Source organism: Enterobacter cloacae complex sp. P47BA (assembly GCF_014930485.1).
GTDB classification, from domain to species: domain Bacteria; phylum Pseudomonadota; class Gammaproteobacteria; order Enterobacterales; family Enterobacteriaceae; genus Enterobacter; species Enterobacter bugandensis.
Window position 1 is genome coordinate 113,514 of sequence record NZ_JADBRF010000010.1, and the last position, 57,671, is coordinate 171,184.

Annotated in this window: 51 protein-coding genes (2 of these 51 cut by a window edge); 34 read left to right on the top strand and 17 right to left on the bottom strand. The window is 56.4% G+C overall.

Features of this window, described 5'->3' with window-relative positions; genetic code table 11:
- From IM299_RS12150 to IM299_RS12195, 10 genes are all read left to right on the top strand, one after another.
- Positions 1-293: the 3' portion of a Bbp16 family capsid cement protein gene (locus tag IM299_RS12150; RefSeq protein ID WP_032636541.1), read on the top strand. The gene continues 100 nt to the left of window position 1, outside the view; the window shows 293 of its 393 coding nt (coding positions 101-393); the start codon falls outside the window, past its left edge; it ends in the stop codon at positions 291-293.
- Positions 286-570, top strand: coding sequence for a hypothetical protein (locus IM299_RS12155; protein WP_193357546.1), 285 nt, complete (start codon positions 286-288; stop codon positions 568-570). Before IM299_RS12150 ends, IM299_RS12155 begins: the two co-directional genes overlap by 8 nt.
- Before the next feature lie 64 nt (positions 571-634).
- Positions 635-970, top strand: a complete 336-nt coding sequence (gene gp10 / locus IM299_RS12160; RefSeq protein ID WP_032636536.1) for a capsid staple protein — start codon at positions 635-637, stop codon at positions 968-970.
- Complete coding sequence (locus IM299_RS12165; protein ID WP_193357547.1) at positions 970-1,575, top strand: hypothetical protein; 606 nt, start codon at positions 970-972, stop codon at positions 1,573-1,575. Before gp10 ends, IM299_RS12165 begins: the two co-directional genes overlap by 1 nt.
- Entirely contained in the window at positions 1,575-4,046 is a 2,472-nt protein-coding gene (locus tag IM299_RS12170; RefSeq protein WP_193357548.1) for a hypothetical protein, read from the top strand. The genes IM299_RS12165 and IM299_RS12170 overlap by 1 nt, the downstream gene beginning before the upstream one ends.
- Positions 4,046-4,510 (top strand): hypothetical protein, encoded by a 465-nt coding sequence (locus IM299_RS12175; protein WP_193357569.1) that lies wholly within the window; start codon positions 4,046-4,048, stop codon positions 4,508-4,510. Before IM299_RS12170 ends, IM299_RS12175 begins: the two co-directional genes overlap by 1 nt.
- Positions 4,510-5,049: a hypothetical protein gene (locus IM299_RS12180; RefSeq protein WP_060572454.1), complete on the top strand. Its 540-nt coding sequence runs from the start codon at positions 4,510-4,512 to the stop codon at positions 5,047-5,049. The genes IM299_RS12175 and IM299_RS12180 overlap by 1 nt, the downstream gene beginning before the upstream one ends.
- 9 nt (positions 5,050-5,058) lie before the next feature.
- Entirely contained in the window at positions 5,059-7,587 is a 2,529-nt protein-coding gene (locus tag IM299_RS12185) for a hypothetical protein (protein ID WP_193357549.1), read from the top strand.
- Entirely contained in the window at positions 7,587-9,491 is a 1,905-nt protein-coding gene (locus IM299_RS12190; RefSeq protein ID WP_193357550.1) for a hypothetical protein, read from the top strand. The genes IM299_RS12185 and IM299_RS12190 overlap by 1 nt, the downstream gene beginning before the upstream one ends.
- On the top strand, positions 9,491-12,247 hold the full coding sequence (locus IM299_RS12195; RefSeq protein WP_193357551.1) for a hypothetical protein: 2,757 nt from the start codon (positions 9,491-9,493) through the stop codon (positions 12,245-12,247). Before IM299_RS12190 ends, IM299_RS12195 begins: the two co-directional genes overlap by 1 nt.
- Positions 12,248-12,465: 218 nt before the next feature.
- Here IM299_RS12195 and IM299_RS12200 read toward each other — a convergent pair whose 3' ends face one another.
- Entirely contained in the window at positions 12,466-12,726 is a 261-nt protein-coding gene (locus tag IM299_RS12200) for a hypothetical protein (RefSeq protein WP_193357552.1), read from the bottom strand.
- 196 nt (positions 12,727-12,922) lie between these two features.
- Between IM299_RS12200 and IM299_RS22940 the strand changes: the two genes are divergently transcribed.
- Positions 12,923-15,022, top strand: coding sequence for a hypothetical protein (locus tag IM299_RS22940; protein ID WP_227013088.1), 2,100 nt, complete (start codon positions 12,923-12,925; stop codon positions 15,020-15,022).
- 35 nt (positions 15,023-15,057) lie between these two features.
- Here IM299_RS22940 and IM299_RS12210 read toward each other — a convergent pair whose 3' ends face one another.
- Genes IM299_RS12210 through IM299_RS12220 form a run of 3 tightly spaced genes read right to left on the bottom strand, consistent with a single transcriptional unit; the run spans position 15,058 to position 17,604 of the window.
- On the bottom strand, positions 15,058-16,326 hold the full coding sequence (locus IM299_RS12210; protein WP_193357553.1) for a hypothetical protein: 1,269 nt from the start codon (positions 16,324-16,326) through the stop codon (positions 15,058-15,060).
- A gap of 4 nt (positions 16,327-16,330) precedes the next feature.
- Positions 16,331-17,245, bottom strand: a complete 915-nt coding sequence (locus IM299_RS12215; RefSeq protein ID WP_193357554.1) for a glycosyltransferase family 2 protein — start codon at positions 17,243-17,245, stop codon at positions 16,331-16,333.
- The gene (locus IM299_RS12220) at positions 17,242-17,604 is read right to left on the bottom strand and encodes a GtrA family protein (protein ID WP_193357555.1); all 363 of its coding nucleotides are present in this window, start codon (positions 17,602-17,604) and stop codon (positions 17,242-17,244) included. Before IM299_RS12220 ends, IM299_RS12215 begins: the two co-directional genes overlap by 4 nt.
- 156 nt (positions 17,605-17,760) lie before the next feature.
- Here IM299_RS12220 and IM299_RS12225 point away from each other — a divergent pair, with 156 nt between their 5' ends.
- The 5 genes from IM299_RS12225 to IM299_RS12245 all read left to right on the top strand — a co-directional run bounded on the left by IM299_RS12225 (position 17,761) and on the right by IM299_RS12245 (position 21,018).
- Positions 17,761-18,165: a putative holin gene (locus IM299_RS12225; protein ID WP_193357556.1), complete on the top strand. Its 405-nt coding sequence runs from the start codon at positions 17,761-17,763 to the stop codon at positions 18,163-18,165.
- The gene (locus IM299_RS12230) at positions 18,152-18,439 is read left to right on the top strand and encodes a phage holin family protein (RefSeq protein WP_193357557.1); all 288 of its coding nucleotides are present in this window, start codon (positions 18,152-18,154) and stop codon (positions 18,437-18,439) included. The genes IM299_RS12225 and IM299_RS12230 overlap by 14 nt, the downstream gene beginning before the upstream one ends.
- Entirely contained in the window at positions 18,429-19,058 is a 630-nt protein-coding gene (locus IM299_RS12235) for a glycoside hydrolase family 19 protein (protein ID WP_193357558.1), read from the top strand. Before IM299_RS12230 ends, IM299_RS12235 begins: the two co-directional genes overlap by 11 nt.
- Positions 19,055-19,543: a DUF2514 family protein gene (locus IM299_RS12240; protein ID WP_193357559.1), complete on the top strand. Its 489-nt coding sequence runs from the start codon at positions 19,055-19,057 to the stop codon at positions 19,541-19,543. Before IM299_RS12235 ends, IM299_RS12240 begins: the two co-directional genes overlap by 4 nt.
- A 203-nt stretch (positions 19,544-19,746) precedes the next feature.
- Positions 19,747-21,018 carry a DUF5677 domain-containing protein gene (locus tag IM299_RS12245; RefSeq protein ID WP_193357560.1) on the top strand — a complete coding sequence of 424 codons (1,272 nt, stop codon included), beginning with the start codon at positions 19,747-19,749 and terminating at the stop codon, positions 21,016-21,018.
- Between the two features lie 130 nt (positions 21,019-21,148).
- Here IM299_RS12245 and IM299_RS12250 read toward each other — a convergent pair whose 3' ends face one another.
- Positions 21,149-21,976, bottom strand: a complete 828-nt coding sequence (locus IM299_RS12250; protein WP_193357570.1) for a MurR/RpiR family transcriptional regulator — start codon at positions 21,974-21,976, stop codon at positions 21,149-21,151.
- 292 nt (positions 21,977-22,268) lie between these two features.
- Between IM299_RS12250 and IM299_RS12255 the strand changes: the two genes are divergently transcribed.
- The 10 genes from IM299_RS12255 to iolB all read left to right on the top strand — a co-directional run bounded on the left by IM299_RS12255 (position 22,269) and on the right by iolB (position 35,380).
- Entirely contained in the window at positions 22,269-23,774 is a 1,506-nt protein-coding gene (locus IM299_RS12255; protein WP_193357561.1) for a CoA-acylating methylmalonate-semialdehyde dehydrogenase, read from the top strand.
- Between the two features lie 11 nt (positions 23,775-23,785).
- Positions 23,786-25,711, top strand: coding sequence for a 3D-(3,5/4)-trihydroxycyclohexane-1,2-dione acylhydrolase (decyclizing) (iolD, locus tag IM299_RS12260; RefSeq protein ID WP_048957772.1), 1,926 nt, complete (start codon positions 23,786-23,788; stop codon positions 25,709-25,711).
- 290 nt (positions 25,712-26,001) lie between these two features.
- Positions 26,002-26,988 carry an inositol 2-dehydrogenase gene (gene iolG / locus IM299_RS12265; RefSeq protein ID WP_041908740.1) on the top strand — a complete coding sequence of 329 codons (987 nt, stop codon included), beginning with the start codon at positions 26,002-26,004 and terminating at the stop codon, positions 26,986-26,988.
- 31 nt (positions 26,989-27,019) lie between these two features.
- Positions 27,020-27,949 (top strand): sugar ABC transporter substrate-binding protein, encoded by a 930-nt coding sequence (locus IM299_RS12270; protein WP_041908742.1) that lies wholly within the window; start codon positions 27,020-27,022, stop codon positions 27,947-27,949.
- 48 nt (positions 27,950-27,997) lie between these two features.
- Positions 27,998-29,545: a sugar ABC transporter ATP-binding protein gene (locus IM299_RS12275; RefSeq protein WP_048957773.1), complete on the top strand. Its 1,548-nt coding sequence runs from the start codon at positions 27,998-28,000 to the stop codon at positions 29,543-29,545.
- Positions 29,546-29,556: 11 nt separating this feature from the next.
- Positions 29,557-30,585 (top strand): ABC transporter permease, encoded by a 1,029-nt coding sequence (locus IM299_RS12280; RefSeq protein ID WP_028014045.1) that lies wholly within the window; start codon positions 29,557-29,559, stop codon positions 30,583-30,585.
- Positions 30,586-30,593: 8 nt separating this feature from the next.
- The gene (locus IM299_RS12285) at positions 30,594-31,727 is read left to right on the top strand and encodes a Gfo/Idh/MocA family protein (RefSeq protein ID WP_193357562.1); all 1,134 of its coding nucleotides are present in this window, start codon (positions 30,594-30,596) and stop codon (positions 31,725-31,727) included.
- A 12-nt stretch (positions 31,728-31,739) separates the two neighbouring features.
- Positions 31,740-33,644, top strand: coding sequence for a 5-dehydro-2-deoxygluconokinase (gene iolC / locus IM299_RS12290; RefSeq protein ID WP_193357563.1), 1,905 nt, complete (start codon positions 31,740-31,742; stop codon positions 33,642-33,644).
- An 11-nt stretch (positions 33,645-33,655) separates the two neighbouring features.
- Positions 33,656-34,546: a myo-inosose-2 dehydratase gene (gene iolE / locus IM299_RS12295; RefSeq protein ID WP_048957776.1), complete on the top strand. Its 891-nt coding sequence runs from the start codon at positions 33,656-33,658 to the stop codon at positions 34,544-34,546.
- A gap of 9 nt (positions 34,547-34,555) precedes the next feature.
- Entirely contained in the window at positions 34,556-35,380 is an 825-nt protein-coding gene (gene iolB, locus IM299_RS12300; protein WP_048957777.1) for a 5-deoxy-glucuronate isomerase, read from the top strand.
- Between the two features lie 49 nt (positions 35,381-35,429).
- Here iolB and IM299_RS12305 read toward each other — a convergent pair whose 3' ends face one another.
- Positions 35,430-36,173: an alpha/beta fold hydrolase gene (locus IM299_RS12305; protein ID WP_048957778.1), complete on the bottom strand. Its 744-nt coding sequence runs from the start codon at positions 36,171-36,173 to the stop codon at positions 35,430-35,432.
- A gap of 11 nt (positions 36,174-36,184) precedes the next feature.
- The gene (locus IM299_RS12310; RefSeq protein WP_193357564.1) at positions 36,185-36,646 is read right to left on the bottom strand and encodes a DUF6130 family protein; all 462 of its coding nucleotides are present in this window, start codon (positions 36,644-36,646) and stop codon (positions 36,185-36,187) included.
- 212 nt (positions 36,647-36,858) lie between these two features.
- On the opposite strand from IM299_RS12310, the gene IM299_RS12315 reads away from it, so the two are divergent.
- A complete protein-coding gene (locus tag IM299_RS12315; protein ID WP_075206238.1) occupies positions 36,859-37,584 on the top strand; it encodes a 3-oxoacyl-ACP reductase family protein in 726 nt (241 codons plus the stop codon).
- Positions 37,585-37,615: 31 nt separating this feature from the next.
- Here IM299_RS12315 and IM299_RS12320 read toward each other — a convergent pair whose 3' ends face one another.
- On the bottom strand, positions 37,616-37,786 hold the full coding sequence (locus tag IM299_RS12320; protein ID WP_041911983.1) for a YfgG family protein: 171 nt from the start codon (positions 37,784-37,786) through the stop codon (positions 37,616-37,618).
- A 372-nt stretch (positions 37,787-38,158) separates the two neighbouring features.
- Between IM299_RS12320 and IM299_RS12325 the strand changes: the two genes are divergently transcribed.
- The gene (locus tag IM299_RS12325) at positions 38,159-40,399 is read left to right on the top strand and encodes an EAL domain-containing protein (protein WP_193357565.1); all 2,241 of its coding nucleotides are present in this window, start codon (positions 38,159-38,161) and stop codon (positions 40,397-40,399) included.
- Positions 40,400-40,403: 4 nt separating this feature from the next.
- Here the strand turns inward: IM299_RS12325 and ppx are convergent, their stop codons facing one another.
- The 4 genes from ppx to purM all read right to left on the bottom strand — a co-directional run bounded on the left by ppx (position 40,404) and on the right by purM (position 45,865).
- The gene (ppx, locus tag IM299_RS12330) at positions 40,404-41,942 is read right to left on the bottom strand and encodes an exopolyphosphatase (protein ID WP_028014034.1); all 1,539 of its coding nucleotides are present in this window, start codon (positions 41,940-41,942) and stop codon (positions 40,404-40,406) included.
- Between the two features lie 3 nt (positions 41,943-41,945).
- Positions 41,946-44,006 carry a polyphosphate kinase 1 gene (gene ppk1, locus IM299_RS12335; RefSeq protein WP_028014033.1) on the bottom strand — a complete coding sequence of 687 codons (2,061 nt, stop codon included), beginning with the start codon at positions 44,004-44,006 and terminating at the stop codon, positions 41,946-41,948.
- Positions 44,007-44,189: 183 nt separating this feature from the next.
- A complete protein-coding gene (gene purN, locus IM299_RS12340) occupies positions 44,190-44,831 on the bottom strand; it encodes a phosphoribosylglycinamide formyltransferase (RefSeq protein ID WP_028014032.1) in 642 nt (213 codons plus the stop codon).
- Entirely contained in the window at positions 44,828-45,865 is a 1,038-nt protein-coding gene (purM, locus tag IM299_RS12345) for a phosphoribosylformylglycinamidine cyclo-ligase (RefSeq protein WP_008501643.1), read from the bottom strand. The genes purN and purM overlap by 4 nt, the downstream gene beginning before the upstream one ends.
- Positions 45,866-46,131: 266 nt before the next feature.
- Here purM and IM299_RS12350 point away from each other — a divergent pair, with 266 nt between their 5' ends.
- The 4 genes from IM299_RS12350 (at position 46,132) to IM299_RS12365 (ending at position 50,576) form a co-directional block, all read left to right on the top strand.
- The gene (locus tag IM299_RS12350) at positions 46,132-47,562 is read left to right on the top strand and encodes a 6-phospho-beta-glucosidase (protein WP_193357566.1); all 1,431 of its coding nucleotides are present in this window, start codon (positions 46,132-46,134) and stop codon (positions 47,560-47,562) included.
- A gap of 217 nt (positions 47,563-47,779) precedes the next feature.
- The gene (upp, locus tag IM299_RS12355) at positions 47,780-48,406 is read left to right on the top strand and encodes a uracil phosphoribosyltransferase (RefSeq protein ID WP_008501641.1); all 627 of its coding nucleotides are present in this window, start codon (positions 47,780-47,782) and stop codon (positions 48,404-48,406) included.
- An 82-nt stretch (positions 48,407-48,488) separates the two neighbouring features.
- Positions 48,489-49,778 (top strand): uracil permease, encoded by a 1,290-nt coding sequence (uraA, locus tag IM299_RS12360; protein WP_017692944.1) that lies wholly within the window; start codon positions 48,489-48,491, stop codon positions 49,776-49,778.
- Between the two features lie 96 nt (positions 49,779-49,874).
- On the top strand, positions 49,875-50,576 hold the full coding sequence (locus tag IM299_RS12365) for a DnaA inactivator Hda (RefSeq protein ID WP_211438414.1): 702 nt from the start codon (positions 49,875-49,877) through the stop codon (positions 50,574-50,576).
- Between the two features lie 76 nt (positions 50,577-50,652).
- On the opposite strand, the gene IM299_RS12370 is transcribed toward IM299_RS12365, so the two are convergent.
- The 3 genes from IM299_RS12370 to celB are packed head-to-tail and all read right to left on the bottom strand — an operon-like array spanning position 50,653 to position 54,350.
- On the bottom strand, positions 50,653-52,071 hold the full coding sequence (locus tag IM299_RS12370; RefSeq protein WP_193357571.1) for a M17 family metallopeptidase: 1,419 nt from the start codon (positions 52,069-52,071) through the stop codon (positions 50,653-50,655).
- Positions 52,071-53,027, bottom strand: a complete 957-nt coding sequence (locus IM299_RS12375; RefSeq protein WP_041908766.1) for a N(4)-(beta-N-acetylglucosaminyl)-L-asparaginase — start codon at positions 53,025-53,027, stop codon at positions 52,071-52,073. The genes IM299_RS12370 and IM299_RS12375 overlap by 1 nt, the downstream gene beginning before the upstream one ends.
- Before the next feature lie 3 nt (positions 53,028-53,030).
- Positions 53,031-54,350: a PTS cellobiose transporter subunit IIC gene (gene celB / locus IM299_RS12380; RefSeq protein WP_041908767.1), complete on the bottom strand. Its 1,320-nt coding sequence runs from the start codon at positions 54,348-54,350 to the stop codon at positions 53,031-53,033.
- A 147-nt stretch (positions 54,351-54,497) separates the two neighbouring features.
- Here celB and IM299_RS12385 point away from each other — a divergent pair, with 147 nt between their 5' ends.
- Positions 54,498-55,322, top strand: coding sequence for a helix-turn-helix transcriptional regulator (locus tag IM299_RS12385; RefSeq protein ID WP_193357567.1), 825 nt, complete (start codon positions 54,498-54,500; stop codon positions 55,320-55,322).
- On the opposite strand, the gene arsC is transcribed toward IM299_RS12385, so the two are convergent.
- Together arsC and bepA are read right to left on the bottom strand one after the other, a co-directional pair.
- Positions 55,319-55,675 (bottom strand): arsenate reductase (glutaredoxin), encoded by a 357-nt coding sequence (gene arsC, locus IM299_RS12390; protein ID WP_049136756.1) that lies wholly within the window; start codon positions 55,673-55,675, stop codon positions 55,319-55,321. The two genes, IM299_RS12385 and arsC, sit on opposite strands and share 4 nt — an antisense overlap.
- A gap of 13 nt (positions 55,676-55,688) precedes the next feature.
- On the bottom strand, positions 55,689-57,152 hold the full coding sequence (bepA, locus tag IM299_RS12395; protein ID WP_041908772.1) for a beta-barrel assembly-enhancing protease: 1,464 nt from the start codon (positions 57,150-57,152) through the stop codon (positions 55,689-55,691).
- A gap of 221 nt (positions 57,153-57,373) precedes the next feature.
- On the opposite strand from bepA, the gene IM299_RS12400 reads away from it, so the two are divergent.
- A protein-coding gene (locus tag IM299_RS12400) for an AI-2E family transporter (protein ID WP_028014023.1) crosses the window boundary here: on the top strand, positions 57,374-57,671 show its start. The gene runs 767 nt beyond the window's last position; 298 of the gene's 1,065 nt are visible here — the first part of the coding sequence; its start codon is at positions 57,374-57,376; its stop codon lies off the right edge, out of view.

Consider the following 57,671-nt stretch of genomic DNA (forward strand, 5'->3'; position numbering starts at 1 on the left):
GTAAATATGGCGATATCCCGCTGCTGATTCAGGTTGTTGAGGCATTCAACACTCTGACCAGCCTGACCGTAACGGTGCAGACCGATGACAACTCGTCTTTCAGCTCTGCAACTGATGTGATCTCAATGGTCATTCCTCTGGCATCCCTGACCGTTGGTTACAAAACGCCGGTCATTACGCTGCCGATGAAGCTGGAGCGCTACATCCGACTTAACTACACCGTCACCGGTACCGCGCCGACCACTGGCAAAGTAACCGCTGGCATTGTTGGCGGGGTGCAGACCAATGTCTAAATATCGCGTCAAAGAACGTTCCTTCATTAACGGCAAGCTCTGCGAGCCTGGCGATATTGTGGAGTTTTCCGGGCAGGCTGGAAAAAACCTCATCCCTCACAAAGAAGGTGATGTCGTGGTGAAGGAAGAGGATCTGCCAACCAATGAAGAGCTTCAGGAACTGGACCAGCTTCGTACCATTTACGAAGAGATGTTCGGCGAAGCTCCGCATAAAAACACCAGCGCAAAAACTCTCAAAGAGAAGATTGACGCCCGGCGTAAAGAACTGGGCGTGTAAGCGCTCAATAAAGTGCTAAAAGCCGGGGCCATTCGGCCCCGCTTTTCTATGCGGAGACCTGAGAATGAAAACTGTAAACATGAAAACAGGCACCGACTCATTCGTTGGTGAAGATGGAAAGCCAGAAACCAAAGATCAGTATCCGTGGGGGCTGCGCATCACGCTGGATAATGAATCTCTGCAGCGTCTCGGCCTGAATGCAAAATCACTGCCAGCGGTAGGTGATAGCGTTTCAGTTATGGCAATGGCTAACGTATGTTCTGTGTCTACCCGCACCACAGATCACGGTGAAGACAACTATGTTGAGCTGCAGATCACCGATATTGGCCTGGCTCCACAGAAGCGTGATGATGCCAAAGAGTTGAAAGATGCTTTCTACCCAGGCGGGGAGGACGATTAATGGCCTCCGTTATCGAGATCTGCAACCGCGCGCTGAGCAATATCGGCAACAGCCGCAGCATTAACAACCTGAACGAGGCCAGCAAGGAAGCCGATCAGTGCTCCCTTCATTTCGATGCGTGCCGCGATGCTGCGCTGGCTGACTTCGACTGGAACTTTGCCACTAAACGCCTGGCGCTGGCCGACACCAACAATCCTCCGCCTGACTGGCAATACGCCTACCAGTACCCGACTGACTGCGTGCGCATCACCGAAATTATGGTGCCCGGTATCCGTAATCCGACGGCAGCAATGCGCATCAACTATGAGGTCGGGTCCAACGCGGACGGTACCGGAAAGCTGATCTACACAGACCAGCCTCAGGCGTGGCTGAAGTACATTGCTCGCGTCACTGAAGTGAACATGTTCGATCCAATTTTCATGGAGGCGCTGTCCTGGCGCCTGGCCGCCGCCATCAATATGCCGCTCACCGGCAGCGCAGATCTCGGTAACAACGCACTGAACATGTACCAAAGGGTCATCCTGAGCGCTGGCTCGCACAGCCAGAGCGAATCTCAGGAGCCGCAGCCACCAGTCGATGAGTTTACAGCAGCGAGGTTGTCATAATGGCTATCAGCTGGATACAGCCGAGCTTTGCCGGTGGTGAGATTGGCCCGTCACTGTACGGGCGCATCGATATGTCGAAGTATCAGGTTGCGCTGCGCAAGTGCGATAACTTCATAGTCCGCCAGTATGGTGGGGTTGAGAATCGCCCGGGAACGCGCTTCGTCGGCGAAGCAAAATATTCGAACAAAAAATGCCGCCTTATCCCTTTCCAGTTCTCGACCGTTCAGACCTATGCGCTGGAGTTCGGCGACGGTTACATGAGGGTTATCAAAGACGGCGCGTATGTGCTGAACAGCAGCAATGTAATCTACGAACTGGCTATGCCGTATGCAGAAGCCGACCTGTTCCGCATTAAATTCACGCAGAGCGCCGATGTTCTTACGCTGGTGCATCCAGCATACCCGCCGAAGGAGCTGCGCCGGTACGCGCACGATAACTGGCAGATCGTCGACGTGACCACCAAAAACGGCCCGTTCGAAGATATCAACGTTGATGAGTCAGTGAAGGTCTACGCCAGCGCCAGCACCGGCACAATTACGTTGACGGCCAGCTCTGCCATCTTTGGCGCTGAGCAGGTAGGTAAGCTCTTTTATCTTGAGCAGCCTGCGGTAGATTCCGTTCCTGTCTGGGAGACCAGTAAAACCACGGCTATCAACGACGTCCGCCGCGCTGACAGCAACTACTACCGGGCCAACACCGCAGGGAAGACCGGCACTCTTCGCCCTTCGCATACTGAAGGCATGTCCTGGGATGGCTGGGGTGGTGCCGGGGATAGCGATACAGGCATCCAGTGGGAATACTTGCACAGCGGTTTCGGTATTGTTCGTATCACGGCTGCGTCCGGCACTACCGCCACCGCTACGGTGATCAGCTACATCCCATCTCAGGTTGTCGGATCTGCCAATGGCAGCTACAAATGGGCAAAATACGCATGGAACAGCGTCAACGGCTACCCGAGCACTGTCGTCTATTATCAGCAGCGCCTGTATTTCGCCGCGTCCACCGCGTACCCACAAACCATCTGGGCAAGTAGAACCGGCGACTATAAAGACTTCGGCAAGAACAACCCTATTCAGGATGACGATCGCATCATCTACACCTACGCCGGGCGTCAGGTAAATGAGATCCGCCATCTTATTGATGTTGGCAGTCTGGTCGCGCTGACGTCTGGCGGGGAATATACGATATCCGGAGACCAGAATAAGGTTCTCACGCCGTCGGCGTTCTCATTCAGCTCTCAGGGCAATAACGGGTCCAGTAATGTGCCGCCTATCTCCGTTGCCAACATCGCGCTTTTCATCCAGGAGAAGGGCAGCGTGGTACGCGATCTGGCCTACTCCTTCGACGTCGACGGGTACCAGGGTACCGACCTTACCATACTGGCAAACCACCTGTTCCAGAAGCGCAGCATTGTCGACTGGTCATTCTGCATCGTGCCTTACAGCAGCGCGTTCTGTATCCGCGACGACGGCAAACTGCTGGTATTGACCTATCTACGTGATCAGCAGGTTTTCGCCTGGGCACCACAGTCCAGCACCGGGAAGTACGAAAGCACCTGCTCTATCAGCGAAGGCAGCGAGGACGCTGTTTACTTCGTGGTAAACCGTACCATCAACGGACAGACGAAACGTTACATTGAGCGCCTTTCAAGCCGCCTGTTTACCAGTGACGAAGATGCTTTCTTTGTCGACTGCGGTCTGAGCTATGACGGACGTAACACATCATCCAGGACGATGACCATCAGCGGCGGCACTGGCGACTGGAGCTACCAGGTAGACTACCCGGTTACGATTAGCGGCGGGGCTTATTTCGTAAGCACGGACGTTGACGCGCAGATCCAGTTCCCGTACTCAGAAACTGATCCTGACACTGGATCGGTGGTGGCGAAAGAGTTACGCGGCGATATTGTTTCGGTAACCAGCAGCACGGCGGTGGTTGTGCGCTTTAACCGTAACGTTCCTACAGTACTGCGCAGCGCGGCCACTACTAACTGGCAAATGGCTCGCCAGACGTTCGGCGGCCTGTCACACCTCGAAGGTCAGACAGTAAACATCCTCTCAGATGCCAGCGTGGAGCCGCAGAAAACCGTCTCTGGTGGTGCTGTCACGCTGGAATCACCCGGAGCGGTGGTGCATATCGGGCTGCCTATCACAGCGGAATTCGAAACGCTGGACATCAACATCAACGGGCAGGAAACGCTGCTGGATAAAAAACAGGTTATCCCGACCGTCACGATGGTGGTAAACGCCAGTCGCGGAATCTGGGCAGCCACGCCGGGAGGAGAATGGTATGAGTATCCTCAGCGTGAGGATGAGTTTTATGACGATCCAGTTAAAGATGCGACGGGAAAAATCGAAGTCAATTTAGACAGCAACTGGGATAAAAACGGGCGCGTTAAAGTGCGACAGCAAGATCCGCTTCCACTCTCTGTTCTGGCTGTCATCCCTCGCCTTACTGTGGGAGGGAAATGATGATTAAAGCTCAGATCTTGCCCGCCACCACAGAGCATATCGAAGCCATGCTGCCGCATGTACGCCAGGCTGACGTTGATGAATTTCTGGCGACAAACGGCTGGAGCCCGCGACGCGTGCTTGAAACCGGGCTGCGCACTTCAACATTCTGCTGCGCGGGATTGGTCAACGGCGAGGTGGTAACTATCTTCGGTGTGGCACCAGCATCCATGATCGGCGGCAGCGGCATTCCCTGGCTGGTAGGCACTGACGCGCTGGAGAAATACCAGCGCACTTTCCTGCGCCGGTGCGGGAAAGTGGTCAATGCAATGCTGACAGTTTACCCGTATCTTGAAAATTACGTTGATGCCCGCAACCACGTCGCGCGCGTATGGCTGCACTGGCTGGGGTTCACCATTGAGGATCCGAAGCCATATGGCATCCACAATCTCCCCTTCCACCGTTTCCACATGGAGAGAAAATAATGTGTAGCCCAGCTATTGCACTGGTCGCAGTCACGGTAGCCTCTGCTGCTGCCAGCGCGTACAGTCAGAACCAGCAGGCAAAATATACTTCTGCTGTAGCTGAGAAGAACGCAGATATTGCTGAAGCTCAGGCGCAGGATTCAATCAACCGAGGTAATGCTCAGGCTGATGAGATTCGCCGCCGTAACCGTCAGGCTGCTGGGACCCAGGCCGCAACAATGGGTGCGACAGGCGCAGAGCTTTCCACGGGCAACGCTCTGGATATCTTCGGAGATACGGCACAATTCGGCACCCTGGATGCTCTGACCACTGTCAACAACGCTCAGCGTGAGGCTTATGGCTATCAGGTGCAGGGCAGTAATTATCAGTCTCAGGCTAATGCAACTCGCAGCGCGAACAGTGCCGCACTAACCCAGACGCTGCTTACAACCCCGTTGAAAGCATATGGCGCGTATCAGATGGGCGGCGGCACATGGTCGCCATTCACCCAGAAAGCAGCTCCTATCAGCGCTGCTGTCGGCACGCCAACCGGCCGATAAGGAGATATCATGCCAACAGTACCAACTGTAAACGGTCGTCAGGTAGAAAGCAGGGGATTTCAGTCACCTGGTCTTCAGGCGTTCGATACGCCTCAAACTGCTGATGTGCTTGGTCAGGCCGCAGAGCAATACGCTGGCACCTTCGCTCAGGCCAAGCAGCGCGCGGATGTTGCGCAGGCGCAGGACGCATCCCTGCAACTCAGCCAGATTTCCAGCGATCTGTTGACGAACCCTGATACCGGACTGCTCAACTTGCAGGGTAAAAATGCACTCGGCAAGGGGCAGGAGTACACCCAGCAGTTTGATGCTCAGGCAGAGCAGATTGCCATGACGCTGCCTGATGGCGCGCGTGCAGGCTTCATGCAGCAGGCGCAGCAAATGCGAACCCAGTTCACGACGCAGGCCGGTCGCCACGAGATTAGCCAGCTGAATGCCTACGAAGAAGGGCAGTTTCAGGCGACGCTGGCGAACAACGGGAAACTGGCTGCAGCCGCATACGGCGATAATGCTAACTATGTGCTGTACAACCAGCAGACTTTCCAGCAAATCGACGACTACGGCGCTGCGCATGGCTGGAGCCCGGAACAGATTCAGGCGAAAAAGATTGAGTTCAAGGAGAAGGTCGCCGATGCTTCGCTGTCTCAATGGTCAGCCAATAATGCTATCGACTTCATTCACAGCAATGGTGAGCTGAGCGATACGGCAACAGGTTCCCGCCGTGCGGTATCGGAAGGAGGGAGTGGCGATAGCGCGCGTGGCATCCGCAATAACAACCCCGGAAACCTCGAGTACAGCAAAACTAACCCGTGGATTGGGCAGACAGGCGATGACGGCCGCTTTGCCAAATTCGAGACGCCGGAGCATGGCATCCGCGCGCTTGGCCGCAACCTGCTGTCTTACCAGCGCCAGGGCATCGATACCGTCAGTGACATCATCAACCGTTGGGCGCCTCCTTCAGACAATAACAACACCGATGCGTATATTAAAGCGGTATGCGCGCAGCTCGGCGTGACGGCAGATCAGCAACTTGATGCTTCAAACCCTGATACGCTTAAAGCGCTGTGTGCCGCTATTATCCATCACGAGAACGGCAGTCAGCCTTACACCGACCAGCAGCTTACCACGGGCGTCAGCGCGGCCATCGGTCTCTCTCAGTTGCCGACCAGCACCAAGCGATACACCGGCAACGCTGCATTCGATGCTGCATCCCCTGAGGCACAGGCAGCCTTCCTCCGCCAGGCAGAACAAATCCGCAAGCAGCAGCAGGCCGAGTATCGCACCAGCATCGACAGCCAGGTGCGCGACGCAACGGCGGCTTACATGCGCGGCGTCGATTTCCCCAATGCTCCAACACAAACAGACTTCATGGCTGCCTACGGCGTGCGCGAGGGTAATCTGCGATATACCGAATTTAAGAACACGCAGATTGCCGGGCAGTACATTGGCTCGTTCCGCAATATGCCGACGAGCAGCATAACGGCCTACGTTGACCAGCTGCGCCCCGGCACCGAAGAAACAGGCGAAGGCTATGCATCCCGCGCTGAATTGTTCGACCAGGTATCGGCGGCGGCCACGAAGGTGATCAGTCAGCGGCAGAATAATCCGTTCAATGCTGCGGTGGAGATTGGCGCCTATAAGCCGATCGCCAGCAACAACCCTAACGATATTACAGCCGAGGTGGCTAACCGTTTCTCTTCACAGGACAGCCTGCGCGCGCTGGGTATCAATGCGCCTATCCTGTCCAGTGAGGAGGCTGCGGCCCTGTCCGAGCAGGTGCGCGGCACCAAAGACGTCAACCAGACAATCAGCCTTCTGCAGAGCATGGGTGAAACGCTCTCGGCTCCGGCTATGCGCCAGGTTGCATCTGCCATTGCACCGAACAACACAGCGACAGCCTATTCTGCCCTGCTGCTGGGCACACCGGATAACCAGTACGACAACACCAGGCCGTCCATCGCCTACAGTCAGTTCATCGGCTACAAGCCGACCATGAACAAGTACGACGTATCGAAGGTGATCCTGGCAGGTGACCAGTTGCTCAATCCGACGAAGGCAATGAAAGATGCTGGTATAACTCCGGTGCAGTTGCCGAGCGAAGATAAGCTTAAGCGTGCTTTCGACGATCAGGTTGGGAATTCGTTTGCCAATAACCCGCAGGCTCGCCAGCTCAGCTACAACCTGTTCAAAGCCGCTTACGCCGGGATCGCTTATCAGTCCGGCGATGCCTCAATGACGCGTACTGATGCAGCCAACTCCGACGTAGTGGAAAAGGCAGCGCAGTACGCCACAGGAGGGGTATATAAGGGCTTTAATGGTGGCGATGTGGTTATGCCGTTCGGCATGGACAAATCCACTTTCAAGGACCGCTACACCGCATCTGCGCAGCAGGCGCTGAAAGATGCCGGGCTGAACGTCAACGCTGCATCAAACTTCACACCAGTCAACATTGGCAACAACCAGTATCGGCTGGTCAGCGGCAGCGGGCGCTGGGCGACGGATCCGAAAACCAATGAAGCTATCGTCGTGAGGGTTGAATAATGTCAGATGTATTTTCTCTGGCGCCGGAAGGCCAGGCGTGGACAGACGATAAAACAGCATCCAACCCTGCGCGGCCTGAAGACTACGAGCCTACATTCTTCCAGGGCTCAATTTCCGCGCCGGTGCGCGGCGTGGCGGAAGGTACTCTCGGCCTGGCTCAGTCTGCAGTTGGATTCAGCAAGCGCCTGATCAGCGATCCGGCATTCACCGCAGACATTGCGCCGACGGTCAATATCTTCCGCGTTATGTTTCCAGATGCCGACAAAGCGCTGAATGAAACATACGACACGATTGGCAAACAGTTGCAGGATGCTCGCGGGTATGTGAAGCCGGATGCTGGTAGCCAGGGCACCGCTGCCGAGGTTCTTTATGGCCTCGGTCAGTTCGTGCCAGCCATTGGTGCGACCATTGTCGGCGGCCCTGCGGTCGGTGCTGCTACGGCATTCAGCTCAACGTATGAACAGTCCTATCAGGATTTCAAAGGGAAGGGTGTAGACGAGTCGACGGCGCGCAACCTGGCAACGCAGCAGAGCCTCTTCAACGCGGCTGGGATGGCCCTGCCTGCTGCCGTCGGTACAACACTGGCAACGCGAATTGCCTCTGGCGTCGCAATCAACACCGGGTTCGGAGGCCTTAACCGTTACTCAGTCGGCGAAACTCTGGAGGAGAAAGGCTACACCGAGATGGCGAAGCAGTACCGTGTATTTGACGGTCAGGCGATGCTGGTGGATGCGGTGCTGGGCGGTGCATTTGGTGGTGCGCATCACCTGGCTGCGCGCAATGCTGACGTACCGCCACCGCCAGATGTTGAAGCACCGATCCCGGCGGCAGAGGTACAGAGTATTCCGGATAATTCTCCACAGCCTCAGGCTGAAGCTGCGTCACAACCTCAACCTTTGGGTGAGGGGCCTGCTGTGCCAGATGTTCCTCAGGTTACCTACGAATCTCGAATGGCTGAATTGCAGCAGAGTGCAGATCAGCTTTTGTCCCGTGGCGATCGGAAGGTGTGGCAGTCGGAAATTGCTAACGGCGAGCGTACCGTGGCAAAACTTGAGGCTCAGGATAAAGCCATTCGCGATGCCGCACCAACCGGAAGCGCTGGCGCTAACCGCCGATATTATGCAGAAAACAGGACGAAACTTGATGACATAGCCAGTCAACTTGCTACGGCCAGAGAGCGTTTGCAGAATGCGCGCGACACTCTTGCACCACATCAGCAGGGCGGTCAGTTTTATGAGGCCCGTGCTGACCTGTCCCGCATTCAGCAGGGCATCATTCCGGAAAGCATGCGCGGGCTTGTTCGTGAGACGTCTATTAAGCCAAGCGACATCGACGCAGCCCACGCACTAAATGAAGGGCTGTATTACGATCTGGAATCTGCCCCAGTGCTGCACGCCAGCAACGAGAGCATAAACAGCCATGTGGCTGCCATGGATGAAGCGTACCGGCAACTCAATGACGGGCAGCCCGTTAACGTCGGGATGATGGCGCGCGGTCTGGATGGTCCGGCGCGGCCCGGCATGCTGGAATCCGCAAACGAGCAGTACCATGCAATGCAGCAGGTTTTCGAAGAGAATGGTGTCAGGTATGAAACGCCGTCAGATCTGGCTGGCGAAGCTCCGGCGCCTCGCGCCGAAAGTGCATTCACTGCAGCAGACCAAACTGGCGGGCAGGTAAGTGTCGACCCAGACACCGGCCAGGCGATTTCATCCAACAGTTACGACCTGATGGCGGCGCGCGATATGGCGACCACCAATCCGGATCTGACAATTACGCACCCAGACACCGGGCAACCTGCGAAGCTCACTGATGTCCTGGCTGATTTTGATGAACAAATCCAGACCGTGCAAAACGAATCGAAAGTTTATTCCGTCGCCGCCGCGTGCTTCCTGAGGAACCCATAATGAAACAGGCATGTGTTGAAGCCATTGCGCAGACACTTGGTCGACAGCCAAAGGCTGACGAGCTGAAAGGTATTGAGGACCGTATCAAAGAAGCCGTGCGCCAGGTGCATAAAAAAAATGCCAGGGAAGGCAAGACTGGCATCCCGGATGCACAGACGTATATGGAGGCTGCCGACCTTGTTCGGCAGCGCGTTGTGCATGACGTCTATAAGAAGCGCCAGCGCGTCGCTCAGAACGCGATCGCCATCAGCAGGGTTACAGATACCCTCGATGCCAATATCCCGCCAGAACAGCAAACACCCGCAAATTTGCAGCAGTTTATCTTTGCCGGTCGGCGCACCACTGACGGTAAAGATATTGCCGTCACCTCTGCCGAAGAGTTGGCGACAGGCGCATATCAGGACTGGTCCCGCCAGCTCAGCGCTGAATTGCTCAAGGCCGGTGATGACGTCCGCAAATTCTTTGAGCAGAGCAAGGCACTCGGCGAGCAGCGCTTCCGCAGCCTGTTCGACCAGCAGGCGGCTAAGTCAGCGCAGTTCCAGATCCTGAAGGAGCTTTACGGCGAGGACACCGGGAACCCACAGGCGAAGAAAATCGCACAGGTCTGGAATGACGTTACCAGCCGGGCCAGACAGGAGATGAACGACAACGGGTTCGATATCGGCCTGCGCGACGACTGGCACCTGCCGTATGTGGATGATGCCGATTTTATTCGCAACGCCGGGCGTGATGAATGGCTGGCGTCGTTGCCGGTGGCAGAGCAGGCTAAAGCGCGTCTTTCTGGCCGCCAGCCTCCTATTGAATTCGCCCGTCAGGCATGGGTTGATGATGTTTACAACACCCAGGACCGCAGCAACTACGTTAATCCGGACGGCAGCCCGATGAATGACATCGAGTACCGCCAGGCGCTGGAGGCGATCTTTGAAACGAAGGCCACCGACGGGGCCAACAAAATAGACCCTGGCGCATTCATGGGCACCGGCGGGATAAAGAACCGTGGATCGCAGAGCAGGGTAATGGCTTTCAAGGATGCTCAGTCGCACTTTGCCTACATGGAGCGCTATACCCAGCAACCGGTGGCGGGCGTAATGATGTCTCACCTGCAGTCATCTTCCCGTGATCTGGGTGTCGTTAAAGCGTTCGGCCCGGACGCTGCCCGTAACTTTTCCCTGGTGCTTGACCGCGTATATCAGCGTGCAGTAACCGGCGGGAAGGAAGTCGGCAAGATGAACGATGAGCGCAAGATGGTTGAGCGCATGTTTAACTCAATGGCTGGACTTAACGGTGCGGCCACATCGAGCGTGTTCACGTCGGCGGTTGGCGGCCTGCGCAACCTGATGACCAGCGCCATGCTCGGCACCAGCGTACTGACGGCAACCAGCGATCAGGCGATCATGCGCGCCAATGCCCAGGCTCTTGGCTTTACCCGAGACGGCATGCGCCTGTCTGCAAACACCATTCGCAACCTGTTCAGCGGTGATGCCAAAAAGGCCAATGCCGAGCTCGGCCTGCTGGTGGATTCGCACGCTGCTGTCGTATCGAAGATGGGTGGATTCGACCTGTCTCGCGGCATAACCGGCTGGTTTGCAGAGAAGACCCTGAAGTGGTCCGGGCTGATCGCTATGGACCGCGCCAACAAAGCGGCGTTCGGCCTGCTGATGTACAAAAACATTGGCGAACTGACCCGCAAGTTTAAGACTCTGGACGACGTTAAGGGATCGGATAAAACCATCCTGGCGAGCAAAGGCTGGAGCAATGAGGATTGGGCTATCATGGCGGCCGCAGACCTTCAGCCAATGACCACCGCCGGGCATATGGGAATGACGCCTGATGCGATTTATGCCGTGCCTGATGAAGTGATCACCGGCATCATGGCGGACCGTATCGCGCAGGTGCGTGCAGGTAGTGATGCAGCGCTGGCCGCGCTTGGCGATATGCCACCAGAGCGCCTGAAGAAAATGAAAGAGGCGTTCGACGCAGAAGCAGAGCAGACCATCACGCGCATGGTACGTAACGCCAGAGCCGAAGCCGCTCAGAAACTGCTTGGTATAACGCATGGCGAGATGACCAGCGCCGTAACGACCGCTACCGGCCTGGACACCTACGCCCGCGATGATGCCGGGCAGCTGATCAAGAGCTTCATGCTCTTCAAAACAACGCCGTTTGCAGGTTTCCGCCAGCTCGTAAACAGGGCCAATGATCTTGATACGGTGCCTGCTCTTAAGTTTCTGGCGTCTTACATCGCTGGCACGACACTTGCCGGAATGTTCGCTAACCAGATGAACAGCCTGCTGACAGGGAATGACCCGCTGGATATGACAAAGCCAACGACATGGGTACAGGCCTTACTGAAGGGTGGCTCTTTCGGTATCTACGGCGATTTCCTGTTCCAGGACCATACCCAATATGGCTCAAGTATCGCGGCCACCATCGGTGGGCCGGTGCTGAGCTTTGCAGAACAGTTAACAAAACTGCTAATCACCAACCCGCAGAAGGCGCTGCAAGGGGAAGAAACCTCATTCGGTGCCGACGCACTGAAGACAGCCCGCATGATCACCCCATTCGCCAACCTCTGGTATGCTAAGGCCATCACCAATCACCTGATCCTGCAGCAGCTTCAGGAGATGGCGAACCCGGGATACAACGACAGGGTGAGGGACCGCGCTCAGCGGGAATTCAACACAACGAGTTGGTGGGAGCCTGGTCAAACAGCGCCGCGCCGTGCTCCAGATCTTGGAAAGGCGGTAGGGCAATGACGGAGATTTTAAAAAATATTGGGTTGATACTGTTCTGGTTTGCGGTCGTTGTGGTATGCGGCACGGCGTATGTTTGGGCAGTAATATTCGCTATCAGAAAAGGTTGGCTTGGTGAGACGTCTGCGAAGGTCGTTTACTTCGCGACCTTCGTCATTCTTGCTGCAATTGTATTTAATCTTCCATTGTTGTGACATGTCACGAGGCCGCTATGCGGCCTTTTATGTCGTTTCCTGCTTCAGTTTTTCCACACAGTAATCGAGATGCGTCTGCAGGTCCTTCATGGACATCTGCGAGCTGGTGACATAGTTCACCAGGGCAGTCAGCTCAGCCATCGGGCCATCAACATTAAAGCCATCGTCACCCAGCTGGCGCAGCAACGTCATCAGGTGCGATTCTTCAACAAGGGAGCGGACGCCTCCCGGCGTGTGTATGCGTTCGGCAAATCCTTTTTCCAGCGGGTGATGATACTGACGTTGCATCTCATGTTCTCCATGCAATTACTGTATGAATGTACAGTAGCAAAACTTTGAAACACTATCCAGTGGAGAAATGCGAATTACCTAATCGGTAATAAGTTACCTGTTTATCATTCAATCAATTCATATAAGGTTTTACAGGTAATAAACTGTCCAGATGATGCACGCGCGCCGGGCGCTGCTTTACTGGAGACAGGCCATGACGGTATCAACCGTAGTTGACCATAACGATTACACCGGGAACGGCGTTACGACATCCTTCCCGTATACCTTCCGCATTTTCAAAAAAACAGATCTCGCCGTATCGGTTGTGGACCTGAGCGAAAACATCACGGTGCTTGTGCTTGACACTGACTATACGGTGACGAATGCCGGAGGTTATAACGGCGGTAATGTTGTTCTAACCTCGCCGTTGGCGACCGGGTGGCAGATCTCAATTGCCCGCGGGCTTGAGCCCACTCAGGAAACTGATCTGCGCAACCAGGGCAAATTCTTTGCTGAGGTGCATGAAGATGCGTTCGATAAGCTGACGATGCTGATCCAGCAGGTTGGTACCAAGTTTGGGTTGGCGTTGCGAAAACCATCGACAATCGCTAACTGGTACGATGCGCTTGGGAACTACATCAGAAATCTGCATGACCCTCGTGACCCGCAGGACGCAGCCACAAAGAATTATGTGGACGTCAGCCTTGGGAAAACACTTCGTGTTCCAGAGCAAATACCTTCGCTGCCTGGCGCATCCGCCAGAGCAAACAAAATGCCTGCCTTTGACAGCGCGGGGAACCCTATTGTTGTCCTTCCTCCTTCCGGCTCCGCGTCTGAAGTTCTTTTGGAGCTGGCAAGCGCAGAGGATGGTAAGGGTGATGCTTTAATCGCTGTCAAGCAGCCGTATACAGGTGCTGTAGCGAGAACTCAGCATCAAAAGAATGCAGAGTTTATTTCTGTTGCAGATTTTGGAGCAGTTCCTGGCACTAATTGCTCATCGGCTTTCAATTTAGCAATTCAAGCGGCTAAAAATTCAATTGGTTCGTCTAAGCGTGTTCTTATCCCGGCAAGTACGGAAAAGTATTATGTTAAGGACGTAATACTTGATTCTGCCATTGAACTGTTCGGTGAAGGTAAGCTTTCAACTACGCTGGCCCCGGTAAACGATGGAGATATTTGCATCCGTGTAACCCATGAATTTTGTAAGTTAAGTGATTTCACTATACAGTCTAATTCAAATCCATCCTTGTCTACTGGCATATATATCGCTGCACCACTTTGCCAAGTAGTTAATTGTTCATTTGCATTCCTGCAATACTGCATTAATAGCCCCGGTGGATTTAGCGCTGCAGAATTGGATTTCCGGCACAACCGTTTTGCTGCTTCAAAATATGGTGTGGTATTAGGCGGAGGACAAATTAATACAAGATTCCTGATGAATACATTTTCAGCTTGCAAGTGCGGAGTGTTTATGACTGAGAACTCATCAAGCATAACAACATCTATAGAAGGTGTGAAGCTTATGGGTGATCTTTTCTATTCATGTGGTGACAACTCACTTGGCCTTGCTGGCATTGAAATTGTTGCATGTCGCTGGACATGGTTGACCGATGTAATGGTTGATCTATCAACAGGCGTTGCACTGCGTGGAACCAATACATCATACCTACAAATAACAAATGGGTATTATTCATCAAACGCATCAACAAACAAATCATGTGTAGTGTTACAGGGTAATTCACCTGAGTTTATGGCTATTGGTACAAAATTCTCAGATAGTCGTAACTGGGGATTGGAGATTAAGAAAACGGTGGATGGTTCTCCATCAAGAGTAAAAATTATTGATTGTATTTTCCAGAACAATGACATTGCATCAGGACAGAATGGTGACATTTCGGCTGATTCTGTAATTGGTGTTGAGGCTATCAGCTGTAGCTTCCTTAGCGTAAAAGCAACTGGTGTTTCTCTTTTTAACAACCAAACTGGCGGCTGCTCAATGACAACAAGATTCTGCCATTTTTACGGACAGGTATTCCTTGGGGATTCAAGCTGCAAGTTTTATCATTATGACTCTCCAACCCACCCTGATAAACAGAATGGTGTTGTGACCATCCCAAATGGTGCAACGTCAGTAACGACGCCTTTGACTATGATTAGTCTTGTCTCAGGCAGGCAGATATCATCCCCTGCAACGCCAGCAAGCTCCCCTGTAGCTGTTTCTGCAGCGGTATCTGGGTCTAATCTGTTATTTGTCAGGTCAGGAACAAGCGGAGACCTTACCGTGTCATTTGATGCTAAGTTAATACAAGTCTAAATAAAAACCCCGGCCATTTATGGGCGGGGTTCCTTTCACTTAATAACTTCCATGACCCATCCAGGAGGGTTTATGCTCATCCTTACAGGCTCGCCAATGGCTGATGAATTATACTTTTCGACTTGCTCACGCCAACCCGCATCTGGCAACGGATCAATCCGGAAATCGTAAACTGCCACTTTTATCAGTACCAATGCCGTGCATAAGTAACCAACATACATCATTTTTTTGCCAAGCCTTGAGAACGACAGCAGAATGATAGCGAACCAGAAGACACTGGTAATAACAAAATATCTTTGCCCGGCAGCGGTGAATTCAAATCCATGCCACTGAGGAATGGTCTGGCTAATCATTGGTTTTGCGAGCGCGAGGAAGAGCATTGTGAATGGGTAAATAACAATCGCCCACGCTCTCCAGTTAGACTTATACAAAGCCAGAACAAGTAAGCAGCACGAGATGATGACGATGAAGTCATTTACTCGATCCATTCTCCATAGCATCTCTATAACGCTGTCGCTTAGAGCAAAACCAGCGAACACCCTGGTAGACAGTATGTTTATAAATAACTGAAACGTTGCGCCAAGCTCTGTATGATTTCTCGATTCATTAAATGACATAGCAATGGTCATTAACTGAATCACACACACAACGATAAATAGCAAAACAAACCAGTCTATAGACTTAATGGCGTTTAACGTCCTGACAAAAATGTTATTCCCTGATGAATTTGCAATCATTCTCAGAGCCAGGACAGGAGCCATAAAGACAACAAATGGTCCACTAAGTCCAGCGATTATTAGCACGAAAGCGTCATGCGCCTTATCCAGTTTGCTTTCTGGTTTGTTTGCTATAAGCACCATGAACATCCACATTGATAAGTACCAATGGGTATTAGTTATGTTTGCATGAACCTCTTCAAGATGAGGCATTAGCACAACAAATAGAGCGATCAAAACCCGCGATGGAAGGCTATACATGCTGAGTCGGTTAGACAACAGGAACATAACCATAAAACATCTTATGGATATTCCGACAATGTTGTATAGCAGAGGGGCATAGTAGACAGGAACAGCAAGAGACAATGCGGCAACCAGCTTAGATATTGTCTGGTAGTATCCCTGCTGCGGTAGTATTAGAGAATGCAGTGGCCCTATAGTGTTTGCCTGGTGATACCAGATGGCACCGTCCTCAGCCCAAAACTGAGCATTGGTTATAATCTCAGGACGCCTTAACACAAAGATTAAAAAACAAAACAGAAATATAAACAGAAAATAAATGGTTCTGTTTGTTTGCAGGTAACTCATCAAATTATCCCTTCTTGATTATATATCTTGGCCGCTGCTTGACCTCTGTGTATATCCTTCCGACATACTCCCCAAGAACTCCAATCCCAATAAGCTGAACACCACCAAGAAAAAGGATGGAAACAAGAAGGGATGGATACCCGCGCACCGGGTTGCCGAATGCCATGGTGTCGACAATCATCCATGCGCCATACAGGAAAGCCATTCCTGCGACAGCGAGTCCAATATAGGTCCACATTCGAAGCGGGAAGGTAGAGAAGCTAGTAATGCCCTCCAGTGCCAGGTTCCATAGCTTCCAGCCGTTGAATTTGGTATTCCCGGCCACGCGCTCAGCGCGGGCATACTCAACGACATCAGTTCGGCCGCCAACCCAGCTCAGCACGCCTTTCATAAACAGGTTACGCTCAGGCATGAGCTTAATGTTTTCCACCACCTCGCGAGACATCAGGCGGAAGTCGCCAACGTTCTCTTCAATCTGCGGATTACTGATTTTGTTATGCAGCTTGTAGAACCATTCAGCAGTCTTGCGCTTAAGTCTGCCATCTGTTGATCGGTCTGTGCGCTTGGCCAGCACCATATCAGCGCCTTCCTGCCACTTCGCTATAAGGTGCGGGATGACTTCAATAGGGTCCTGAAGGTCTACATCAATCGGGATAATCGCGTCACCTGTGGCATGGTCAAGCCCGGCGAATAATGCAGGCTCTTTGCCGAAATTGCGCGTGAACGACAGCGGCTTGACGAGAGGGTCTGATATAGCAATCGAATTTATGATCGCCTCTGTCGCATCCTTACTTCCGTCATTGATGAAGACTATCTCTACTTCATATGGCTTAAGTTCTTCAAACTCTCTGACTGCTTTGTAGAAAATCGGTATCGCGTCCTCTTCATTGAAGACGGGGACGACCAGAGAAATCTTCATTTTTCTTCCCTAAAGACGATGTGTTTTGAATAAAAGAAACCGCATACCAGGCTTATCAGCGAGAATTCAACCAGAGTAATGATTGGGGCGATCTGATAGTAATCAGACAGCTTGCCGACAAGAACACTCATGAGCCCCATGAATCCGACAAACAGAAAGTACCCTTTTGCCCTGGGCTTTGCCTTGAATGTAAATGTTGCATTGGCGAAGAAGGAGAAGGTCACCGCTGTAGCGAAAGCAAGAAAGTTAGCGGCGGCCTGGTTGACAGAAAACATATAGACACCAGTAGCGAAGACAAACCAGTGAATAGCGGTATTGAAGACGCCAACTGTCAAATATTTTGAGAATAGTTTTAGCACACAGTATTCCGGGATAAAAAAATAAAATCAATATTATCACCTTTAGGGTAATTTTGCTAAGAGCATTCCGATCAAATTTAATCCACATATGGTTTATTGTGTATGATGAACTCACCAACTAAGGGGGTTCTTTATGCACATTAAACGGTGGTCACTATGTCAACCGCGCTGACAACGGAGTCACTCAATCAGGGTCTTAGCCTGGGTGCGCTGGCTTCTGTCGTCGTCGGTGTCCCTCCAGAGGTTGCGTTAGGTGCGCTTGCTGGTGCGGTAATTTTTGTTACCTCGGCAGTAGAGTATCCGATTAAGCGTCGGTTACTGCTGGCGTTCCTCAGCTACCTATGTGGAGTTCTCTTCTACAAAGCCACAGCGACATTGCTTATCGGAATAGCGAGCTGGATCCCGAAAATCACACCTGACTCTTTCGAGAAGGGAATTGTGTTTTCTGCTGGGGCGTTCGTTTCTTCTATCGTCGCTGTCCGCATTGGCATCTGGCTGTATCACCGTTCTGAAAATCCGCGCGACCTGATCCCGGGGAGAAAAGACGATGACCAGTCCTGAGCTCATCCTAAACGCCGCTATCTGCGGCGGCATTGCAATCCGAGTCTTGCTTTTTCGCCGTGACGGGTCACGCCATCGCTGGTGGGGTGGATGGCTCGCCTACATCCTGATCGTCGTGGCTGCCAGCGTTCCTATCCGGACTTTCTACGGGTACTACGTCAGCGCCGACTGGTCAGAAGTCATCATCAAGGCCGTGTTCCTGGCTGCGCTCATCAAGACAAAAGGGAACGTAGTGCAAATCTTCAAGATAACGAGGTCCCAGCATGGACATTAACCAATTCCAGCGTGCAGCTGGTATCAGTGAGGTGCTGGCCGCGCGCTGGTATCTGCATATCACCGCCGCCATGAAAGAGTTTGGCATCGATCAACCGCGGCACCAGGCGATGTTTATCGCGCAGGTTGGGCATGAGTCGACTGGTTTCACCAGGCTGCAGGAGAACTTTAACTACAGCGTTACCGGGCTGGCAGGATTCGTCCGTGCTGGCAGACTCACCCAGGGCCAGGCTAACGCGCTTGGCCGCCGTGCCGGTGAACCATCGTTACCGCTGGAGCGGCAGCGTGCGATCGCCAACCTGGTGTACAGCAAACGCATGGGAAATAACGGGCCGACTGATGGCTGGTTCTACCGCGGGCGCGGGCTTATCCAGATCACCGGCCTGAACAATTATCGCGACTGCGGCAACGGGCTCAAAGTTGAGCTGGTTAGCCAGCCTGAGCTGCTGGCGCAGGACGAATATGCGGCCCGCAGCGCGGCGTGGTTCTTCGCCACCAAAGGCTGCATGAAGTACACCGGTGACCTGGTGCGCGTCACGCAGATCATCAATGGCGGCCAAAACGGTATAGAAGACCGGCGCGCGCGATATATCACTGCCAGTAAGGTGCTGGCGGTATGATCTGGGCATTCGTCAAAGCGTATTGGAAACAGTTGCTTATCGTGGTGATGCTTGCTGCTCTGGTAATTGGCGGCAGAGTAGCCTGGAATGTGCACGGCAGCCGCCAGTACGATGCCGGGTATGCGCAGGCCAAGGCAGATCAGAAACAGGCTGATGATAAGGCCAGGTCACAACGTGATCAGGAGAAAACACAAATTGAACGTGAAGCACAATCCCGTATCGATGTGGCGCGTGTTGATGCTGAGCATGCTAATACCGCTGCTGACGGCCTGCGCGCCGAGCTTGACAAAACCAAGCGACTCGCCGAACACTATACCGGATCTTTCCCCGCTGGCACGCCAGCCAGCAAGGTCATCGGTGTGCTCGCCGACATGCTTGAAGAAAGCAACCGATCTTACATCGCAGCAGCAGAAGAGGCTGAGCGATATCGGTCTGCAGGACTCACATGCGAGCGACAGTACGACTCCCTGAAAGTGGGGCACTGATTTCCGGTGACGGTATATAAAACGGTACGGTGAAAATCAGTTTGCGGAAAGTTGTTATCAGTCAATTGGTTATGCGAGCCGTAAATAATTGAGTGGGAATAAAACCTTTTAAAACCCTCTATTTATAGAGGGTTTTTTTATGAACTAAAATTAAATCGTCTAATCTACTCAGCCTAAAAAATTTACTAGTTAGTCAGGTTGCTATGGGAAATAAAGAGTCGAAAAAACTTTGTCCTTGTGGTTCTGGTATAAATTTTAAGAATTGTTGTAAAAGTAAAAATTTTGAATTTGTAGAAGATAATGATGATTCTTATACAATAAAAATGCCTTTGAATGAGGAAATGGTTTATATATTTGATGAATGTAAAAATCACTTTATTAGGGTTTTCGAAAGAGAACCAGGAGAAGAAGATCCGCTTTTTCTTGGACGCTATCTTTTTTCTGAAAGAGATGTGACAAGAGACGGTGTGGAGGCGATGCATAAAGCAGGGATTAATCCAGCAATTATTTATGCATATAAAAAGACAGGGTATCTTCTTGCCGAAGAAAATCTTGATAAATATACAGGGAAAGTATTGCAGGAATGGGATAATGCTATTGATGAGTACAATCAATATGGCGGAGATCCTGCTGATTCTGAAGATTCTCGAAAATTTGATGAAATTCTAAATTCTCTTTCAGAAGATATTGAATGTACGATTTTTGCTATGGGCCTAGCAAATGATAAATTCCTAAACTCACTTCTTTATTCGAAAAACGATGAATTAAGCATGTTGTCAGTTGAACAATATCAAGCTCTATGTGTTTGTCGTGCCCATAAGACATTGCGAACTATATATACTTTGAAGGAGAAGCAATTCTCTGAGGATATAATTAAATTAACAAGGACGATTTATGAAAGTTACTTACATATACTCGTTGTTCAGCATGAGCCAAAAGCTATTTTTACGTTAGTCGATGCTGTTGTGGGGATGAAAAATGGCGCATATGAATATAAAAAAAACGATAATGGTAAAGAAAATAGACGTATAAAAGTGAATGTCATAACTGGTGAGGAATATCCAGACCAAATTTCAAACTATAGAATGGCTGCTAGCTCAAAATGTAATGAAGATATTGAATTTTTTGATTATTTTTATACTCTTTCCTCTCAATTTATCCATCCTTCTATACTTTCGGTTGACGCTTATATTTCTGAGGTCGGATTTGATCCCGTAAAACCTCATATGGATGAAGAGGCAGTGATCTTTACAGCTCTGGTGGCTGCAATGGTACTTGATTGCATTCCAAAGATGAATGGTTGTCCAACCCAAGTTGCTTTAGATTGTAAAACGATAGTTAGTAGAATAAGAAAAAATATTTTGACACTAATTAATTTTTTTGATGTTTGGATTAATAGGACAGGTGCTTCCAAATCTGAATTGGAAATTATAAAGCAAAGGTGCAATATTCTTTCAAATTTTTCTGAAAGATGAGTTATGTGGATGTAAAATACGATAATAATTAATGCATTCTTTTTTCGTTTAATTCAGACGTTAAGTTTGCGATTAAAATTTCGCCCCTTTAAAATGAGGGGCTTTTTTTATATCATTTTGTCAGCGGAATTTACTTTTCACCCAACCTATACGCCAGCGCCACCACCAGCGACTGCACCAGGCACAGCGTTGCCGACTGAGACCGGAACGCATCCACCTGTGCCTCTTTCACCACAAAGCAGAGATCGCTGAACGTTGCCAGCGGGCTTATCTGGCTGTCCGTAATCACGATCTGCCGGGCGCCGACGCTGGCGGCGGTTTCGCTGACCATCACCGTCTCTTCCGCGTATGGCGAGAAGCTGATCGACACCACGATGTCGCGCGCCTTAATGCGGCTGATTTGCTCGCGCAGCATCCCGCCCATGCCGTCGAGCAGGATAGGGCGGCATTCCAGATGGCTCAAGGCATAGGTGAGGTACGCCGCGACGCTAAAGGAGCGGCGCAGCCCGGCGATGTAGATGGTGTCGGCGTCGGCCAGCAGCTGTACCGCGCGCTCCAGCATTTCCGGTTCGGCGCGGGCGGCCAGCTGCTGCAGCGCCTGCGCGTTCGAGCGGGCGAACTCCTGCAGGATATCGAGCGGCGTTTCCGGCACGGCCTCGCTCTCCATCTCGCGGAACAGCCGGGCGCGGTCGCTGTAGCTGGCGGTCTCCTCCACCAGGTTCATGCGAAACAGCTGTTTCATTTCGTTGAAGCCGGTGAAGTCAAAGGCGTTGGCAAAGCGGATCAGCGTCGAGGGCGGCACGTCGGCGCGCTCGGCAATGACGGCAACCGTATCAAAGGCCACGCTGTTGGTGTTATCCAGCACGTAGCGGGAGACCTGCTGCAGCCTCTTGCTCAGGCTATCGTAGCGATCGCGGATTTGCTGCTGCAGTTCGTTCAGGCTGGTTGCTGTCGTCATCATATCCCCCTAATACAGTCTGATGATTCTAAACGCAAAACCGCGTCTTTTAAATGTCGGCCATCCATCTGGCAGCAAAAATGAAACAGAAACTTCAGTCATTTCCTCGCCCGAAAGCCCTTAATAGCGCACGCTGCGTCAGTGTTGTTGGCTGTTAACATAAAAATCCATTCTTGATCACAATAATCATCATTTATTTTATTTCAACTTAAAATGGAATATTTGTTTCATATATAGTGGTCAGTACACAGTGTTCAGGTCACAGTCACGTATCAACAGCGAGAGGTTAAGGATGGAGACGGTAGCGAATTTTATTCACGGCGAATGTGTCACCGGTTCAGGCCAGCGCGTTCAGGCGATCTTCAACCCGGCCACCGGCGAGCAGATCCGCCAGGTGGTGATGAGTACGGCACAGGAAACGGAGCAGGCGATCGCCGCCGCGCAGCAGGCGTTTCCGGCGTGGGTGCGTCATGCTCCGCTTAAGCGCGCGCGCGTGATGTTCCGCTTCAAGGCGCTGCTGGAGGAGAACATGGATCGTCTGGCCCGCCTAATCAGCGAAGAGCACGGCAAGGTCTTCTCCGACGCGGTGGGCGAACTGACCCGCGGCCTGGAAGTGGTGGAATTTGCCTGCGGTATTCCGCATCTGCAAAAGGGTGAACACTCTGCGAACGTCGGCACCGGCGTTGACAGCCACTCGCTGATGCAGCCGCTCGGCGTCTGCGTCGGGATCACGCCGTTTAACTTCCCGGCGATGGTGCCGATGTGGATGTTCCCGATTGCGCTGGCGACCGGCAACACCTTCGTGCTGAAACCGTCGGAAAAAGACCCTTCGCTGGCGCTCGCGCTGGCGCAGCTGCTAAAAGAGGCAGGCCTGCCGGACGGCGTCTTCAACGTGGTGCAGGGGGATAAAGAGTCCGTTGACGTCCTCCTGACCGACCCGCGCGTGCAGGCGGTGAGCTTTGTCGGCTCCACGCCGATTGCGGAGTACATTTACCAGACCGCGTCCGCCCACGGGAAACGCTGTCAGGCGCTGGGCGGCGCGAAAAATCACTGCATTCTCATGCCGGATGCCGACATGGAGATGGCGACCAACGCCATCATGGGCGCGGCCTACGGCGCGGCGGGGGAACGCTGCATGGCGCTCTCGGTGGTGCTGGCAGTGGGGGATAACACCGCCGATGACCTCTGCGCCCGGCTGGAAAAACAGATTGCCGCGCTGCGCGTCGGGCCGGGCCTGGACCAGTCGCCGGAAAACGAAATGGGGCCGCTCATCTCCTCCGCGCACCGCAGCAAGGTGCTGGGCTATATCGACAGCGGGGAAGCGCAGGGGGCGAAATTGCGCGTGGACGGGCGCGGCTTCAGCGTGAAGGGCCACGAGCAGGGCTACTTCGTCGGGCCGACGCTGTTCGATAACGTCACCCCGGAGATGACCATCTATAAAGAAGAGATTTTTGGCCCGGTGCTTTCTGTGGTGCGTGTAGCAGATTACGCCAGCGCGGTGGACCTCATTAACCGCCATGAATATGGTAATGGCTCGGCGATCTTCACCCGCGACGGCGGCTGCGCGCGCCGCTTCTGCGAAGAGGTGCAGGCGGGCATGGTGGGGGTCAACGTGCCGATCCCGGTGCCGATGGCATTCCACAGTTTCGGTGGCTGGAAGCGTTCCATCTTCGGCGCGCTCAACGTGCACGGCAACGACGGCGTGCGTTTCTACACCCGAATGAAAACCATCACCGCGCGCTGGCCGGAAATGCAGCAGGAGACAGGCGCTGCGTTCTCCATGCCGACGCTGGGCTGACAGGAGGCATTATGCAAACCGAACGTATGACCATGGCCCAGGCGCTGGTCCGGTTCCTGAATCAACAGTACGTCAGCGTTGACGGCAACGAAACGCCCTTCGTGGAGGGCGTGGCGACGATCTTTGGGCACGGCAACGTGCTGGGTATTGGCCAGGCGCTGGAGCAGGATCCCGGTCATCTGAAAATCATGCAGGGGTGCAACGAGCAGGGCATCGCCCACATGGCGACGGGATTCGCCAAACAGCACCGCCGCCAGCGCATTTTTGCCGTCACCTCCTCAGTCGGGCCGGGCGCCGCCAATATGGTCACGGCAGCGGCCACCGCCACGGCGAACCGCATCCCGCTTTTACTGCTGCCGGGCGATATCTACGCCAGCCGCCAGCCGGACCCGGTGCTGCAGCAGATCGAGCAGTATCACGATCTCAGCATCAGCACCAACGACTGCTTCCGTCCGGTTTCCCGCTACTGGGACCGCATCAACCGCCCCGAGCAGCTCATGAGCGCCATGCTAAGCGCGATGCGAACGCTTACTGACCCCGCAGATACCGGAGCGGTGACCCTCTGTCTGCCGCAGGACGTGCAGGGGGAAGCGTGGGACTACCCGCTAAGCTTCTTCGCGCGTCGGGTGCACCACATCGAACGCCGTCCGCCCGATCCGCAGCGACTGGCGCAGGCGCGGGCGCTGATCGCCCGCAAGCGCCGTCCGCTGGTGGTGTGCGGCGGCGGCGTGCGCTACTCCGGCGCGCATGAGGCGTTTCGCGAATTTGTCGAGACGCTGCAGCTGCCGTTTGCCGAAACGCAGGCCGGGAAGGGGGCGCTGGTAAGTGACCACCCACTTAACCTCGGCGGCGTAGGAGTGACGGGCGGAATGGCCGCCAACCAGCTCGCGCCACAGGCTGACTTAGTGATTGGCGTCGGCACGCGCCTGACCGACTTTACCACCGGCTCCAAGGCGCTCTTTTCCCACCCTGACGTCGAATTCCTGCTGCTGAACGTGGCCGAGTTTGACGCCCTGAAGCTGGACGCCATCGCGCTGATTGCCGATGCCCAAACCGGGCTCCAGGCCTTAACCCACGCGCTCGGCGAGTATCGCAGCGGCTGGGGAGAGGCGATCGCCCAGGCGAAATCCGCGTGGCGCGATGAATGCCGCCGCCTCTGGGATCGCCAGTGGCACCCTGACGACGCGCCCGAAGTGGCGGGGCATCTGGACGCGCAGCTGGCGGAATACGGCGAGACGCTCAATACCCGCCTGACCCAGACGCGGGTGCTGGGGCTGATCAATCAGCATGTGGAAGATAACGCCATCGTGGTGGGCGCGGCCGGTTCGCTGCCGGGAGATTTACAGCGCCTCTGGCAGGTCAAAACGCCGGACAGCTATCACCTGGAGTACGGCTACTCCTGCATGGGCTACGAGATTGCGGCGGCCATCGGCGCGAAGCTCGCCCGCCCCGAGCAGCCGGTTTACGCCATGGTGGGGGATGGCTCCTACATGATGCTGCACTCCGAGCTGCAAACCGCGGTGCAGGAGGGCATTAAGGTCACCGTTCTGCTGTTTGATAACGCCAGCTTCGGCTGCATCAACAACCTGCAGATGGGGCACGGCATGGGCAGCTTTGGCACGGAAAACCGTCATCGCAACCCGGAAACCGGGCGGCTTGACGGGCCGCTGGTGAAAGTCGATTTTGCGCAAAACGCGGAAAGCTACGGCTGTCGCGCGTGGCGGGTGAACGACGAGCAGAGCCTGCGGGCGGCGCTTGAGGCGTCACGCGCGCATCCTGGCCCCACGCTGCTGGACATCAAGGTGCTGCCGAAGACCATGACCCATGACTACGCCTCGTGGTGGCGAACCGGTGACGCGCAGGTGGCAGAGTCGTCTGCCGTGCGTGAGGCCGCTGAGCAAACCCAGGCGCAGGTGAAAAAAGCCCGTCAGTATTAAGATTTTCCGCCGTAACGAAATTTTCATTTCATTTTTCTTTTTCCCCTCACCCTAACCCTCTCCCACAGGGAGAGGGGGACGGAACGGTGCGGTTTTTTCTCCCTCGCCCCTTTGCAATAGAGGGGTATCCCTACTGCCATGTTGTGAGATTGATAACAAAATTTATCTCATTCATCTCAAAAGTGTTAACCCGCACTCAAAAACATAATTTTCACTATTTATAAAAATGAAATAAATGTTTTATTTATAGGGTCGTTAGTTCACAGCATTCACCAACACCGGGAGCCGTTATGTTTAACATTGCTTTACTGGGCGCTGGCCGAATTGGCCAGGTACATGCAGCTAACATCGCCAGCCACGGCGCGACCACGCTCTGGTCCGTGGTTGACCCGAATCAGGAATTTGCCACCCGTCTCGCCGCACAGTATCAGGCCCGCCAGCAGAGCGTGGATGAGGCGATGACCGACCCTAACGTTCACGCCGTGCTGATCGCCTCCGCCACCGACACCCACGCGGATCTGATTGAAATGGCCGCCCGCCACGGCAAGGCTATCTTCTGCGAAAAGCCGGTACACCTCGACCTCGCCCGCGTGCGCGACTGCCTGAAAGTGGTTAAAGAGTACGACGTGCCGCTGTTCATCGGCTTTAACCGCCGCTTTGACCCGCAGTTCCGCCGCGTGAAAACCGATGCCCAGGCCGGACGCATCGGCAAGCCGGAATCGTTGCTGATCATCTCCCGCGACCCGTCTCCGCCGCCCGCGGAGTACGTGCGCGTCTCCGGCGGCATGTTCCGCGATATGACCATTCACGACTTCGACATGGCCCGTTTCATCATGGGCGAAGAGCCGGTGTCGGTGTATGCCCAGGGCAGTAACCTGGTGGATCCGGCGATTGGCGAGGCGGGGGATATCGATACCGCGTTTATCGTTCTGAAATATGCCTCCGGCGCGATGGCGACCATCGTCAACAGCCGCCGCTCCTCTTACGGCTACGACCAGCGCCTGGAGCTGCACGGCTCCGAAGGGCTGCTGTGCGCCGGCAATATTCTGGAAAACCAGGTGCAGCACTACGGCAAAGAGGGCTGCACCAGCGCGCTGCCGGAACACTTTTTCCTGCAGCGCTACAAATCCGCTTACGCCGCGGAATGGGAACACTTTGTTGCGGTCCTGCGCGGCGAAGCGGTGCCTGACTGCAGCGGCGATGATGGTGAACGTGCGCTGTACCTCGCGGATAAAGCGCTGGAGTCGCTGCGTAGCCAGCGCGAGATCGTCCTCTAAACACAACAACCCTACACAGAGAGACATAATAATGAAAAAACTGATCTTAGCCGCCCTCATCGCCATGACGTCCGGGGCCGCCCTCGCCGAAAACGAGCAGATTGTTTTCAGTACGCCAAACCTGGCCATGCCGTTTGAGGTTCACATGCAGCGCACGGCGGTGAAAGCCGCGAAAGAGATGGGCGTGAAGCTTCAGGTACTGGACGGGCAGGGCAGCTCACCGAAGCAGGTGGCTGACCTGGAAAACGCCATCACCCGCGGGGCGCAGGGCTTTATCGTCTCCCCGAACGACGTGAACGCGGTCTCCAGCGCGGTGGATGAAATTCAGGATGCAAAGCTGCCGGTGGTCACCCTTGACCGCTCCGTCGACAGCCAGAAGAAAGTGCCCCACTTTGGCGCCAACAACTACAAAGGCGGCCAGGCGATTGGCGACTTCGTCAAAACCAAATTCCCCGACGGGGCAGAGATCATCCTGCTCACCGGCCAGCCGGGCTCCTCCTCCAATATTGAACGCACCAAAGGGATCCGCGACAGCCTGAAGGCGGGCGGGGATAAGTACAAGATCGTCGCCGATCAGACTGGCAACTGGATGCGTTCTGAAGGGATGCGCATCGTCGAAAGCGTCCTGCCTTCGCTACCGAAACGCCCGCAGGTGATCCTCTCCGCCAACGACGATATGGCGCTGGGCGCGATTGAAGCCCTGCAGAGCCAGGGCGTGAAGCCGGGTGAAATCCTCGTGACCGGCTTTGATGCGGTACCGGAAGCGCTGGCCCGCGTGCGCGACGGCTGGCTGGCGGTAACGGCGGATCAGCGTCCGGGCTTTGCGGTGCAGACGGCGATGAGCCAGCTGGTGGCCAACGTGCGCGAGAAGAAAGCCATCACCGGGGCCGACTACCCGCCAACGCTTATCACCAAAGAGAACCTGCAGCAGGCTGAGCGTATCGGTGAGGCCGGTAACTGATATGTCCCGAGCCGCCTCTGGCGGCTCAACATGAGGAGGAGCAGACCGATGTCGCAACCCTTACTGAAAGTGACCGACCTGGCAAAAAGCTTTTCCGGCGTCTGGGCGCTAAGCAGCGCCCAGCTGACCGTCGGCGCGGGGGAGATCCACGCCCTGCTGGGGGAAAACGGAGCGGGAAAATCCACGCTGCTGAAGGCGCTTGCGGGCGCGCAGCCGCAAACCCGCGGGGATATCTGGTTCAACGGCGAAATGCTGCCGGTGGACGACTCTCCGGTGGAACGGCAGAACAAGGGCATTATCACCATCTATCAGGAATTCAACCTGCTGCCCAACATGACCGTCGCGGAAAACATGTTTCTCGGGCGCGAGCCGCGTAAACGTAACCTGATCGTCGACGAAAAGGCGGTCAATCAGGAGGCGCAGGTCATTCTCGACTATCTGCAGCTGAACGTGGCACCGACCACCCCGGTCGCCCGCCTGAGCGTGGCCCAGCAGCAGATGGTGGAGATCGCCAGGGCGCTGACCCTCAACGCCCGCCTGATCATCATGGACGAACCTTCCGCCGCGCTGAGCGACAGCGAGGTGGAAAGCCTGCACCGCGTGGTGCGGGAGCTTAAAAACCGCGGCGTGAGCATTATTTACGTTACCCACCGCCTGCACGAAGTTTTCCAGCTCTGCGATCGCTTCACCGTATTTCAGGACGGCCGCTTCACCGGTACCGGTGCGGTGGCGGAGACCAACGTCGAACAGCTGATCCGCCTGATGGTCGGGCGCGACGTGGCCTTTAACCGTCGCCCCGCCAGCGAAACCCATCATCAAGACAAACCTGTCCGCCTGGCGGTGAAGGGGCTAAGCCGCGAAAAGCCGCCGCTGGATCCGCACGGCATCGCCCTGCACGACATCAGCTTCCACGTCCATGCCGGGGAAGTTCTGGGCATTGCCGGGCTGGTGGGCGCGGGACGCACCGAGGTGGCCCGCTGCCTGTTTGGCGCAGACGCCTTTACTTCCGGGAGCTTTGAGCTGGACGGCGTGCCGTACCAGCCGCGCGACCCGCTGTATGCCCTCGACCAGGGCGTGGCGCTGGTGCCCGAAGACCGTAAAAAAGAGGGGGCGGTGCTCGGGCTGTCGATTCGCGACAACCTGTCGCTCTCGTGCCTATCCTCACTGCTGCAGTGGCGCTGGTTCGTGAACACCCGCAAAGAGGACGATCTGATTGAGTCCTACCGGCAGGCCCTGCAGATCAAAATGGTCAACAGCGCGCAGGAGGTGCGCAAGCTCTCCGGCGGTAACCAGCAGAAGGTGATCCTCGCGCGCTGCATGGCGCTCAACCCGCGGGTGCTGATCGTCGATGAGCCGACGCGCGGCATTGACGTGGGGACCAAATCGGAAGTGCACCAGGTGCTGTTTGACATGGCGAAAAAGGGCGTGGCGGTGATCGTGATCTCCTCCGATCTGCCTGAAGTGATGGCGGTGTCTGACCGGATCATCACCCTCAGTGAAGGCCGGGTGACCGGCGAGATCCACGGTGACGACGCTAACGAAGAACGGCTGATGACAATGATGGCCATCAACCACAACGCCCTGAACGCGGCATAACGGAGTTTCTCATGACGCAGATGATTTCTAAAACGCAGGCCCCGGTCAAACGCGCCGGACGCATCGATCCCATCGCCTTCTTCGAGCGCTTCGGGGTGTTGATTTTCATGATCCTGCTGCTGATCTTCTTCCAGTCGCAGAACAGTAACTTTTTCTCTGAACGCAACATTTTCAACATCCTGACCGAGGTGTCCATTTACGGGATCATGGCCGTGGGGATGACCTTCGTCATTCTGACCGCCGGGATCGACCTCTCCGTGGGCTCCATTCTGGCGGTGTGCGCCATGACCGCGGCGTACGTCATTAAGGGCGATAACTTCACCACCGTCGACCCGAACGCCTGGGGCGGCATGAGCTGGCTGATCGGGCTGGGGATTTGTCTGGCGATGGGCACGGCGATTGGCTTCCTGCACGGCCTGGGCGTCACCCGCCTGCGTCTGCCGCCGTTTATCGTCACCCTCGGCGGGATGACCATCTGGCGCGGCCTGACGCTGGTGATCAACGACGGCGCGCCGATTGCCGGTTTTGACCCTGGCTACCGCTGGTGGGGACGCGGCGAGCTGCTCGGCATCTCCATTCCGATCTGGATCTTCGCCATCGTCGCCGTCGGCGGCTATCTGGCGCTGCATAAAACCCGCTGGGGCCGCTTCGTCTACGCCATCGGCGGCAACCCGGAGGCGGCGCGCCTGGCGGGGGTTAACGTCAAGCGCGTGCTCGTCAGCGTCTACGTGCTGATCGGCTGTCTGGCCGGGCTGGCGGGCTTCATCCTGAGCGCGCGTCTGGGGAGCGCCGAGGCGGTGGCCGGCATCTCCTTTGAGCTGCGCGTTATCGCCTCGGTGGTGATCGGCGGTACCTCGCTGATGGGCGGCTACGGGCGCATCGGCGGCACCATTATCGGCTCCATCATTATGGGCATTCTGATTAACGGCCTGGTGCTGATGAACGTCTCGGCTTACTACCAGCAGATTATCACCGGGTTAATTATCGTTCTGGCGGTGGCATTCGATACCTATGCCAAGAGCCGTCGCGGCGCACTGTGAGGATCACGATGAAAGAGGTTCGTATTGGATTGATTGGCACCGGGTATATCGGCAAGGCGCACGCTATCGCCTATGCCCAGGCCCCGACGGTGTTCAACCTGCGCGGCAGGCTGGTGCGCGAGATGGTGGCGGAAGTCACGCCGGAGCTGGCGGCAGAGCGCGCCCGGGCGTTTGGCTTTAACCGTTCAACGGGAGACTGGCGGGCGCTGGTGGCCGACCCGGCCATTGACGTGGTGGATATTTGCTCACCCAACCACCTGCATAAAGAGATGGCGCTGGAGGCGATCCGCCACGGCAAGCACGTCTACTCGGAGAAGCCTCTGGCGCTCAACGCCCACGATGCGCGCGAGATGGTCGACGCCGCGAAGCGGGCCGGGGTGAAAACGCTGGTGGGGTTCAACTACATGAAGAACCCGACGGCGCAGCTGGCGAAGGAGATTATCGCCCGCGGCGAGATTGGCGATGTGATCCACTTCTACGGCACCCACAACGAAGACTATATGGCCGACCCGCTCTCGCCCATCCACTGGCACTGCTTTAAAGAGACTGCCGGACTGGGGGCGCTGGGGGATCTCGCGGCTCATATCGTCAATATGGCCCAGTACCTGGTGGGGGAGATTGAGCAGGTCTGCGGCGATCTGAAGATCGTGGTCCCGGAACGCCCGGTGAAGGCCGGATCGGCAGAGATGATTGCCGTCGAAAACGAGGATCAGGCCCACGCTATGGTGCGCTTCGCGGGCGGGGCGCAGGGCGTGATTGAAACTTCCCGCGTCGCCTGCGGCCGCAAGATGGGGCTCTCGTACGTCATTACCGGGACGAAAGGTGCCATCAGTTTCACCCAGGAGCGCATGGCCGAGCTGAAGCTTTATCTGCATGACGATCCGGTGAACCGTCAGGGGTTCCGCACGCTGCTCGTCGGCCCGGCGCACCCGGACTACGGCGCGTTCTGCATGGGGGCGGGCCACGGGATTGGCTTTAACGATCAAAAAACGGTGGAGGTGCGCGATCTGGTGGACGGGATTGCCGCCGACGCGCCGATGTGGCCGGATTTCGAAGAGGGCTGGAAGGTGTCTCGCGTGCTGGACGCGATCGCGCTCTCGCACCGGGAAGGCCGCTGGCTGAACGTGAACGACATTGTCTGAAGAGGGTTCAACGTGGAAAAGCAGTTTGATGTGATATGCATGGGCCGCGTGGCGGTAGACCTCTACAGCCAGCAGATTGGTGCCCGTCTGGAAGATGCGTCGAGCTTCGCCAAATACCTCGGCGGCTCGTCCGGCAACGTGGCGTACGGCACCGCGCGCCAGGGCCTGCGCTCATCGATGCTGGCGCGCGTCGGCGATGAACATATGGGCCGCTTCCTGCGGGAAGAGCTTAACCAGGTGGGCTGCGATACCAGCCATCTGATTACTGATAAAGAGCGCCTCACGGCGCTGGTGCTACTCGGCATCAAAGACCGGGACACCTTTCCTCTGATTTTTTATCGCGATAACTGCGCGGACATGGCGATTACCGCCAGCGATGTGGACGAAAGCTACATTGCCTCCGCACGTTGTCTTGCCATCACCGGGACCCATCTTTCTCATCCGCAGACCCGTGAGGCGGTGCTGACGGCGCTGGGCTATGCCCGCCGTCACGGCGTGCGCACGGTGCTGGACATCGACTACCGTCCGGTGCTGTGGGGGCTCACCTCCTTAGGCGACGGCGAAACGCGCTTTATCGCCGCCGACCAGGTCACCCGCGAGCTGCAGGAGGTACTGCACCTCTTCGACGTCATTGTCGGCACCGAAGAGGAGTTCCACATTGCGGGCGGCAGCACGGATACCCTGCAGGCGCTGGGGCAGGTGCGCGACGTGAGTCACGCAACGCTGGTCTGCAAGCGCGGCGCGCTGGGCTGCTCGGTCTATACCGACGCCATTCCGTCCCGGCTGGACGACGGCCTGACGGTGACCGGCGTGCGCGTGGAGGTGCTGAACGTTCTCGGGGCGGGGGACGCGTTTATGTCCGGCCTGCTGCGCGGCTACCTGAACGACGAGGGCTGGGAGCAGGCGTGCCGCTACGCCAATGCCTGCGGCGCGCTGGTGGTCTCGCGCCACGGCTGCGCCCCGGCGATGCCTAGCAAAATCGAGCTGGATGACTATCTCTCCCGCGCTGCGGTTGTGCCGCGCCCGGATCTTGACCCGCGTCTTAACCATCTCCACCGGGTTACCACCCGCCGCCGCGAATGGCCGGAGCTGTGCGTGATGGCCTTCGATCACCGCAGCCAGCTTGAGGATATGGCGATGCAGTGCGGTGCGTCGCTTAAGCGCATTCCGGCGCTGAAGCAGCTGATCCTGCAGGCCAGCCGCGAGGCGGCGAGCCGCGCCGGGCTGGAGGGCAAAGCCGGTCTGCTGTGCGACGGCACCTTTGGTCAGGACGCGCTGAACGCGATCACCGGGGAAGGGTGGTGGATTGGGCGGCCCATTGAGCTGCCGGGCTCCCGTCCGCTGGAGATGGAGCACGGCAATATCGGCACCCAGCTTATCAGCTGGCCGCAGGAGCACGTGGTGAAGTGCCTGGTCTTCTTCCACCCGGAAGACGCCCACGGCCTGCGCCTGGAGCAGGAGCAGAAAATCGCTGAGGTGTACCACGCCTGCTGCCGGTCCGGGCACGAGCTGCTGCTGGAGGTGATCCTGCCCGCGACCATGCCGCGCAGCGACGAGCTCTACCTGCGCGCCATTTCCCGCTTCTACAACCTGGGCATTTACCCGGACTGGTGGAAGCTGCCGCCGCTTTCCGCCGACGGCTGGACGGCGCTCGGCGAAATTATCGAACGCCGGGACCCGCACTGCCGCGGGGTGGTGATCCTCGGTCTGGACGCTCCGGCGGAACAGCTGCGCGCGGGCTTCAAGGCCGCAGCGGGGCAGCCGCTGGTTAAAGGCTTCGCCGTGGGGCGCACGTTGTTTGGCGACGCCTCCCGCGCGTGGCTGAAGCACGATATTGACGATGCGCAGCTGGTAGCGCGCATCCGGGACAACTATCTGCAGCTTATCGCCTGGTGGCGCGAGCGCGGACACGCATAATGGAGATAACAATGAGTGTGCAATTAGGCATTAACCCGCTGACGTGGACGAACGACGATCTGCCTTCCCTCGGCGCGGAAACCTCGCTGGAGACCTGCCTGAGCGAAGGGAAAGAGGCCGGTTTTGCCGGCTTCGAGCTGGGCAACAAATTTCCGCGCGAAGCGCGCCTGCTTGGCCCGATTTTGCAGCGCCACGACCTGCAGCTGGTCTCCGGCTGGTACTCCGGCCGCCTGCTGGAGCGCAGCGTGGAGGCGGAGATCGCCGCCGTGCAGCCGCACCTGACGCTGCTGCGCGAGCTGGGGGCGAAGGTGCTGGTCTTTGCGGAAGTGAGCGGCTGCATTCACGGCGAGCAGCAGACCCCGGTGCATCTGCGTCCGCGCTTCCCTCAGGCGCGCTGGAAGGAGTACGGCGAGAAGCTCACCGAATTTGCCCGCTACACGCAGCAGCAGGGAGTCCAGATTGCTTACCATCATCATATGGGCACGGTGATTGAGTCCGCCGACGACGTGGACAACCTGATGACCCACACCGGAGAGGCGGTGGGACTGCTGCTGGACACCGGTCACCTGACCTTTGCCGGGGCCGATCCGCTGGCGGTGGCGCAGCGCTGGGCGTCGCGCATCAACCACGTTCACTGCAAAGACGTGCGCGCAGACGTGCTGGCGGACGTGAAAAACCGCAAAACCAGCTTCCTCGATGCGGTGCTGAGCGGCGTGTTTACCGTGCCGGGCGACGGCTGCGTCGATTACCCGCCGATAATGCGGCTGCTGAAGGCGCAGGACTATCATGGCTGGCTGGTGGTGGAGGCGGAGCAGGACCCGGCGGTTGCCCATCCGCTGACCTACGCCCGTCTGGGGTATAACAACCTGAGCCGTCTGGCGCGCGACGCCGGGCTGATTTGAGGAGGTGACATGTCACGTCTGTTATCACGCTGGCAACAGCCGAACGCGGAGGGGCGCACTCAGTCCGTCACGCCGGAACGCGCAGGGTGGGGATACGTCGGGTTTGAGGCGTATGAGCTGCAGGAGGGGCAGACGCTGACGCTGCCCGCGGTCAGCGAAGAGCGCTGTCTGGTGCTGGTCGCCGGGCGCGCCTCCATCAGCACGCCTTCCGCGCAGTTTAACGACATCGGCGAGCGGATGAGCCCGTTCGAGCGCATCAAGCCGTGGGCGGTGTACGTCACTCCGCAAGAGACGGTGCAAGTGAAGGCGCTGACGAGGCTCGAGCTGGCGGTCTGCGCCGCCCCCGGCAAAGGCACGTATCCGACGCGGCTGATTGCGCCGCAGGATATCGACGCTGAAGCGCGCGGCAAGGGCCATAACCAGCGCTACGTGCACAACATTTTGCCGGAAGATAAGCCCGCCGACAGCCTGCTGGTGGTGGAAGTCTGGACTAACGAGGGCTGCACCAGCTCGTACCCGAGCCACAAGCACGACACGGATAACCCGCCCCAGGAGACTTACCTGGAGGAGACCTACTATCATCGCCTCAACCCGGAGCAGGGGTTCTGCATGCAGCGCGTCTACACCGACGACAGAACGCTGGATGAGTGTATGGCGGTCTACAACCGTGACGTGGTGATGGTGCCGAAGGGGTATCACCCGGTGGCGACGATGGCCGGGTATGACAGCTACTACCTCAACGTGATGGCCGGTCCGGTGCGCAAATGGATGTTCACCTGGGAAGAGGACCATGCGTGGATTAATCGCGATTATCCCGCCACAGGCAGCCGCTGAAGCGGCTTTTTTGCCGGGTGGCGCTGCGCTTACCCGGCCTGTGAAACGCTTACCTTGCTTCTAACGCCTGCTCAATCGTTCGGGCGATGGCCTCTGGCTGGCTCACCATCGACACGTGACTCGCCGCGACCCCCGTGGTTTTCGCGTGGATCGTTTTCGCCATCGCGCGCTCAAGCGCGGGGTTAATCATCCTGTCATTCTCACTCACCACATACCAGCTCGGCTTATTGTGCCACGCGGCGTGAGTGACCTTTTCGCCAAATGCATCGGCTTTAATTGGCCCCTGCGTGGCGGCGATGGTCAGTTGTTCAGCCGGTTTGACATCCGGTGCGAAATCCTTCCTGACGGCTTCGGTCGGCAGGTATAAGTAACCTTCAGCCGTTTTAGCGATGCCTGCACTTCCGGGCGGGGCCGGGAAGGTATTCGCCAGCTCTGCCGTCGACTGGCCGGAATCCGGCGCGAACGCCGCCACGTAAACCAGCGATTTGACCCGTGCATCGTTGCCCGCTTCGCTAATCACGGTGCCACCCCAGGAGTGACCGACCAGCACGACGTCCCCCTTAGCACGGGCGATGGCGCGTTGGGTGGCCGCTACGTCATCTTTTAGCGACGTAAGCGGGAGCTGAACGGCGATGACCTCGGTATGGTGTTTTTGCAGCCGGGTAATCACCTTATTCCAGCTGCTGCCGTCGGCAAACGCGCCGTGCACCAGCACGACGCTGGTTTTATTCTCCGCAAAAGCGCTAGCCGAAAGCGCCAGCAGGCCTGCTGTCAGTACAGACAGTGCTTTCATCTTCAGACTCCTTAAAAATGGTGGATCGCCGCGTGGGGCGGCACGGTGAATTCGAGGGTTTTGTGATCGAGGGGCTTATGCGTCGGATCGGCCAGAATAATCGTCACCTTGTGCTTACCGGCGGGCAGACCCACCAGAATCACCGGCTCTCCGCTGGCGTCAGCCCAGTGCCACGGCGCGTCATCAACCACGACGTGGATGTGGCCGATGCGTGGAGTGACTTTCAGCGCGTCGGGCCCGAATACAGGTTCAATGCGCAGGTTTTCGGCCCGGTACTGAATAAACACCGCGCCTTTGCTTAGCGGCCCGGTAAGCGGTGGATCGACTATCAGCTTTGCGGGCGGCTGCGGCTGTGCCAACGGCGCAACGGCGGCTGGGCCATTAACATCGGCGGCGCTGAGGCCGCTCAGGGGCGCGGCGCAGACGGAAGTCGTCAGAGCGAGTAAAGGAAGTAACAGATGCTGGCGAATCATTTCGGTATCTCCTCGTGGGTTTATGTCACGAGAGACAGCAGACCATTTTTATGTATCGCGTCTGTTTGCTTAAGCGGGATTTTTGTATCGATGCGTAAGCCAGGTGGGGGAGATACAGTGCGATACATTTCGTCTGAGCATGACGAGACGTTTGCTGGCATGGTGCCTTCAGGCACATCCATCCGATGCGGATACTTCCCGGAGAAAACATCATGAAGAGTGAAAAAGTTGCATTGATTTTCGGCGGCGCACGCGGAATTGGCGCGGCTATAGCGACGCGGCTGGCGAAGGAAGGCTATCGCGTTGCCGTGACATGGGTATCACGCCCGGACCGGGTTAATGCTCTCGTCTCATCAATTACTGATGCGGGCGGGGTGGCGCTGGCGATTAACGCTGATAGCGCTGACGCAACGGCGATTCAGGCCGCGGTCGATGCCACGATTAACCACTACGGCAGGCTGGATGTTGCCGTAGTGAACGCAGGCGTACTGCGGCTGGGCATGCTTGAGGATTATCAGCTGGACGATCTGGACGCCACCCTGTCGGTGAACGTGCGCGGCGTTTTCCTCTCTGTCCAGGCGGCAGCTAAGCGAATGAGGGAAGGGGGGAGGATAATCACCATTGGCAGCAATACCGCTGTGCGAACCGGGCATGCAGGAAGTAGCGTTTATGCGATGAGTAAAGCTGCGGTGGCAGCCATGGTGCAAAATCTGGCGCTGGATCTGGCTCCGAAACGGATCACAATCAACAATATCCAGCCCGGCCCCGTCGCCACGGATATGACGGCCGGAATGGAAGAGCAGATCACTGCACATATCCCTTTGAAACGCATTGGGCAGCCAGAGGAGATCGCATCGCTTGCCGCATGGCTTTCGGGAGAAGAGTCTGGATATATGACAGGAGCGAGCCTGACGATTGACGGTGGATTCGTGCTTTAACAGCTAAGGGCAGGGAAGCCCGATGTTGTGGCTAGCGCACGGGGGCGTCGACCACCAGACCCGTTTGCTGCGACTGGATTTTGTCCTGATGGTGATACCAGGCGCCGATAGAAGAGTAAACGAAGCGGCCAAAGAAAAACAGAAAGCTGATGAGCAGTATAATGCGGGTCATCCGGGTGTTAAAACGGTGTCGTTTGCGCATACGCGTGGCCTGACTCACTCTTCCTTTTCCTGGGCATGCCCTTCTGGGCGACGGGGATATTAAGGCACAGCGGAAAGAGAGGGTCAATTCCGTCATGTGTAAATAACCGTCAACGTTTACATTAATTATTGTTATTGAAATTAATATTTGCATTTACCATATTGATAATATGAAGAAAATTATTTCAAAAAAACGCTGTGCAAAGCTTATTTGCGTAAAATAGTTTGATTTAAGTCAACGGATTCCCGGCTCTGGTATTTAAAATCCCTCCTCCACACTGTTCGCCCTGCACATCACCGGGGCGGCGTCAGGTCAGGTTGGATGCCTGTCTTTATTTTCCCTCTGGAGTAAAAGGGATTTAACCGGGCATCTATGAACATTTTCGCTTTTCTTAAAAACAATAAAAACCGCTGGTGGGCATTGCCGCTTATTTTGCCGGTGGGGTTACTGCCCGTGCTGAGCGTGGCGAATACGTTCACGCAGCTGGGCGACGGCATTGCGGCGCTCTATTATTTACCGCTCTCTTTTTTGCTTTCGCTGATGATGTTTTTTGGTCTGGAAGCCCTGCCCGGTATTGTACTGGCGCTGTTTATTCGCTATTACCCGTCGGTCGGGCTGTTTGAAACCGTCGCCGGCGTGCTCCATTTTATTGTCCCTATAGTGATTAGCTGGGGCGGCTACCGGGTGTTTGCGCCCAGACGCAATATGACGGCGTATGGCGACGTACGGCTGATGGCGCAGCGCATCTTCTGGCAGGCCTTCTGCCCCGCGACGCTGTTTCTGCTGTTGTTCCAGTTTGCGGTGTATCTGGGCGTGTACGAGAGTCGCCAGAGCCTGGCAGGGCTTAACCCCCTCAACATTCGCACGCTGATCAACTATCAGGCCTTGCTGGTCAGCGGTCTGACGGGCGTGCCGTTAAGTTATCTGCTGATCCGCCTGATTCGTCATCCGCGCTATCTCAAAAGCCTCATCTCGCAGATCCGTACCCAGATAGACAAAAAGGTGACGCGCGCTGAGTTTCTGATTTGGGCCATTGCGCTTGCCGGGCTGCTTTCGCTCCTGCTGCTGCCGATGAATGAAAACAGTTCGATTTTCACCACTAACTACACCCTGTCGCTGCTGATGCCGGTGATGCTCTGGGGGGCGATGCGCTTTGGCTATAAGCTGATTTCGCTTATCTGGATCCCGATACTGCTGGTGTCTATTCACTATTTTTACCGCTATATCCCCGTGAACCAGGGGTATGACATTCAGCTGGCAATCACCTCTTCCAGCTATCTGGTCTTCTCGTTTGTGGTGATTTACATGTCGATGCTGGCGACCCGGCAGCGGGCGGTGAACAAACGCTCCCGCAGGCTGGCGCTGCTCGACCCGGTTCTGCATATGCCTAACCTGCGGGCGCTTTCGCGAGATCTGGCAAAAAACCCGTGGTCGGCGCTCTGTTTACTCCGCGTTCCGGAGCTTGAAATTCTGGGCCGTAACTATGGCGTGTTACTGCGCATTCAGTACAAACAGCAGCTGGCGCAATGGATTAACGGCACGCTCCAGCCCAATGAGCAGGTCTATCACCTGACGGGCTGTGACATGGCGGTTCGCCTTAATGCCGAATCGCACCAGCAGCGGATTGAAACGCTGGACGAGCACATCAAGCAGTTCCGCTTTGTCTGGGACGGCATGCCGCTGCAGCCGCAGGTGGGGGTGAGCTACTGCTATGTGCGTTCGCCGGTTAACCACCTCTATCTGGTGCTGGGTGAGCTGGGGGTGGTGGCCGATCTATCGCTCTCCTCTAACCACCCGGAAAATCTTCAGCAGCGCGGCGCCGTCCATCTGCAGCGCAGCCTGAAGGATAAAGTCGCGGTGATGAGTCGCCTGCAGCGTGCGCTGGATAACAACGCATTCACGCTGCTCGTTCAGCCCGTACGCGGCCTGCGTGGCGATAGGTATCATGAGGTCTTGCTGCGGATGATTGATGCAAACGGGCTGTTGATCTCCCCTGAACAATTCCTGCCGATAGCCCAGGAGTTTGGCCTCTCTTCGCGGGTGGATTTGTGGGTGCTGGAGCATACGCTGCGCTTCCTCGCCGCGCATCGCGAACGGCTGCCCGGCCAGCGCTTTGCCATTAATCTGGCCCCTTCAACGGTGTGTCGGGTGCAGTTCCCGCTTGAGGTGAGTCGCCTGCTGGCGAAATATGCCATTGAGCCGTGGCAGCTGATCTTTGAAGTGACGGAGTGCAGCACCTTCTGCAACGCGGAGCAGGGGCTCCACATCCTGCGGCAGCTGCAGAAAATGGGGGTACGCATTGCGATCGATGATTTTGGTACCGGCTATGCGAGCTATGCGCGGCTGAAAAGCGTGGATGCGGACATTCTCAAAATCGACGGCGATTTCATCCGCAATATCGTCAACAACAGTCTGGATTACCAGATTGTGGCCTCTATCTGTCATCTGGCGCGCATGAAGAAGATGCTGGTGGTGGCGGAATATGTCGAGACCGAAGAGATACGTAGCGCGGTGCACGCGCTAGGCATTGATTATGTGCAGGGCTATCTGATTGGCAGACCGGCACCGCTTGAGTCACTGCTGGAAGCAGAGGCGTCCACGGCGGACGCCTGAGCCGTTACGCGGCGACGTCGGCGCTATCTTCCTCGATTTTGAGCATCCAGCCGGTGACCGCTTCCCAGTACTGCTGCTCTTTTTCCAGGTCCAGCAGGACCAGCGCGTTCTGGCTGAACCAGTCGTGCGGGAAGCTCAGCGTCCAGTGGTGATCGTCGGTTTTCAGCTTCAGCGTCGGCGGTGTGGTGGTGGCCTGACGCTGATTGTTCAGCAGCACGCCCAGGCGCAGCAGCTGAATAAGCGGCAGGAACTGCTTTTTCTTAAACAGCGTGAAGCGCGGCAGATCGTCGAGCTTGATGGCTTTACGGTGATAGCGCACCAGGGTCGCCATCATGGTTTGCTGCTCCTGGTTGAAGCCGGGCAGATCGCTGTTTTGCAGAATATACGCTGAATGGCGGTGCATCCCGCTGTGGTTGATGTTCAGCCCCACCTCGTGCAGCATCGCGGCCCATTTCAGCAGCGCGGCAAGCTGCGGGTGCGCCAGCTTGGGGTTCTGCTCCTGCCACTGCTCGTACATCTGCACCGTGGTTTCCAGCACGCGCTTCGCCTGCTCGCGGTCGATGTTGTACTGGTTGGCCAGGCTTTGCGCGGTGCGGCTGCGAATGTCCTGATGGCGGAAGCGGCCCTCCATCTCATACAGCACCCCCTCACGCAGCGCGCCGTCGGAAAGGCGCAGCTCTTTAATCGCCAGGGCGTCAAAGACGCCGCAGAGAATAGCCAGGCCCGGCACGAAGACTGCCTTACGCTCGTCGGAAAGCCCCGGCAGGCTTAGGGCGTCAAAACTTTTATGCTTCAGCACCTCTTCGGTCAGCAGGGTCAGGCGTTCAGGCGTGATAAAACCGTCTTTTTCACCCATCGCCAGCAGCACTTCATGCGCCGCCTTGATGGTGCCCGACGCGCCCAGCGCCACGTTCCAGCCCTGAATGCGGTACTGCCAGGCCAGATTCTCCAGCTTCTGGATCGCAGCCATTTTCGCCCGCTGGAAGTTTTCACGGGTAATGGTGCCGCCGGGGAAGTACATCTGCGCGAAGCTGACGCAGCCCATGCGACGGCTCTCCACCAGGCGCGGCTCAAAGTCTTCGCCGATCACCAGCTCCGTAGAACCACCACCGATGTCGATCACCAGCTTGCGCCCTTTTTCCGGCTGGGTATGTTCAACGCCCATGAAAATCAGACGCGCCTCCTCGTTACCGGAGATGATCTCAATCGGGTAGGGGATCACTTTTTCGGCCCGCTTGAGGAACTCCGGCGCGTTCAGCGCCTGGCGCAGCGTGTGGGTGCCCACGATGCAAACGCTGGAGGGCGAGAAGCCCTGCAGGCGTTCGGCAAACAGCGACAGGCAGTTTAAACCACGCTCCATCGCCTCTTCGCTGAGCATGCTGCGCTCATCAAGCCCATCCGCCAGGTGTACGCGCTGCTTCAGACGACCGATGATCTGCAGCGCGCCATCCACCTCACGGGCGATGACCATGTGAAAACTGTTAGAGCCAAGATCGACCGCGGCGTATTCCTGCGGGCGTGGGGTCTTATCATTTATCGGCATAGGTTAATCGGGTTGCTCGAGTGATTTGATATAGTCGTAAATCGCCAGCTGTGACCGCACTTTACGGCGGTTGCCGCGCGGTACGTAGCGGTTACTGAGTTCTTTGTCGATATAGCGCGCCTTCACCGTATCGCTGAACAGGATCTCGATAATGTCGAGGATACGCTGTTTCAGACGCGGATCCAGCAGCGGCGTCGCGACTTCAATTCGATAGTCAATATTGCGCGTCATCCAGTCTGCCGAAGAGAGATAGACCTGTTTATCGCCCGCATTATCGAAAATATAGACCCTATCGTGCTCCAGGTAGCGGTCAACGATGCTGATAACGCGAATATTGTCGCTGATGCCTTCCAGTTCCGGAATAAGCGAGCACATGCCGCGGATCAGCAGGTTAACCGGCACGCCGGAGCTGGACGCCGCATACAGCCTGTCCACCAGCCCTTTATCGACCAGGTTGTTAAGCTTCAGCGTGATGCCGGACGACAAGCCTTTCTGGGCATTGGCGATCTCTTTATCGATCATATCGTACAGCAGGCGGCGCGAGTTCTGCGGTGAGACCAGCAGATAGTCGAAGCTCACCGGGCGGTACGGGTTTTCGATAAAGTTAAAGACCCGGCGCACTTCGTTGGTAATGCGGGCGTCAGCGGTTAAGAGCGAGTAGTCGGTATAAATCCGCGCGGTTTTTTCGTTAAAGTTCCCGGTGCCGATGTGGGCATAGCGCACCACGTCATCACCCTCTTTACGCGAGATCAGAAACAGTTTGGCGTGAATTTTCAGACCCGGCGCGGAGAAGATCACGTGCACGCCCGCTTCCGTCAGGCGGCGCGCCCAGTGAATGTTCGCCTCTTCGTCGAAGCGCGCCTGCAGCTCAACCACCACGGTGACTTTTTTGCCGTTGTGTGCCGCGTGGATCATCGCATCGATGATGCGAGAATCTTTTGCCACGCGGTAGATGTTGATTTTGATCGCCAGCACGTTCGGGTCGAACGAGGCCTGACGCAGCAGCTCCAGCACGTGTTCAAAGGTGTGGTACGGGTAGTAGAGCAGCACGTCGCGCTCGCGGATGGCGTCGAATCCGTTGCGGAATTTATCGAACCAGATATGACGCAGGCGCGGCAGCGGTTTGTTCACCAGATTGGCTTTGCCAACGTTCGGGAAGCCAATGAAGTCTTTAAAGTTGTGATAACGGCCACCCGGCACGATGGAGTCATAGCGCGAAATGGTCAGCTTCTCGCGCAGCATCTCCACCATGGCGTCCGGCATGTCGCGCTGATAGACAAAGCGCACCGGCTCGGCCGTCAGGCGCTGTTTCAGGCTGGAGGACATCAGCTCCATCAGGCTGGCTTCCATCTCGTGCACCAGGTCATATTCGGCGTCACGGGTCATCTTCATCGAGTAGGCGTTTAACGCATCGTAATCGAAGAAGCCTTTGAAAATGTCGTCCAGACAGTAGCGCAGGATGTTATCCAGCAGGATCATCGGCTTGCGTCTGCGCGGGGTTTCCGGCGGCAGGTTCACAAAGCGCGGCACCTTGTCGGACGGGATCTCCAGCAGGGCATAACGGATGGATTCACCGCGAATAATTTCCACCGCCAGGTAGGTGTAGTCATCCTTCAGGAACTGCACCAGATCGGTTTCGCGGTTGATGAGAATCGGGGTAATGTGCTGGCGCAGGTACTGTTTAAAGTAGTGGCGCAGCCAGTTTTGTTGGTTAACGGAAAGCTGACGTTCGTTAATCAGGAAGATTTGATTGCGCGCCATCTCCAGCAGCAGTTCGTTATACAGGCCGTCAAATTCCTGATCGGCTTTCAGCACGCGGGACTGGATTTTGCCCAGCAGATGCCGCGAGTGCGAGTTTAAGCCCTGTTCTTCGCTGATGATGATGCGTCTTTTCAGCTCGGCAAAGCGAACCTTGTAGAACTCATCCAGGTTGTTGGAATAAATGCCTAAAAAACGCATGCGTTCGATCAGCGGGTTACTTTTGTCTGCCGCTTCCTGGAGTACACGTTCGTTAAATGCTAACCAGCTTAGCTCTTTCTCGATATATAACTTTTCCTGACCCATTACAGCTCACACTCCAGTTCATTCACAGGACGTGGTAAATCCGTCTCGTCCTTATTATGGCGAGCATTTCCACGATATGTCCAACAGTGCCAGAAAAGTATGACAGTTATTTTTTTTGTTGGGGAATTTAGCGGGTTGGGGGAGGGAATATCGGGTAAGCGAAGCGCCACCCGACATAGCAAACTACTCTTCGGCCGCATAACCCTGCGGGGGCAACTTCACGCCGTCCAGCCAGGCTGCGCCGTCGCGCATCTCCAGACGCCCGTCGACAAACCAGCTTACCACCAGCGGGTAAATGGCGTGCTCCTGCGTCTGCACGCGTTCGGTCACGTCGTCTTCGTTGTCGCCGTCAAAGACCGGGACTTTCGCCTGCAGGATCACCGGGCCACCGTCCAGCTCGTCGGTCACGAAATGGACGGAGGTACCGTGCTCCTCGTCACCGTTTTCCAGCACCTGACGATGGGTATGCAGGCCGGGATATTTTGGCAGCAGGGAAGGGTGAATATTCAGCAGTCGACCGGCGTAGTGTTCGACGAAGGCTGGGCTCAGAATACGCATATAGCCCGCCAGCACCACGAGGTCGGGCGCGTAGGCGTCAATCTCCTGCACCAGCTCGCGGTCAAAGGCTTCACGTCCGGCGAACTGGCTGGCTTCCAGCGCGTGAGCGGGAATGTTCGCTTCCCGCGCGCGCTCAAGGCCGAACGCGTCGGCCTTGTTGCTGAAAACTGCCCGAATGGTGCCATTGATTTTCTTCTGTTTGCAGGCGTCTATGATGGCCTGCAAATTGCTTCCGTTGCCGGAAATGAGCACCACGATGTTTTTCATTCAATGACCACACGCTGTTCGGAATCGGAGGCTTTAATCGTACCGATTTTCCACGCGTTTTCACCTTTCTCGGTCAGCAGCTTAACCGCTTTATCCGCTTCGCTTGCCGGCAGGGCGATAACCATGCCCACGCCGCAGTTAAAGGTGCGGTACATTTCGTGAGAGCTCACGTTGCCTGCAGTCTGCAGCCAGTTAAAGACGGCTGGCCACTGCCATGAGGATTCGTCGATCACCGCCTGGGTGTTGTCAGGCAGCACGCGCGGGATGTTTTCCCAGAAGCCGCCGCCGGTCAGGTGAGCAATAGCGTGAACGTCAACGTTCTCGATAAGCTCCAGCACGTTTTTCACATAGATGCGGGTTGGGGCCAGCAGGTGGTCGGCCAGCGGTTTGCCGTCCAGCTCGGTGGTCAGCGGGTCGCAGCCGCTTACTTCGAGGATTTTACGCACCAGAGAGTAGCCGTTAGAGTGCGGGCCGCTGGAGGCCAGCGCGATCAGCACATCGCCATCGGCCACTTTGCTGCCGTCGATAATTTCTGATTTTTCTACTACGCCGACGCAGAAGCCCGCGACGTCATAATCTTCGCCGTGGTACATGCCCGGCATTTCAGCGGTTTCACCGCCCACCAGCGCACAGCCGGACTGCAGACAGCCTTCGGCGATACCGTTTATGACGCTGGCTGCGGTATCCACATCCAGTTTGCCGGTCGCGTAGTAATCGAGGAAGAACAGCGGCTCTGCGCCCTGAACCACCAGGTCGTTCACACACATCGCAACCAGATCGATACCGATCGTGTCGTGACGTTTTAAATCCATCGCCAGGCGCAGCTTGGTGCCTACGCCGTCAGTACCCGAGACCAGAACAGGTTCACGATATTTTTGCGGCAGCGCGCACAGTGCGCCGAATCCACCCAGACCACCCATCACTTCCGGGCGGCGGGTTTTCTTCACCACACCTTTGATTCGGTCAACCAGCGCATTACCTGCGTCAATATCAACACCGGCATCTTTGTAGCTGAGAGAAGTTTTGTTGGTCACGGCTTAAATCCCCACGCGATTGCATAGCTAGTAAGAAAAATCGGCGCAATTCTAACAGTCCAGGCAAACGTTTGCGAGCCTATTCTGGACGTGGGGATCTTTTTTTCTGTATAGCCCGTAAATGCAGCCAAACTTGACTCCGTTCACGAAAATGAAACCGGTTTCGGCGATCTGCTTGCAACGAATATCCCCATTGCACATCATCGAACTGAAACCGGTTTCTGTAATTGTTTTTGCAGAAAATAACGCAGAATGAGGGAAAGCGAATGTCAGGATTCAAAGCAGATTTTCTGTGGGGTGGGGCCGTTGCGGCGCACCAGCTTGAGGGCGGCTGGAAAGAGGGCGGTAAGGGCGTAAGCGTTGCCGACGTCATGACCGCGGGCGCCCACGGCGTGCCGCGTGAAATCACCAACGGCGTGCTGGAGGGGAAAAACTACCCTAACCATGAGGCTATCGATTTCTACCACCGTTATAAAGAAGACATCAAACTCTTTGCCGATATGGGGTTCAAATGCTTCCGTACCTCTATCGCCTGGACGCGTATCTTCCCGAAAGGCGACGAGCTGGAGCCGAACGAGGCGGGCCTCAAATTCTATGACGATCTGTTCGACGAATGCCTGAAGTACGGCATCGAACCGGTTATCACGCTTTCCCACTTTGAGATGCCGTTTCACCTGGTGACGGAATACGGCGGCTGGCGCAACCGTAAGCTGATCGACTTCTTCGTGCGTTTTGCAAAGGTCGTTTTTGAGCGTTACCAGCACAAGGTGAAGTACTGGATGACCTTTAACGAGATCAACAACCAGGCCAACTTCCACGAAGACTTTGCGCCATTTACCAACTCCGGGCTGAAGTACGCGCCGGGTGAAGACCGCGAGCCGGTGATGTTCCAGGCGGCGCACTACGAGCTGGTGGCCAGCGCCCTGGCGGTGAAGGCGGGGCGCGAGATTAACCCGTCGCTGCAGATCGGCTGCATGATTGCCATGTGCCCCATCTACCCGCTGACCTGTGCGCCGGACGACATGATGATGGCGATGAACGCCATGCACCGTCGCTACTGGTTTACCGACGTTCACGTGCGCGGCAAATATCCGCAGCATCTGCTCAACTACTTCGAGCGTCGCGGCTTCGCGCTGGATATCACCGAAGAAGATAAAGCCGCGCTGAAACAGGGCTGCGTGGATTACATCGGGTTCAGCTACTACATGTCTTTCGCCACCAAAGCGACGGCAGATAACCCGGCGCTGGACTACGACGAAAGCAAGAGCCTGGTCTCCAACCCGTACGTGCAGAAATCTGACTGGGGCTGGCAGATTGATCCGGTCGGGCTGCGCTACTCTCTGAACTGGTTCTGGGATCACTATCAGCTGCCGCTGTTTATCGTTGAGAACGGCTTTGGCGCGATCGACGTGCAGGAGAGCGACGGCACGGTGAACGACCAGTACCGCATCGATTACCTTTCAGCACACATCCGCGAGATGAAAAAAGCAGTGGTGGAAGACGGCGTGGATCTGATGGGCTATACCCCGTGGGGCTGTATCGACCTGGTGTCTGCCGGAACGGGCGAAATGAAAAAACGCTACGGCTTTATCTTTGTCGATAAAGATAACGAAGGTAACGGCACCCTGAACCGCAGCAAGAAGAAATCGTTCGACTGGTATAAGCAGGTGATTGCGAGCAACGGCGATAACCTCTAATTGTCGGGTGGCGCTAACGCTTACCCGACCTACAATACACGTAGGCCCGCGTAAGCGCAGCGCCACCGGGCAAGACCCCGCACCCAAGCCGGAGCCCAGCCTCCGGTTTTTTTGTTTTTGATTGATGTACGTCAAGCAAGTTGGGTATGGCGCAATCCGAAAAAAGCGGTATAATCCCGCGATTTTTTTGCGGATGCCACCTCAGAGGAGAAAGAGAATGAAGATTGTGGAAGTGAAACACCCACTCGTTAAACACAAGTTGGGCCTGATGCGTGAGCATGACATCAGCACGAAGCGTTTTCGCGAACTGGCTTCTGAAGTGGGCAGCCTGCTGACCTACGAAGCAACCTCCGATCTGGAAACGGAAAAAGTGACCATCGAAGGCTGGAACGGCCCGGTGCAGGTTGAGCAGATCAAAGGTAAGAAAATTACCGTGGTGCCTATCCTGCGTGCCGGTCTTGGCATGATGGAAGGCGTGCTGGAGCACGTACCGAGCGCGCGCATCAGCGTGGTCGGTATCTACCGTAACGAAGAGACGCTGGAGCCGGTACCTTACTTCCAGAAGCTGGTCTCTAACATCGACGAGCGCATGGCGCTGGTGGTTGACCCAATGCTGGCGACCGGCGGTTCAATGATCGCCACCATCGATCTGCTGAAAAAAGCGGGCTGCAGCAGCATTAAGGTGCTGGTTCTGGTTGCTGCTCCGGAAGGGATCGCGGCGCTGGAAAAAGCGCACCCGGACGTTGAGCTGTACACCGCCTCTATCGACCAGGGGCTGAACGAGCACGGGTACATCATCCCGGGGCTCGGCGATGCCGGCGATAAGATCTTTGGTACGAAATAATCGAATAACGATAAATAAGCCGACTTTGATAGTCGGCTTTTTTTTGAATAAAAACCAACAATACTACACAGAGGAAAACACTATGACGCGCCGTGCTATCGGGGTGAGTGAAAGACCGCCGCTTTTACAGACTATCCCGCTTAGTTTGCAGCACCTGTTCGCTATGTTTGGCGCAACCGTGCTGGTGCCAATCCTGTTTCACATTAACCCGGCTACCGTGCTGCTGTTCAACGGCATCGGGACGCTGCTGTACCTCTTTATCTGTAAAGGCAAAATCCCGGCGTATCTGGGGTCGAGCTTTGCTTTTATCTCGCCGGTGCTGTTGCTGCTGCCCCTGGGGTATGAAGTGGCGCTGGGCGGCTTTATCATGTGCGGCGTGCTGTTCTGCCTGGTTTCCTTCATTGTGAAGAAAGCCGGTACCGGCTGGCTGGACGTGATGTTCCCGCCTGCGGCGATGGGCGCCATCGTTGCCGTTATCGGCCTGGAGCTGGCGGGCGTGGCGGCGAATATGGCCGGCCTGCTGCCTGCGGACGGCCAGTCACCGGACTCCAAAACCATTATCATCTCACTGGTGACGCTGGGCGTGACGGTATTTGGCTCCGTGCTGTTCCGCGGTTTTATGGCGATTATCCCGATCCTGATCGGCGTGCTGGCGGGCTACGCGCTCTCCTTCGTCATGGGCGTTGTGGATACAACCCCGATTGCCGAGGCGCACTGGTTCGCGCTGCCAACTTTCTACACCCCACGCTTTGAATGGTTCGCCATTTTCACCATTCTGCCTGCCGCGCTGGTGGTAATTGCGGAGCACGTTGGCCACCTGGTGGTGACGGCGAACATCGTGAAGCGCGACCTGATCCGCGACCCGGGTCTGCACCGCTCCATGTTTGCCAACGGTTTCTCCACCATCATCTCCGGTTTCTTCGGCTCCACGCCAAACACCACTTACGGTGAAAACATCGGCGTGATGGCGATTACCCGCGTCTACAGTACCTGGGTTATCGGCGGCGCGGCGATCATCGCCATTCTGCTCTCCTGCGTGGGCAAGCTGGCGGCAGCGATCCAGATTATCCCGGTCCCGGTAATGGGCGGCGTTTCCCTGCTGCTGTACGGCGTGATCGGTGCCTCCGGTATTCGCGTGCTGATTGAATCCAAAGTGGATTACAGCAAGGCGCAAAACCTGATCCTGACCTCCGTTATCCTGATCATCGGCGTGAGCGGCGCGAAGGTGCACATCGGTGCGGCCGAGCTGAAGGGCATGGCGCTGGCGACCATCGTGGGCGTGGGCCTGAGCCTGATTTTCAAGCTGATCTCGGTGATCCGCCCGGAAGAGGTGGTGCTGGACGCTGACGAAAGCGAAAAAGCCCCACACTGATCCATTAACTGGGCGAAGGATCGCCCGGTTCTCTCCTGGCGGGTTCCGTGTTAAACTCATCGCCGATTTTATGTAAGATCTCTGGTTGAGGTATTTCTGAACGGACCGGCACAGCTCTCTCTGCCACTCTATCTCCCTGACGACGAAACTTTTGCGAGTTTCTGGCCGGGTGATAACCCCTCTTTACTGGCTGCACTGCAAAACGTGCTGCGTCAGGATCACAGCGGATACATCTATATCTGGTCACGCGAAGGCGCGGGGCGCAGCCACCTGCTGCATGCGGCCTGTGCCGAGCTTTCGGCGCGCGGCGATGCGGTCGGCTACGTGCCGCTGGATAAACGTACCTGGTTTGTGCCTGAAGTGCTTGAGGGCATGGAACATCTCTCGCTGGTCTGCATCGATAATATCGAATGCGTGGCGGGGGACGAGCCGTGGGAAATGGCGATCTTTAACCTCTACAACCGCATTCTGGAGTCAGGCAAAACCCGGCTGCTGATCACCGGCGATCGTCCGCCGCGCCAGCTTAATCTTGGGCTGCCGGATCTGGCGTCTCGTCTGGACTGGGGACAAATCTACAAGCTCCAGCCGCTGTCAGATGAAGATAAGCTGCAGGCGTTACAGCTGCGAGCAAAGCAGCGCGGCTTTGAGCTGCCGGAAGACGTGGGCCGTTTCCTGCTCAAGCGTCTGGACCGTGAGATGCGCACCCTGTTTGATACGCTCGATCAGCTCGATCGCGCCTCCATTACCGCCCAGCGCAAGCTGACCATTCCGTTTGTGAAAGATATTCTTAAGCTGTAGTTATGCCGGGTGGCGGCTGCGCCTTACCCGGCCTACATATGGCGCCCGTAGGCCCGGTAAGCGCAGCGCCACCGGGCTAAAGATCCCCCAGCAAGTGCTCCACCAGCAGCGGAATCGGCCTTCCCGACGCCACGCTCCTGCCGTTCTCGCGCCACAGCGCCGTGCCGCTGATGTCCAGATGCGCCCACGGGATCGTCTGCGGGCAAAAATGGTGCAGCAGCCACGCCGCCGACGCGCTGATTGCCGCGTTGTTTGTCGGGGTGTTGCACAGATCGGCAATCGCGCTGTCGGTCTGCTTTTTCAGCCGCGCATCCAGCGGCAGGGACCACACTTCGTCACCGCTCCGTTTTCCCGCCTGCGTCAGCGCGGCGCGCAGCGGCTCGTCCTGCGTCATTAATCCACTCAACTCATACCCCAGCGCTTTCACCACCGCACCGGTTAAGGTCGCCATATCAATGATATAGCGCGCCTGCGGATTGCGCTGGCTGGCCCAGGCGATGGCATCCGCCAGCACCAGTCGGCCTTCGGCATCGGTGTTGTTGATTTCAACCGTCATGCCGTTGCAGGCCGTTGCTACCGAGCCGGGCTGCATGGCGTCCGGGCCGATGGCGTTTTCCGCCAGCGCCAGCACGCCCATGATGCGTACGGGCAGCGCCAGCTCTGCTACGGTCAGCATCAGCCCCAGCACGTTGGCCGCACCGCACATGTCGTATTTCATGGTGTACATGCCTGCGCCTTCCTTCAGCCACAGGCCGCCGGTATCGAAGGTAATGCCTTTACCTACGTAGCAGCGCACCGGGCCGTCAGAAACGCCGTCGTAATGAATAGCCAGCAGACGTGGCGGGCAGGTCGCCCCTTTGCCGACGGCGTTCAGCAGCCCAAGACCCTGCTCAACAATAGCCTTTTCGTTCAGCACCTCGCAGCGCAGGGCTGGGTAGGCGGCACACAGTTTTTGCGCCTCTTCGGCCATAAACTGCGGCGTACAGCGATCGGACGGTATATCCGCCAGGCGACGCGCTGCGACCATGCCGTGAGCGATGGCCTGCTGCTGGCGGAAAATTGTTTCCAGCTTCGCCTGCTGTTCCGGCAGGCAGAGGGCGGTGATGTGCTTAATACGAACGCACTCACTGGTTTTTTTCAGCTGTAAATCGCTCAGCCTGTGCGCCTGATTAAAGAGAAAACGCAGCACCTGCGCCAGCACCACCTCGTCGATATCCGTCACGTCCAGCACGATATCTGCGCTGACGGGAGAGGCAAAAATTGGTCGCAGGGCGGCAAGCAGGCCTTCAGTGAGCGCGTCATGCCAGAGCGCATCCGGCAGCAGGGTGATGCGCGCAAAGGGCGCGCAGCCAAAGCGGGTGTCCGCGATGCCGTCAGAGTCACGCATTTCCGCAACAAGCGCGGTTTGCGGCAACTGCGCACAGGAGACGCGGGCGATTAAATGGCTTCGCGGCTTCGCGTCAGAAAGCGCGGTGATAAACTGATACGCGATCATCATGACTCCTCAATCGGTGCGCGGATCCGCGCGGCGTAGGCCTGCATCCACTCTTCGTCCACGGTGTGATAGTGCGTTTTCTCCCGCTGGCGCTCGGTACGAAAAACGGTGAGGGGCTGACGGGCCGTCGCCACCACAAACGAGAAGGTTTTGATGTTAGTGGCGGCGCCAAATTCGCCCCTGTTGTTCATGCACACCACGGAGAGATCGCCCACGCGACCGAAGCGCGACATCAGCTTGTCTTCCAGCTCGAACACCACGGAATCTGCCGCCTGTTGCGGCGTCATACCCTGCGCCATGCGACGAACGATTTCGTAGCTCGTGCAGCCTTTCATCAGATCTTCACCGACGCCCGTAGCGGTGGCCGCGCCGGTTTCGCTGTCGCAGTAAAAGCCGGAGCCGATAATCGGCGAATCCCCAATGCGGCCGCGTTTTTTCATAAACAGGCCGCTGGTGGAGGTGGCAACGCTCATTGAGCCCTGCTTATCGAGGCCGATAACGCCGACGGTGTCGTGTCCGTCGTACGGGCTTAAGCCTTTATCCAGCGTCTCGCGGCAGCGTTTGCGGTAGTGCTGCATAGCCCGTTCGGTGAGCATGCTTTTGTCGGCAAAGCCCTGACTTAGCGCCCATTCACGCGCGCCCTGGCCGACCAGCAGGCTGTTGTAGCGCTGGCGGCTGAGCGCGTGCGCCACGCGCACCGGGTTGGCGATATCCACCAGGTTCCCCACGGCACCGAACGCCAGCGTGTCGCCGTCCATGAATGCCGCATCCAGCTCGACTTCGCCGTTTTCGGTCGGCAGCCCGCCGTAGCCGACGGATTTATAAAACGGAAAGTCTTCGACGGCGGCGACGGCATCAACCACCGCCGTAGCGACCGGTTTTCCCGCCGCCAGGGCAGACGCAGATTCCGTTACCCCTTCAAGCGCCATTCGCCAGGTTGCGATAATTCCCCACATGCTTTACTCCTGTTTTGCAAGGGTGGTGTCGGTTTGCGTAACGGTGGCAATTTCCGCCGCGCGGTACTGTTTGTCCACGATACGCATGAAAGGCAGGTACAGCATGGCGCCAATTAGCAGGTTGATCAGCTGCATCACGCTGCCGCTCAGGTGTCCGGTGACGATAAAACCGCTGATCACCGGCGGCAGCGTCCAGGGGATAAACACCCCGGTGGTGACGGCGACCGCGCCAATCTTCATCGCCGCATACTGCACGGTGACCAGCACCAGCGGCACCAGGTTGAACGGAATAAGCATGATCGGGTTCATGATCACCGGCAGGCCAAACAGAATCGGCTCGTTGATGTTAAACACTGACGCCCCGGCGCCGAGGCGCGCCACTTCGCGCATGTTTTTACTGCGGGCGAAAATCAGCATCGCAATCACCAGCGACAGCGTAGCACCCGCGCCGCCCATCCAGATCATGTCAAAAAACTGTTCCGTGATAATGTGCGGCGGCGTCGTCCCCGCCTGGATCGCGGCGATGTTGTCGGTCTGGTTTTCCATCCACAGCGGACGAATGATGCCGTTAATCATCGAGCCGGAGTTAATGCCCACTGACCAGAGAATGGTGATGCTGAAGACGGTCATCAGCGCACCGAAATAGGAGGTGCCGTAGTGGCGCACCGGGGTAGCAACCACTTCATAAATAAACTGGTGGATGGTGTTGTAGTGAGTGTTTTCGAAGACGATGCGGATACCCAGCACCAGAATCATCACCAGCAGGGCGGGGATCAGCGCCGCGAACGACTCCTGCACCGCAGGAGGCACGCCGTCCGGCATTTTAATGACCAGATTTTTGCGCTTCAGCCAGCAGAACAGCTCCGTCCAGAGCAGCGAGCCGATCATCGCCACGAACAATCCTTTGCTGCCAATCCACTCCACCGGCATCACGGTAATCCCGCCGTTTTCCGCCACCTTAATAAACGGCGTCAGGATCAGAAACGCGACCAGCGCCAGAATGCCGCAGGAGATGCGGTCCTCGCCGTAGTGTTCCGCCAGGCGGAAGGCGACCAGGAAGCTGATGAACAGCGACATGGTGGAGAACACCGCGTTGAATGGAATTTCAATAATCGCGCTCCAGTTCTCGCCAAAGGCCTGAGACATAAACTGCTGATAGGCCTGGTTAGGGAAGGAGGAGATAACCAGCAGAATGGAGCCGACGATAATAAACGGCATGAATGACACGTAGGCACCGCGAATGGCCCCGAGATGACGCTGCTGGGCCGTTTTCGCCGCCAGGGGCATCAGTTTTGCTTCAAGAAATCCCAGAACATTGTTCATTGTGAACTCCGTACAAGATTGAAGGGTGTTGTTTATGTTATGTCTGTGGATTATCAGTGAAGCGCGGCGAGCGAAAGGTGAAACCGGTCACAAAGCAATCGCCTGTGTTATATAAATCTCATATGATTAGTTAACGGAATTGTTGCGATGGAAATTAAACTTCACGCCAATGCGACCACCACGCCGCGCATCCGCCGCTATCTGCAACAGTCAGATAAAAGCGACAGAGAGCTTGCCGTTGAGCTGGGGATCTCGGTCACGACCGTCAGGCGCTGGCGCAACCGCGACCAGGTTTCGGATAACCACACCACGCCAAAAGTGATACACAAAGCGTTGAGACAGGATCAGGTGACGCTGGTGAATGCGCTGCGCGACATCTCAGGGGCGCCGTTAGATGAACTGCTGCAGATGGTTAACGACGTGCTGGGGATCCGCGTTTCAAGGGCAACGCTGAATCGCTATCTCAAACCAGCCTCCGCGAAGCTAAAAGGGGGGCCGTTGCAGGGAATAAAAGCGCTGAAGGCTGGCATGCGGCCGCATACGCTGATGCTCCATCATCTGCCTTTATCCCTGCACATGGACGATGGGGGTGAACAACACCTGCTCTGGGCGCGCGAACCAGTGAGCGGCTGGTGTTATGCCCGGCTCTATGCGGGACTGTCGCCCCAGTTGCTCAGTACCTGGACGCGGGCGCTGCTTGATGACTGTCCGGCTGATATACAATCTATTGAGACTTTTGGTTTTGAGCTGACGGATGCTGCAAAAGATGTGGCTGTAAAAACGCATCCCCAAAAACACAACGCGCTTCAGGTAGCGGTGCCATTAGGCGATGTTATTCCTCGCGTGAATGATGAACCGGCGGGAGAGGTATTGATCGCGCTGTGCGAGTTTTATAACCGGGGCAAAACGCAGAAAAAGCTGGGAGAGAGTACGCCGCAGGCGTTTCTGGAAGCGCTGCGGCGTAAGGACTAGAGGATGTCGAGCACATCTTCCGGCGGACGGCCAATGCGCGCCTTGCCGTTCGCCACCACAATCGGGCGTTCAATCAGCTTTGGATTGTCGACCATCGCCTGTACCAGCTCAGCCTCGGTGAGGCGGCTGTCATCCAGATTAAGCGATTTATACAGATCCTCTTTCTGACGCATCAGTTCGCGCGCGCTGCCCATCCCCAGCATGTGCAGCAGCTCGCGGATCGTCTGCGCGTCCGGCGGCGTCTCCAGATACAGCACCACTTCCGGGTCGATGCCGTTAGATTTCAGCAGGCTGAGGGTGTCGCGGCTCTTGGAGCAGCGAGGGTTATGGTAAATTTTTACCGCGTCTGTCATGACTTCTCCTTTATTACATCTTCTCGTACGGCTTAAAGCGTTGTTGCAGGCCGCGCAACTGGTCGATACGCGCATCGTAGCGGGCCTGCTGCAGGCTGCCGAGCTTCACCTGCGAGCTGGCGCTGCTAAGCAGGGAAATAGCCTGATCGAGACGGCCCGCCAGCGCCAGCCCTTCAGCACGCGCCGCCAGTTCCTGATCGCGGTTACCCAGTTGCCCCTGCGCCTGAGCGAGCAGCTCCCAGCCGTTCTGGTCATCTTTATTGTTAAACGTGTAGCGGTTCAGAATGGTCACGGCCTGCGCAGGCTGACCGCCCTGCAAGTAAGCGTTCGCCAGGTTAAGCTGCAGCACCGGGTTGGTCCGTATGTCTTTCGCCCCTTTCAGGCGGTTAATCGCATCAGTGGCTTTCTTCTGCCCCAGATCGATATCCGTCGAGAGATCGAGATACCACGGATTGTTCGGGTCGGCTGCCAGCAGCGGCTGCAGCGCTTTACGCGCCTCGTCGTATTTACTGGCTTCCATCGCCTGTAGCGCCTGACCATACTGCGCGGCATTTTTTTCCCGCACGTTGCCTTTCGCCAGGGTATCCAGCAGATCGCTGGTGAGCTGGTTACGTCCGGAGTTGTACATGCCGAGCGTTCTTACTTTCGCCATGTAGAAGTCCTGCGAAGACTGCACGACCACCGGGCGCATCTGGTTGGCACGGTTGCGTGCGTCCGAGAGACGGCTTTCCGGCAGCGGGTGGGTGAGCAAAATTTCCGGCGGACGGGAAGAATACCGTGCCTGGTCGAGCAGTTTTTCCAGGAAGCTCGGCATGGCCTGCGGGTCAAAGCCGGAGCGCTGTAAAACCTGAATGCCGATGCGGTCAGCTTCCTGCTCGTTTTGCTGGGTGAAGCTGATCATCCCCTGACGCGTTCCCGCAAGCGTACCGGTCAGGGCCGCCATCCCGGCCTGCGGGCTGGCCATCGCCAGCAGAATAGAGCCCAGTGCGCCCACCCAGGTGAGCGGGGCGTTACGTTTCTGGTCTTCCATTGCACGCGCGAGGTGGCGCTGGGTAACGTGCGAAATTTCGTGCGCCATTACCGAAGCCAGCTGGCTTTCGTTGTCTGAGTAACGGAATAACGCCGAATGCAGCACCACGTTTCCGCCGAAGAAGGCGAAGGCGTTGATTTCGTCGTTATTAATCAAATAGAAGTGGAAGGGCGTTTTTACCGAGTCGGCGTGCGCCACCAGGCGCATCCCCAGCCCGTTAATGTACTGCACCAGCAAAGGGTCGTTGATCAGCGGGGCGCTACCGCGCAGCTGGCGCACATAGTAATCACCCATCTGCATCTCTTGCCCGATAGAGAGCGTGCTTCCTGCCGTGGTGCCCATGTCCGGCAATGAATCGGACGAGTCAGCGAAAGCGGGCAACACCTGACCGACCGTCACTGCGGCAATCAGTGTTGCAACCAGTGTTTTTCTCAACTGCCTGAACATAACCACTGTCCTGTATGTTGGAGGTGCTAATTTGACCGATGAACCGGCATATCGTTCATCTCTGCTGCCCTGCGAGTGTAGCCGTGTTACCGCATGAAGAAAATCCCATTCATCAGGCTTTTGCGGATTGTGACAGGGATACAAAAAGCGAAAGTCTTTTTTGTGACAGTTAGATACAATTCACCGTCTCACTCCCGCCAATCGATTCAGGGAAGGGTTGTATGCTCGAAATGTTAATGCAGTGGTATCGGCGTCGGTTCAGTGACCCGGAAGCCATTGCTTTGCTGGTTATTCTGGTTGCCGGGTTCGGTATTCTGTTCTTCTTCAGCGGCCTGCTCGCCCCTCTGCTGGTGGCGATTGTGCTCGCGTACCTGCTGGAGTGGCCAACGGCGCGCCTGGAACATATCGGCTGTTCGCGCCGCTGGGCAACGAGTATCGTGCTGGTGCTGTTTGTCGGCATTCTGCTGCTGATGGCATTTGTGGTGATGCCGGTTGCCTGGCAGCAGGGGATCTACCTGA

Bases quoted from the DNA above. Each gene is read 5' to 3' on its own strand.
- IM299_RS12170 (WP_193357548.1), top strand. From the start codon at position 1,575: ATGGCTATCAGCTGGATACAGCCGAGCTTTGCCGGTGGTGAGATTGGC.
- IM299_RS12190 (WP_193357550.1), top strand. From the start codon at position 7,587: ATGTCAGATGTATTTTCTCTGGCGCCGGAAGGCCAGGCGTGGACAGAC.
- IM299_RS12255 (WP_193357561.1), top strand. From the start codon at position 22,269: ATGGAGACGGTAGCGAATTTTATTCACGGCGAATGTGTCACCGGTTCA.
- IM299_RS12285 (WP_193357562.1), top strand. From the start codon at position 30,594: ATGAAAGAGGTTCGTATTGGATTGATTGGCACCGGGTATATCGGCAAG.
- uraA (WP_017692944.1), top strand. From the start codon at position 48,489: ATGACGCGCCGTGCTATCGGGGTGAGTGAAAGACCGCCGCTTTTACAG.
- celB (WP_041908767.1), bottom strand. From the start codon at position 54,350: ATGAACAATGTTCTGGGATTTCTTGAAGCAAAACTGATGCCCCTGGCG.
- iolB (WP_048957777.1), top strand. From the start codon at position 34,556: ATGTCACGTCTGTTATCACGCTGGCAACAGCCGAACGCGGAGGGGCGC.
- IM299_RS12250 (WP_193357570.1), bottom strand. From the start codon at position 21,976: ATGACGACAGCAACCAGCCTGAACGAACTGCAGCAGCAAATCCGCGAT.
- upp (WP_008501641.1), top strand. From the start codon at position 47,780: ATGAAGATTGTGGAAGTGAAACACCCACTCGTTAAACACAAGTTGGGC.
- iolE (WP_048957776.1), top strand. From the start codon at position 33,656: ATGAGTGTGCAATTAGGCATTAACCCGCTGACGTGGACGAACGACGAT.
- IM299_RS12315 (WP_075206238.1), top strand. From the start codon at position 36,859: ATGAAGAGTGAAAAAGTTGCATTGATTTTCGGCGGCGCACGCGGAATT.
- IM299_RS12305 (WP_048957778.1), bottom strand. From the start codon at position 36,173: ATGAAAGCACTGTCTGTACTGACAGCAGGCCTGCTGGCGCTTTCGGCT.
- ppx (WP_028014034.1), bottom strand. From the start codon at position 41,942: ATGCCGATAAATGATAAGACCCCACGCCCGCAGGAATACGCCGCGGTC.
- IM299_RS12195 (WP_193357551.1), top strand. From the start codon at position 9,491: ATGAAACAGGCATGTGTTGAAGCCATTGCGCAGACACTTGGTCGACAG.
- IM299_RS12200 (WP_193357552.1), bottom strand. From the start codon at position 12,726: ATGCAACGTCAGTATCATCACCCGCTGGAAAAAGGATTTGCCGAACGC.
- IM299_RS12275 (WP_048957773.1), top strand. From the start codon at position 27,998: ATGTCGCAACCCTTACTGAAAGTGACCGACCTGGCAAAAAGCTTTTCC.
- gp10 (WP_032636536.1), top strand. From the start codon at position 635: ATGAAAACTGTAAACATGAAAACAGGCACCGACTCATTCGTTGGTGAA.
- IM299_RS12240 (WP_193357559.1), top strand. From the start codon at position 19,055: ATGATCTGGGCATTCGTCAAAGCGTATTGGAAACAGTTGCTTATCGTG.
- IM299_RS12385 (WP_193357567.1), top strand. From the start codon at position 54,498: ATGGAAATTAAACTTCACGCCAATGCGACCACCACGCCGCGCATCCGC.
- arsC (WP_049136756.1), bottom strand. From the start codon at position 55,675: ATGACAGACGCGGTAAAAATTTACCATAACCCTCGCTGCTCCAAGAGC.
- IM299_RS12270 (WP_041908742.1), top strand. From the start codon at position 27,020: ATGAAAAAACTGATCTTAGCCGCCCTCATCGCCATGACGTCCGGGGCC.
- IM299_RS12325 (WP_193357565.1), top strand. From the start codon at position 38,159: ATGAACATTTTCGCTTTTCTTAAAAACAATAAAAACCGCTGGTGGGCA.
- IM299_RS12235 (WP_193357558.1), top strand. From the start codon at position 18,429: ATGGACATTAACCAATTCCAGCGTGCAGCTGGTATCAGTGAGGTGCTG.
- IM299_RS12370 (WP_193357571.1), bottom strand. From the start codon at position 52,071: ATGATCGCGTATCAGTTTATCACCGCGCTTTCTGACGCGAAGCCGCGA.
- IM299_RS12225 (WP_193357556.1), top strand. From the start codon at position 17,761: ATGTCAACCGCGCTGACAACGGAGTCACTCAATCAGGGTCTTAGCCTG.
- IM299_RS12175 (WP_193357569.1), top strand. From the start codon at position 4,046: ATGATTAAAGCTCAGATCTTGCCCGCCACCACAGAGCATATCGAAGCC.
- IM299_RS12230 (WP_193357557.1), top strand. From the start codon at position 18,152: ATGACCAGTCCTGAGCTCATCCTAAACGCCGCTATCTGCGGCGGCATT.
- IM299_RS12180 (WP_060572454.1), top strand. From the start codon at position 4,510: ATGTGTAGCCCAGCTATTGCACTGGTCGCAGTCACGGTAGCCTCTGCT.
- IM299_RS12185 (WP_193357549.1), top strand. From the start codon at position 5,059: ATGCCAACAGTACCAACTGTAAACGGTCGTCAGGTAGAAAGCAGGGGA.
- bepA (WP_041908772.1), bottom strand. From the start codon at position 57,152: ATGTTCAGGCAGTTGAGAAAAACACTGGTTGCAACACTGATTGCCGCA.
- IM299_RS12210 (WP_193357553.1), bottom strand. From the start codon at position 16,326: ATGAGTTACCTGCAAACAAACAGAACCATTTATTTTCTGTTTATATTT.
- IM299_RS12310 (WP_193357564.1), bottom strand. From the start codon at position 36,646: ATGATTCGCCAGCATCTGTTACTTCCTTTACTCGCTCTGACGACTTCC.
- iolD (WP_048957772.1), top strand. From the start codon at position 23,786: ATGCAAACCGAACGTATGACCATGGCCCAGGCGCTGGTCCGGTTCCTG.
- IM299_RS12245 (WP_193357560.1), top strand. From the start codon at position 19,747: ATGGGAAATAAAGAGTCGAAAAAACTTTGTCCTTGTGGTTCTGGTATA.
- purN (WP_028014032.1), bottom strand. From the start codon at position 44,831: ATGAAAAACATCGTGGTGCTCATTTCCGGCAACGGAAGCAATTTGCAG.
- IM299_RS12350 (WP_193357566.1), top strand. From the start codon at position 46,132: ATGTCAGGATTCAAAGCAGATTTTCTGTGGGGTGGGGCCGTTGCGGCG.
- IM299_RS12215 (WP_193357554.1), bottom strand. From the start codon at position 17,245: ATGAAGATTTCTCTGGTCGTCCCCGTCTTCAATGAAGAGGACGCGATA.
- IM299_RS12375 (WP_041908766.1), bottom strand. From the start codon at position 53,027: ATGTGGGGAATTATCGCAACCTGGCGAATGGCGCTTGAAGGGGTAACG.
- IM299_RS12165 (WP_193357547.1), top strand. From the start codon at position 970: ATGGCCTCCGTTATCGAGATCTGCAACCGCGCGCTGAGCAATATCGGC.
- IM299_RS12155 (WP_193357546.1), top strand. From the start codon at position 286: ATGTCTAAATATCGCGTCAAAGAACGTTCCTTCATTAACGGCAAGCTC.
- iolG (WP_041908740.1), top strand. From the start codon at position 26,002: ATGTTTAACATTGCTTTACTGGGCGCTGGCCGAATTGGCCAGGTACAT.
- ppk1 (WP_028014033.1), bottom strand. From the start codon at position 44,006: ATGGGTCAGGAAAAGTTATATATCGAGAAAGAGCTAAGCTGGTTAGCA.
- IM299_RS12280 (WP_028014045.1), top strand. From the start codon at position 29,557: ATGACGCAGATGATTTCTAAAACGCAGGCCCCGGTCAAACGCGCCGGA.
- IM299_RS12320 (WP_041911983.1), bottom strand. From the start codon at position 37,786: ATGCGCAAACGACACCGTTTTAACACCCGGATGACCCGCATTATACTG.
- IM299_RS22940 (WP_227013088.1), top strand. From the start codon at position 12,923: ATGACGGTATCAACCGTAGTTGACCATAACGATTACACCGGGAACGGC.